General features: G+C 33.1%; 53 protein-coding genes and 1 tRNA gene (1 of these 54 running past the window's edge). 47 read left to right on the top strand and 7 right to left on the bottom strand.

Going from position 1 to position 57,671, the window contains the following annotated elements:
* From hpf to BM120_RS00165, 22 genes are all read left to right on the top strand, one after another.
* Positions 1-157, top strand: partial view of a ribosome hibernation-promoting factor, HPF/YfiA family gene (gene hpf / locus BM120_RS00270; protein ID WP_091992499.1) — the end only. It extends 395 nt beyond the left edge of the window; only the last 157 of its 552 coding nucleotides appear in the window; the start codon falls outside the window, past its left edge; its stop codon occupies positions 155-157.
* 303 nt (positions 158-460) lie between these two features.
* Positions 461-1,459: a PhoH family protein gene (locus BM120_RS00265; RefSeq protein ID WP_091992498.1), complete on the top strand. Its 999-nt coding sequence runs from the start codon at positions 461-463 to the stop codon at positions 1,457-1,459.
* A 10-nt stretch (positions 1,460-1,469) separates the two neighbouring features.
* The gene (ybeY, locus tag BM120_RS00260) at positions 1,470-1,955 is read left to right on the top strand and encodes an rRNA maturation RNase YbeY (protein WP_091992497.1); all 486 of its coding nucleotides are present in this window, start codon (positions 1,470-1,472) and stop codon (positions 1,953-1,955) included.
* A complete protein-coding gene (locus BM120_RS00255) occupies positions 1,936-2,670 on the top strand; it encodes a diacylglycerol kinase (protein ID WP_091992496.1) in 735 nt (244 codons plus the stop codon). Before ybeY ends, BM120_RS00255 begins: the two co-directional genes overlap by 20 nt.
* A gap of 72 nt (positions 2,671-2,742) precedes the next feature.
* A complete protein-coding gene (gene era / locus BM120_RS00250; RefSeq protein WP_091992495.1) occupies positions 2,743-3,645 on the top strand; it encodes a GTPase Era in 903 nt (300 codons plus the stop codon).
* Between the two features lie 17 nt (positions 3,646-3,662).
* Complete coding sequence (gene mgtE / locus BM120_RS00245) at positions 3,663-5,036, top strand: magnesium transporter (protein WP_091992494.1); 1,374 nt, start codon at positions 3,663-3,665, stop codon at positions 5,034-5,036.
* 55 nt (positions 5,037-5,091) lie between these two features.
* Entirely contained in the window at positions 5,092-5,829 is a 738-nt protein-coding gene (gene recO / locus BM120_RS00240) for a DNA repair protein RecO (protein ID WP_091992493.1), read from the top strand.
* Positions 5,830-5,844: 15 nt separating this feature from the next.
* Positions 5,845-6,423: a DUF4342 domain-containing protein gene (locus BM120_RS00235; RefSeq protein WP_091992492.1), complete on the top strand. Its 579-nt coding sequence runs from the start codon at positions 5,845-5,847 to the stop codon at positions 6,421-6,423.
* Positions 6,424-6,508: 85 nt separating this feature from the next.
* Positions 6,509-7,393: a glycine--tRNA ligase subunit alpha gene (gene glyQ, locus BM120_RS00230; RefSeq protein ID WP_091992491.1), complete on the top strand. Its 885-nt coding sequence runs from the start codon at positions 6,509-6,511 to the stop codon at positions 7,391-7,393.
* Positions 7,386-9,449, top strand: coding sequence for a glycine--tRNA ligase subunit beta (gene glyS, locus BM120_RS00225; RefSeq protein ID WP_091992490.1), 2,064 nt, complete (start codon positions 7,386-7,388; stop codon positions 9,447-9,449). The genes glyQ and glyS overlap by 8 nt, the downstream gene beginning before the upstream one ends.
* A 410-nt stretch (positions 9,450-9,859) precedes the next feature.
* The gene (locus tag BM120_RS00220; protein ID WP_091992489.1) at positions 9,860-10,801 is read left to right on the top strand and encodes a SpaA isopeptide-forming pilin-related protein; all 942 of its coding nucleotides are present in this window, start codon (positions 9,860-9,862) and stop codon (positions 10,799-10,801) included.
* A 17-nt stretch (positions 10,802-10,818) separates the two neighbouring features.
* A complete protein-coding gene (locus BM120_RS00215) occupies positions 10,819-11,691 on the top strand; it encodes a class C sortase (RefSeq protein ID WP_091992488.1) in 873 nt (290 codons plus the stop codon).
* A gap of 7 nt (positions 11,692-11,698) precedes the next feature.
* Positions 11,699-12,595: a class C sortase gene (locus BM120_RS00210; protein ID WP_278335301.1), complete on the top strand. Its 897-nt coding sequence runs from the start codon at positions 11,699-11,701 to the stop codon at positions 12,593-12,595.
* A 69-nt stretch (positions 12,596-12,664) separates the two neighbouring features.
* Complete coding sequence (locus BM120_RS00205) at positions 12,665-13,558, top strand: class C sortase (protein WP_091992487.1); 894 nt, start codon at positions 12,665-12,667, stop codon at positions 13,556-13,558.
* A gap of 249 nt (positions 13,559-13,807) precedes the next feature.
* Complete coding sequence (locus BM120_RS00200) at positions 13,808-14,446, top strand: transcriptional regulator CcpN (RefSeq protein WP_091992486.1); 639 nt, start codon at positions 13,808-13,810, stop codon at positions 14,444-14,446.
* Positions 14,447-14,490: 44 nt separating this feature from the next.
* A complete protein-coding gene (locus BM120_RS00195; RefSeq protein ID WP_091992485.1) occupies positions 14,491-15,330 on the top strand; it encodes a pyruvate, water dikinase regulatory protein in 840 nt (279 codons plus the stop codon).
* A 23-nt stretch (positions 15,331-15,353) separates the two neighbouring features.
* Positions 15,354-17,999, top strand: coding sequence for a pyruvate, phosphate dikinase (ppdK, locus tag BM120_RS00190; RefSeq protein ID WP_091992484.1), 2,646 nt, complete (start codon positions 15,354-15,356; stop codon positions 17,997-17,999).
* Between the two features lie 434 nt (positions 18,000-18,433).
* The gene (locus tag BM120_RS00185) at positions 18,434-18,811 is read left to right on the top strand and encodes a GrdX family protein (RefSeq protein WP_091992483.1); all 378 of its coding nucleotides are present in this window, start codon (positions 18,434-18,436) and stop codon (positions 18,809-18,811) included.
* A gap of 22 nt (positions 18,812-18,833) precedes the next feature.
* Entirely contained in the window at positions 18,834-20,120 is a 1,287-nt protein-coding gene (locus BM120_RS00180; RefSeq protein WP_091992482.1) for a glycine/sarcosine/betaine reductase component B subunit, read from the top strand.
* Positions 20,121-20,133: 13 nt separating this feature from the next.
* A complete protein-coding gene (locus BM120_RS00175) occupies positions 20,134-21,429 on the top strand; it encodes a glycine/betaine/sarcosine/D-proline family reductase selenoprotein B (RefSeq protein ID WP_091992481.1) in 1,296 nt (431 codons plus the stop codon).
* A gap of 47 nt (positions 21,430-21,476) precedes the next feature.
* Positions 21,477-22,571: a YkvI family membrane protein gene (locus BM120_RS00170; protein ID WP_091992480.1), complete on the top strand. Its 1,095-nt coding sequence runs from the start codon at positions 21,477-21,479 to the stop codon at positions 22,569-22,571.
* Positions 22,572-22,850: 279 nt separating this feature from the next.
* A complete protein-coding gene (locus BM120_RS00165; protein ID WP_177187334.1) occupies positions 22,851-23,537 on the top strand; it encodes a Crp/Fnr family transcriptional regulator in 687 nt (228 codons plus the stop codon).
* A 172-nt stretch (positions 23,538-23,709) separates the two neighbouring features.
* Here BM120_RS00165 and BM120_RS00160 read toward each other — a convergent pair whose 3' ends face one another.
* From BM120_RS00160 to BM120_RS00150, 3 genes are all read right to left on the bottom strand, one after another.
* Positions 23,710-24,429: a carbohydrate ABC transporter permease gene (locus tag BM120_RS00160; protein WP_242941510.1), complete on the bottom strand. Its 720-nt coding sequence runs from the start codon at positions 24,427-24,429 to the stop codon at positions 23,710-23,712.
* A 124-nt stretch (positions 24,430-24,553) separates the two neighbouring features.
* Complete coding sequence (locus BM120_RS00155) at positions 24,554-25,426, bottom strand: carbohydrate ABC transporter permease (protein ID WP_242941509.1); 873 nt, start codon at positions 25,424-25,426, stop codon at positions 24,554-24,556.
* A gap of 160 nt (positions 25,427-25,586) precedes the next feature.
* The gene (locus BM120_RS00150) at positions 25,587-26,858 is read right to left on the bottom strand and encodes a sugar ABC transporter substrate-binding protein (RefSeq protein ID WP_091992478.1); all 1,272 of its coding nucleotides are present in this window, start codon (positions 26,856-26,858) and stop codon (positions 25,587-25,589) included.
* Positions 26,859-27,156: 298 nt separating this feature from the next.
* On the opposite strand from BM120_RS00150, the gene BM120_RS00145 reads away from it, so the two are divergent.
* Positions 27,157-28,353 carry an ABC transporter ATP-binding protein gene (locus BM120_RS00145; RefSeq protein ID WP_091992477.1) on the top strand — a complete coding sequence of 399 codons (1,197 nt, stop codon included), beginning with the start codon at positions 27,157-27,159 and terminating at the stop codon, positions 28,351-28,353.
* 211 nt (positions 28,354-28,564) lie between these two features.
* Here the strand turns inward: BM120_RS00145 and BM120_RS00140 are convergent, their stop codons facing one another.
* The gene (locus BM120_RS00140) at positions 28,565-29,068 is read right to left on the bottom strand and encodes a dihydrofolate reductase (protein WP_091992476.1); all 504 of its coding nucleotides are present in this window, start codon (positions 29,066-29,068) and stop codon (positions 28,565-28,567) included.
* A 9-nt stretch (positions 29,069-29,077) separates the two neighbouring features.
* Positions 29,078-29,911: a thymidylate synthase gene (locus BM120_RS00135; protein ID WP_091992475.1), complete on the bottom strand. Its 834-nt coding sequence runs from the start codon at positions 29,909-29,911 to the stop codon at positions 29,078-29,080.
* 309 nt (positions 29,912-30,220) lie between these two features.
* Between BM120_RS00135 and BM120_RS00130 the strand changes: the two genes are divergently transcribed.
* Together BM120_RS00130 and BM120_RS00125 are read left to right on the top strand one after the other, a co-directional pair.
* Positions 30,221-32,035 carry a cell wall-binding repeat-containing protein gene (locus BM120_RS00130; protein ID WP_091992474.1) on the top strand — a complete coding sequence of 605 codons (1,815 nt, stop codon included), beginning with the start codon at positions 30,221-30,223 and terminating at the stop codon, positions 32,033-32,035.
* Between the two features lie 286 nt (positions 32,036-32,321).
* Positions 32,322-33,515, top strand: coding sequence for an iron-containing alcohol dehydrogenase (locus BM120_RS00125; protein ID WP_091992473.1), 1,194 nt, complete (start codon positions 32,322-32,324; stop codon positions 33,513-33,515).
* 187 nt (positions 33,516-33,702) lie between these two features.
* On the opposite strand, the gene BM120_RS00120 is transcribed toward BM120_RS00125, so the two are convergent.
* Positions 33,703-33,786: transfer RNA gene (locus BM120_RS00120), tRNA-Leu, on the bottom strand.
* 135 nt (positions 33,787-33,921) lie between these two features.
* On the opposite strand from BM120_RS00120, the gene polA reads away from it, so the two are divergent.
* From polA to rnfB, 11 genes are all read left to right on the top strand, one after another.
* Positions 33,922-36,570 (top strand): DNA polymerase I, encoded by a 2,649-nt coding sequence (gene polA / locus BM120_RS00115; protein ID WP_091992472.1) that lies wholly within the window; start codon positions 33,922-33,924, stop codon positions 36,568-36,570.
* Positions 36,571-36,692: 122 nt separating this feature from the next.
* Positions 36,693-37,325, top strand: a complete 633-nt coding sequence (gene coaE / locus BM120_RS00110; protein WP_091992471.1) for a dephospho-CoA kinase — start codon at positions 36,693-36,695, stop codon at positions 37,323-37,325.
* Positions 37,306-37,851 carry a lytic transglycosylase domain-containing protein gene (locus BM120_RS00105; protein WP_242941508.1) on the top strand — a complete coding sequence of 182 codons (546 nt, stop codon included), beginning with the start codon at positions 37,306-37,308 and terminating at the stop codon, positions 37,849-37,851. The genes coaE and BM120_RS00105 overlap by 20 nt, the downstream gene beginning before the upstream one ends.
* A gap of 120 nt (positions 37,852-37,971) precedes the next feature.
* Positions 37,972-38,196, top strand: coding sequence for a heavy-metal-associated domain-containing protein (locus BM120_RS00100; RefSeq protein WP_091992470.1), 225 nt, complete (start codon positions 37,972-37,974; stop codon positions 38,194-38,196).
* A 298-nt stretch (positions 38,197-38,494) separates the two neighbouring features.
* Entirely contained in the window at positions 38,495-39,895 is a 1,401-nt protein-coding gene (locus BM120_RS00095) for a C40 family peptidase (RefSeq protein ID WP_091992469.1), read from the top strand.
* 583 nt (positions 39,896-40,478) lie between these two features.
* Complete coding sequence (gene rsxC, locus BM120_RS00090; protein WP_091992468.1) at positions 40,479-41,816, top strand: electron transport complex subunit RsxC; 1,338 nt, start codon at positions 40,479-40,481, stop codon at positions 41,814-41,816.
* A gap of 23 nt (positions 41,817-41,839) precedes the next feature.
* A complete protein-coding gene (locus BM120_RS00085; protein WP_154537341.1) occupies positions 41,840-42,814 on the top strand; it encodes an RnfABCDGE type electron transport complex subunit D in 975 nt (324 codons plus the stop codon).
* Positions 42,814-43,380, top strand: a complete 567-nt coding sequence (locus BM120_RS00080; RefSeq protein WP_091992466.1) for an RnfABCDGE type electron transport complex subunit G — start codon at positions 42,814-42,816, stop codon at positions 43,378-43,380. Before BM120_RS00085 ends, BM120_RS00080 begins: the two co-directional genes overlap by 1 nt.
* A gap of 11 nt (positions 43,381-43,391) precedes the next feature.
* Positions 43,392-43,982 carry an electron transport complex subunit RsxE gene (gene rsxE, locus BM120_RS00075; RefSeq protein WP_091992465.1) on the top strand — a complete coding sequence of 197 codons (591 nt, stop codon included), beginning with the start codon at positions 43,392-43,394 and terminating at the stop codon, positions 43,980-43,982.
* A 13-nt stretch (positions 43,983-43,995) separates the two neighbouring features.
* Positions 43,996-44,571, top strand: coding sequence for an electron transport complex subunit RsxA (gene rsxA / locus BM120_RS00070; protein ID WP_091992464.1), 576 nt, complete (start codon positions 43,996-43,998; stop codon positions 44,569-44,571).
* A gap of 15 nt (positions 44,572-44,586) precedes the next feature.
* Complete coding sequence (gene rnfB / locus BM120_RS00065) at positions 44,587-45,465, top strand: RnfABCDGE type electron transport complex subunit B (protein ID WP_091992463.1); 879 nt, start codon at positions 44,587-44,589, stop codon at positions 45,463-45,465.
* A 160-nt stretch (positions 45,466-45,625) separates the two neighbouring features.
* Here rnfB and BM120_RS00060 read toward each other — a convergent pair whose 3' ends face one another.
* Positions 45,626-46,855 (bottom strand): flavodoxin family protein, encoded by a 1,230-nt coding sequence (locus BM120_RS00060; RefSeq protein ID WP_091992462.1) that lies wholly within the window; start codon positions 46,853-46,855, stop codon positions 45,626-45,628.
* Positions 46,856-47,109: 254 nt separating this feature from the next.
* Between BM120_RS00060 and BM120_RS00055 the strand changes: the two genes are divergently transcribed.
* From BM120_RS00055 to BM120_RS11335, 11 genes are all read left to right on the top strand, one after another.
* Positions 47,110-47,796, top strand: a complete 687-nt coding sequence (locus BM120_RS00055) for an MBL fold metallo-hydrolase (RefSeq protein ID WP_091992461.1) — start codon at positions 47,110-47,112, stop codon at positions 47,794-47,796.
* Positions 47,797-47,920: 124 nt separating this feature from the next.
* Positions 47,921-52,228: a PolC-type DNA polymerase III gene (locus BM120_RS00050; RefSeq protein ID WP_091992460.1), complete on the top strand. Its 4,308-nt coding sequence runs from the start codon at positions 47,921-47,923 to the stop codon at positions 52,226-52,228.
* A 358-nt stretch (positions 52,229-52,586) separates the two neighbouring features.
* Complete coding sequence (locus BM120_RS00040; RefSeq protein WP_091992459.1) at positions 52,587-53,105, top strand: ClbS/DfsB family four-helix bundle protein; 519 nt, start codon at positions 52,587-52,589, stop codon at positions 53,103-53,105.
* A gap of 53 nt (positions 53,106-53,158) precedes the next feature.
* Entirely contained in the window at positions 53,159-53,545 is a 387-nt protein-coding gene (locus BM120_RS00035; protein ID WP_091992458.1) for a hypothetical protein, read from the top strand.
* Positions 53,546-53,580: 35 nt separating this feature from the next.
* Positions 53,581-53,943 carry a VOC family protein gene (locus tag BM120_RS00030; protein WP_091992457.1) on the top strand — a complete coding sequence of 121 codons (363 nt, stop codon included), beginning with the start codon at positions 53,581-53,583 and terminating at the stop codon, positions 53,941-53,943.
* A gap of 319 nt (positions 53,944-54,262) precedes the next feature.
* Positions 54,263-54,895 carry a GyrI-like domain-containing protein gene (locus tag BM120_RS00025; protein WP_091992456.1) on the top strand — a complete coding sequence of 211 codons (633 nt, stop codon included), beginning with the start codon at positions 54,263-54,265 and terminating at the stop codon, positions 54,893-54,895.
* A gap of 39 nt (positions 54,896-54,934) precedes the next feature.
* On the top strand, positions 54,935-55,066 hold the full coding sequence (locus BM120_RS11170) for a hypothetical protein (RefSeq protein WP_278335300.1): 132 nt from the start codon (positions 54,935-54,937) through the stop codon (positions 55,064-55,066).
* 175 nt (positions 55,067-55,241) lie between these two features.
* A complete protein-coding gene (locus BM120_RS00020) occupies positions 55,242-55,814 on the top strand; it encodes a TlpA family protein disulfide reductase (RefSeq protein WP_177187333.1) in 573 nt (190 codons plus the stop codon).
* 15 nt (positions 55,815-55,829) lie between these two features.
* Positions 55,830-55,973, top strand: coding sequence for a CD1871A family CXXC motif-containing protein (locus tag BM120_RS00015; RefSeq protein ID WP_091992454.1), 144 nt, complete (start codon positions 55,830-55,832; stop codon positions 55,971-55,973).
* A gap of 9 nt (positions 55,974-55,982) precedes the next feature.
* The gene (locus tag BM120_RS00010) at positions 55,983-56,846 is read left to right on the top strand and encodes a 4Fe-4S binding protein (protein WP_091992453.1); all 864 of its coding nucleotides are present in this window, start codon (positions 55,983-55,985) and stop codon (positions 56,844-56,846) included.
* Positions 56,847-56,947: 101 nt separating this feature from the next.
* On the top strand, positions 56,948-57,172 hold the full coding sequence (locus BM120_RS11335) for a CPBP family glutamic-type intramembrane protease (RefSeq protein ID WP_442956740.1): 225 nt from the start codon (positions 56,948-56,950) through the stop codon (positions 57,170-57,172).
* Positions 57,173-57,671: the final 499 nt, after the last annotated feature.

The raw sequence follows: 57,671 nt of genomic DNA, 5'->3' as shown, positions 1-57,671 counted from the left end.
GAGATTTAATCTTAGACCAATGAGTCCAGAGGAGGCGGTTTTACAGATGAATTTGCTAGGACATGACTTTTTCCTATTCAAAGATCAGGATACGTTTGAGGTTTGTCTAGTTTATAGAAGAGGCGATGGTGGCTATGGTATAATTGAGCAGGATTAATAAATTTGAATCCTTAGAGGGTTTATATATAGAGATAATTATAATATAATTGTCTCACATTATTTTAGAGGTTGTAGCAGATTAATGCTCAACCTCTTTTCCTTATGCATAATTAAATTATTTATACTGATTTGAACATAAAACAAAACTCATTTAAATATAAAACAAATTTACTAAGGTAATTGATGATGTTGAAAATCTATTTTATATGTGTTTAAATAATTTTCACAAAACGAACTATGGTTAATGGAATTTATGATATAATTAAAACGTATAGTTTTTATAGAAAAAGGAGTGGATAATTTGATTACACAAAAGCAATTTCAGATATATGAACCGAAATTTGAAAGAGAGCTATTTGGAAATTTTGACGAAAACGTGAAGCTTATTGAAAAAAATTTGAGTATAGATGTAATATTAAGAGAAGGAAAGGTTATCCTAATAGGTGAAGAAAAGAATCTTGAAATGGCAATGAGATTAATGGAAGAACTTCATGATGTAGTTCAGAGTGGGAAATCGATCGATCGCCAACAAATCCTATATACTATAGATTTGATGTTTTCTGGTAGTGAGGACAGAATGAAGGAGCTTGAAGGCACTATTGTGATTACAAAGAAGGGAAATCCTGTACAGCCCAAAACACATGGTCAAAAAGAGTATGTCAGTATTATTGAAAATAATGATATTACCTTTGGGATTGGACCAGCAGGTACAGGAAAGACATATTTGGCAGTTGCCATGGCTGTGAAGGCATTTAAACAAGATGAAGTTACAAGAATAATTCTGACTAGACCGGCTGTGGAAGCAGGTGAATCGTTGGGATTTTTGCCTGGTGATATGAAGGATAAGGTGGATCCATACCTAAGACCCTTGTATGATGCCTTATTTGATATGTTTGGACCTGACAAATTCAATAAGTTTTTGGAAAGAGGTACTATAGAAGTTGCTCCATTGGCGTTTATGAGAGGTAGAACTCTTGATAATGCATTCATTATTTTGGATGAAGCTCAAAATACAACACCAGAGCAGATGAAGATGTTTTTGACTAGACTTGGATTTGGATCCAAAGCAGTGGTAACTGGTGATATAACACAAACTGATTTACCGAGAAATAAACAAAGCGGATTAGTGCAAGCTATAAAAATACTTGAAGGAGTAAAAGGAATTGGTTACAAGGAATTGACTGAAAAAGATGTTGTCAGACATGAATTAGTACAGAGAATTATCAAGGCTTATGCAAAGCACGATAAAAAAATGGAATATAAGGAAAGTAAATCGGACAAAAGTAAAAAGGGAAGATAGGTGAGCTTTGATGAAAATTATTTTGGATAATAGACAGGATGATAGAGATATCAGCGAAGATTTATTGAAAAAAATTGAAAAGGTAATAGTTGCCTGCTTGGAACATGAAGGTTATTCAGATGATTATGAAGTAAGCCTTTCTTTCGTTACGAATGATGAAATAAAAGGCCTGAATAGAGATTACAGAAATATCGATAAGGTTACGGATGTTTTGTCTTTTCCAATGCTGAGCGATGAAGATTTTGACATTGAATATGAAGAATATTCCTTGGGGGACATTGTGATTTCCATTGATAAAGCTGAACAACAGGCAATAGAATACAATCATAGCTTTGAAAGAGAAATATGCTTCCTAGTATGTCACAGTATGTTCCATCTTTTGGGATATGATCATATTCAGGAGGATGAGGCAAAGGCAATGCATGTAAAAGAAAAATATGTATTGGATTCCCTAGGGATAACTAGAGGGCAAAAATATGAGCAAGAGAGAATATAAAAAAAAGAACAAGAGAAAGCAAAGCTTTGTGAAATCTGTAAATGCTGCAATTGAAGGTATAATGTACACCTTTAGAAGTGAGAGAAATATGAAGTTTCATTATTTTTCTTCTTTTGGAGTATTGATGGCAAGCTTATTTTTTAATTTTTCAAAGATTGAATTTATTCTATTGTTAGGAGCAATAACGCTTGTTGTGGTGACGGAAATGATAAACACTGCTATTGAAAAGACCGTTGATTTGATAACATCTGAATATAACATTCTTGCCAAAATTGCAAAGGATGTAGCTGCTGGAGCAGTTTTGGTGTCAGCCCTGTATTCCGTCGTAGTTGCATATATACTTTTTTACAACAAATTGACCTCCTTGACAGGAAATCTCGTTTTCAGGATAAGAGAGTCCGAGCTGCATGTAACGCTAATATGTATAGTTATCGTTCTTATAGCTGTTGTTGTTGTAAAGACGATTACATTTACAGGAACACCATTGAAGGGTGGAATGCCTAGTGGACATTCTGCATTGGCATTTGCATTGGCAACATCTATAACTCTGATGACTGAAAGAGTAGAACCATCATCCTTGTCTTATCTTATGGCAGTGCTAGTTGCGCAGAGTAGGATAGAAGGTAAAATACATACATTTTGGGAAACTATGGCAGGTGCAATGCTCGGTGTATTAATAGCAATAGTCGTATTCCAGTTGGGACTTTTCTATTAATATCAATATGTTTACTGTATTTATTAGTTGTGATATAATATACTGAGACATAGTATAGGTTAGGAGAAATATATGGAATTTAAATCTGGATTTGTGAGTATTGTGGGTAGACCTAATGTTGGGAAGTCAACATTGATGAACAGTATTGTCGGAGAAAAGATCGCTATTATGAGCGATAAACCACAAACTACAAGAAATACCATTCAAGCTGTTTTTACCGACGAAGATTGCCAAATCGTTTTTTTGGATACTCCTGGCATTCACAAGCCTAAGAATAAGCTTGGGGAAATTATGGTGAAATCTGCAGAAGATGCATTCAAAAATGTTGATTGCATTATTTTCGTAGTTGATGATTCTAAAAAAATTGGAAAGGGAGATTCAATGATAATCGAAAATCTAAGAAGGACAAAGACACCAGTTTTTTTAGCTATAAATAAAGTTGATAAGCTTGCCGATAAGGAAGAACTGTTTGACTTGATAAAGATGTATGACGATTTAAAGGTTTTTGAACAGATTGTTCCTACATCAGCGCTTAAAGGCTCGAATGTAAGTCGGCTTGTAGACGTAATAAAGTCTAATTTAAAAGAAGGACCGAAATATTTCCCGGATTATATGGTGACTGACCAGCCTGAAAGGGTTTTGGTCTCAGAGCTGATTAGAGAGAAGGTGTTGATGTACTTGAATGATGAGGTTCCTCATGGTGTAGCTGTTGAGATAGAAAAAATGAAAATCAGAAAATCAAACGATATTGTCGATATTTCAGCAGTTATTTATTGTGAGAGAGGTTCACACAAGGGTATAATCATTGGGAAAAATGGCAGAAAGCTAAAGGGTATTGGAAAGTCTGCCAGAGAAGAAATAGAGTTGATTTTAGGAATAAAAGTAAATTTACAGCTTTGGGTAAAAGTCAAAGAAAATTGGAGAAATTCACGCAATTATATTAACAATTTTGGTTTAAATGAAAATAGGGATTAGTTTAAAAGGGTGGTAATATGGACAAAAAACAGGACTCGTCGCGAGAGTTGTTTAATGATGTAAAAGAAATGATGGATGAAAATAAGCTCATTGAGCTGAGAGAAATGCTTGAAGAATATCACAAGATGGATATTTACGATGTTTTACTTGAGCTGGATGAAGTTGACAAGGTAAAATTATTTGAAATACTTCCACTTGATACAGCCGCTTCAATTTTGGAGGAGTGTGATGTGGAGTTTTTTACCAGCATTGTGTCCATGATTGATGAACAACACGCTAGGAGTATTCTTGATGAAATGTCGTTGGGTGATTTGTCTGACATTTTGAGAGAATTGGAAGATGATGAAAGAGAGAAGATTTTGGATCTTGTCAGCAAGGAAGATGAGGATGAATTGAGAGAATTACTTGCTTATTTGGACGAAACTTCTGGCTCTACGATGAAAAAGGGGTATGTTACTGTTAACAAAAATTTAAACGTTGCTCAAGCCATCAGGCATATTAGAGCTGAAGCCGTCGATGCGGATTCTATTTATTATATATATGTAATTGACAATGAAAAGAAGCTAGTTGGTGTCTTATCACTTAGAGATTTATTTTTAGAAAGAGATTCTGCAATCGTTGAAGATATAATGGTTGAAAATGTTAAATCCGTAGGTGATAACGATGATAGAGAAGAGGCTGTAAAGCTTGTTTCCAAATATAATCTAGTTGCGATACCTGTTGTAGATAGCGGAGGCATACTAAAGGGTATAATTACCGTCGATGACATACTTGATGTGATGGAAGAAGAAGCTACAGAGGATATGTATAAATTTGCTGGAAGTAACGAACACGAGAGAGATGTTGCTGAAAATGAAAAATCTACTTTGAGAGAACAAATTTTATCTTGTGTAAGAGGTAGAGTTCTCTGGTTGATAATAACTGCAATCTTTTCATTTGCAACGGTGTATATATTTATGAATTTTAAGGAATTAATGAATACAGAGATGTATAAATTGATTTTCTTTGCACCGATTGTGATTGCTATGGGTGGAAATGCTAGCTCACAAGCCTCGGCTGTTACAATAATCAACCTAACAAGCAAAGACAGTGATGTAGATTTTGCCACTATTCAAAAAGAAGTAATCAGTAGTATTATAAACGGTATAGTCGTAGCGGTTATTATTGCGATAATAGTTTCACTGTTTGTAGGTAATGTAGGTATTACTATGATAGTTTCAATTGCCACACTTATAAATATAATACTAGGAGCCACATTTGGAACATTGATTCCGATGATTTTGGAAAAAATGGAGTCTGATCCGTCAGTGATTTCTTCTCCGATAGTGACTGTTTGTATGGATATAATTGGGATGTTCGTTTATCTATTACTGATTTCGATAATCCTTTAATAATACTGTTTTCCCTCCTTGATAATTAGGAGGGAAATTTTTTAGGAGAATAGATATGATAATTCTAAATACTCAAGGTGTAGTATTGAGAACAATAAAGTACAACGATAATGATTTGATATTAACTATATTTTCTAGAAAATATGGTAAGGTATCGGCTTTAGCAAAGGGTGCACAGAGACAAAGAAGTAGATTTTTGCCGATTTCTCAAATTTTTTCTTACAACAATTATGTTTTAAAAAAACAAAAAGATATGTTTACACTCAGCCAGGGAGAATCTATTAAAAGCTTTTATAACATAAGTCAAGATTTAGAAAGCTATGCATACACTAGCTTTATTGCGAAATTGGTTGAAAATAATATTGTTGAAGGTCAGACAAATAACAGGCTTTTTGAGCTATTTGTGAAAGCTCTGTTTTTATTTTCAGAGCAAGTTGAGGATAGAATGTTCCTGCTAGATATTTTCTTATTGAAATTCATAGATTATATGGGGTATAGACCTGATTTGAGTAATTGTGTTTCGTGTGGGAAAAAATTTCAATCATATTCATATTTTTCCTTGAAAAAAGGTGGTGTAATTTGTGGAAATTGTAGTGATTTTGAAAAAAATTTCATCAAACTTGATAAAACTACTATAGAACTCATGCAATATATACTAAATAATGATATAATAGATTGTAACAAGGCAAAAGTTTCACCGATTTTAGTCAAGGAGCTTTTTTTCCTATTGAAGCGGTATCTGGTTGCACATTTTGAAAATGTAAATTTTTTGCCTTTAGATTTGTTAAAATAGTGAGGAGGTAATACTATGACTACAATATCAATAGAAAAGGTAGATGCGGTACTAGAGAGAGTGCCATTTGCTACATATAAAGAAGCTAAAGAGGCATTGGAAAAGACTAATGGAGATGTTTTAGAAGCAATAATCTTAATTGAAGAGGCTCATGTTGACCCATGTGTAGATGAAAGATTTGAATATTTTGATGAAAAAATCAGTCATGAAGGAGAAAAGCTAAAAGAACAGTTGACTGAATTGATCATAAAGAGTAATGTAATTCGGGTTAAGGTAGAAAAAGAAGGTAAGATTATTTTGAATTTGCCGTTAACTGTAGGTGTTATTGGTGTTGCGGCAATGCCTCTATTTGCACTGTTTGGATTATCTGCAGCAGTATTGGCTAAATACTCAGTTAAAATAGTTGACGAAAAAAGCACTGATGAAGTAGACTTGGGTACATTGAACAATGAAAAGATAGAGATATTGAAGGAAATGTTTGTGAATTCTTTTAATGATATTAAATCTGGTTTTAAAACCGAAAAGGCTGATGATGAAACATCAAGCGATATTACTGAGGAATTGATAGACGAAGATCGAAAAGATGAAAAGTAATAAATAATTAAATCTGAAGCATTAAATAATAATCGGTATTTTTACCGATTATTATTTAAAATATAACTTTATTGGGAGGAATTTTATGAATTTTCAAGACATGATTTTGGCTTTACAGAATTTCTGGGCGAAGCATGGCTGTATAATGACTCAACCTTATGATGTTGAGAAAGGTGCTGGGACAATGAATCCAAATACATTTTTGAGATCCTTGGGACCAGAGCCATGGAGTGTATGCTATGTTGAACCTTCAAGAAGACCTGCAGATGGGAGATATGGGGAAAATCCAAATAGATTATATCAGCATCACCAGTTCCAGGTTATTTTAAAACCGTCTCCAGATGATATTCAGGATTTGTATTTAGAGTCTTTGAGAGCGATAGGCATCAATCCTGATGAACATGATATTCGATTTGTTGAAGATAACTGGGAAGCTGCAACAATCGGAGCATGGGGACTTGGTTGGGAAGTATGGCTGGACGGTATGGAAATAACTCAGTTTACATATTTCCAGCAGGTAGGAAGTATAGAGTGCGAGCTGGAAACTGGTGAAATTACTTACGGACTTGAAAGAATAGCCATGTATATTCAGGATGTGGACAGTGTTTACGATTTGAAATGGAATGACACTATAACATATGGAGAAGTATTCAAAAAGCAGGAATATGAGAATTCAAGATATGCCTTTGATGAATGTGATTATGAAATGTTGTTTAGGATGTTCGATATGTACGAAGCAGAGGCAATAAGAATAGCTGATCTTGGGCTAGTGATTCCTTGTTATGACAACATTTTGAAGTGTTCACACATTTTTAATACTTTGGATGCTAGAGGTGCTATTGCTGTGAGTCAGAGAGCTGCATTTATAGGAAAAATACGTAATCTTGCAAAATTAATTGCAGAAACATACATCAAACAGAGGGAAGAGCTTGGATTCCCATTATTAAAGGAAGGTGAAGTAAATGAGTAATTATCTATTATATGAAATAGGAATAGAAGAGATGCCTTCAAGATTTGTGGAATCGACGCTAGATCAGTTGAAGGACAATTTGACAAAGCTATTGTATGAAAAGAGAGTTAGTTTTGGAAAAATAAATACATTTGCAACGCCTAGGAGACTTGTTTTAGTTGTTGATGATATTGCGTTGAAGCAGGCTGATTTTGAAGAAGAAGTAAAGGGACCATCCAAGAAGATTTCGCTTGATGCAGATGGTAATTTCTCAAAATCGGCGTTGGGTTTTATGCGTGGAAAGGGATTATCAGAAGCTGATGTATACTTCAAAAATATTGGTGATGATGAATATCTTTTTGCAACTATTAAAGATGTTGGAGTGAATACAAAAACTGTTTTAATGGAAGTATTGCCTGAAATAGTAAAATCAGTTGTATTTCCAAAGTCAATGCGTTGGGGCGGAAAAAATATGAGATTTGTAAGACCCATAAGATGGCTGGTTGCTATGTTAAACGACGAGGTTGTTCCAGTTGATTTGGAAGGTATTATTGCTTCAAATACTACAGTAGGTCATAGATTTTTGGGCAAGAAATCGATTGAAGTATATGGATTAGACGACTATTTGAAAAAGTTAAGAGAAAACTATGTCATACTGGATCAAGCTGAAAGAAAATCATTGATTCTTGAACAGATTAACAAAGTTGCAAAAAGCATAAATGGAAAAGTAGATATGGACGAGGAGCTTTTAGCTGAAGTAACTTACATAGTAGAATATCCAACTGCATTTTATGGAGAATTTGACAAGGAATACACTTCTCTTCCAAAGGAAGTTGTAAAAACACCTATGAAGTCACATCAGAGATATTTCCCCGTTTTGGATGAAAATGAAAATCTGATGCCAAATTTTGTTGCTGTTAGAAATGGTAATGATTATATGATAGAAAATGTAAAGAAGGGAAATGAAAAAGTCCTGGAAGCGAGACTTGCTGATGCATTGTTCTTCTTTAAAGAGGATACTAGAAATAACTTGGAGCACTATAGAGCTAAATTAAGTGATGTAGTATTCCAAGAAAAGCTAGGTACATTATTGGATAAGTCTGATAGAATTTACAATTTAGCAAAAAATGTTGAAGCTGATTTTGAATTAAATAATGCTGCCTTACAGAGAGCTGCATATCTATGCAAGGCTGATTTGGTGACTAGCATGGTATTTGAATTTGACGAACTACAGGGATATATGGGGATGGAGTATTCAAAAATTGATGGAGAAGAGCAGCTAGTTTCAGCAGCAATTTTTGAACATTATCTACCTAGATTTAGTGGTGATACTATTCCAAATTCTATTGAAGGCTCAATACTTTCTATATTGGATAAGATTGATACAATTTCAGGATTTTTTGCGTTGGGAATTCAACCAACGGGTTCTGCTGATCCATTTGCGTTAAGAAGACAGTGCTTGGGAATACTGACTATACTGATCAAAAATAATATCAATTTAGATTTAGCAAAATTAATTGGGAAATCATTGGATGAATACAAGAATATAAGCTTTGATAAAGAGAAAGTAACTGCCGAAATAATATCTTTCTTTAACGATAGAATGGCAAATATGTTTAAAGATTTCGGTATTAGATACGATGTTATAGATGCAGTTTTGTCTATTGATGAAAAAAATATTCTAGATTTGTTTACTAGAGCAGAGTCGATCAATAAATGGATAGATAGAGACTCTCTAACTGATATGCTAGTGGCATTTAACAGAGTTTCGACATTAGCCGAAAAAGCTAAGAATCAGAAGGTTTCTGTTGAGCTACTAAGTGACGAATCCGAAAAGGTGCTTTACAGTGCATTTATTGATGTTGACAAAGATATTGATATATTTATAGCACAAAAAGAATATACAAAAGCTCTTGATAGATTTGCAGGGTTAAAATCTAGCATAGATAATTTCTTTGATAGCGTTATGGTTATGGATGAAAATGAAATTGTTAGAAATAATAGATTAGGTTTGTTGAAGTCTATATATAACTCGATGTTAAAAATATGTGATCTTTCAAAGATTGTGTATAAATAAAACAATAATTATATTGTGATTTTTGAAAATATACAATAAAATTTAATAATATTATTTGGTTAACTTAAAATTGTCGCCATATTCTATAGATTAATAAATGGATATGGCGATTTTTAATTTTATATCAGGTGTTTTATTATCGTATGATTGATAAAAAGGTGTAATGTGATTTGAAAATAACATATAAATAATATATAAATAATATATCGAAATTAAATAAGAATAAAAAAATTATAAAATCTATTGATTAATATATAGTTCAAATGTATAATATAAGTATGTATTTTGCGTGTATTTATTAATTTAGGTAGTATTTGTGAGACAATGTTTTTTAATGCATTTATCTGTTTATATTTATATAGATGCGTTCAATTAAAATTTGTATTTTATTTATATTTCGAGGTATGAAAATGGAAATTAACAAAATAAAAAGAGTAATAGTGTTTGTATTGATTTTAGGGGTTGTATTTCTTCAATCATATTCCTATGCTGAAAGCATGGCAGAAATAAAACTTGATGCATCAATGCATTTGAATTCTGAAAATGGGAAAAATTTAATAGGGAGAAAGCTGCAGCTTTGGAGAGTATCAGATAAGATAACTGACGAAAATGATAAGATTTCATTGGCAAAATCTCTTGAAAGTTATTCTACAGAAAAATTAAATGATAGGTATAAAAAATATGGAGCTTCAATTATTACAAATTCCATGTCTAGTGATGGAATCATAAAAATTAATTTTGAAAAAGGTGGAAGCTACTATGCTAGAGAGTTATTGAATGTGGGTGATAACAGAATTCTTTCTTCATTTATTATAAACGTAGCATTAGATGGTATAACAACTGATATCAAACTAAAGCTTTATTCACCTCCAACTACTGAAGATTATGGTGGCTATAAGTTTTTGAAGGTTGCGAATGATAGTGCTCAGACTCCTCTGCAAGGTGCTACATTTAAAGTTATGAAAAAAGTGGGAGGATATTATAGTGCTGTTCAAAGAGGCTCAAAAGAATATATTGTAGCCTCAAATAGCAAGGGAGAATTTTTCGTAAGCAATCTCCCTTATGGAGAATATTATTTATGGGAGACAAAATCACCAAATGGATATTTGCCACTGTCAAAATCCATTAAATTTGTTGTAAATAGTAAGTCGGATATTAGTGACGTATTAAAAATCGAAAACAAATTTAACTCCATTTTTAATAGAAATAATACAACTGAAGACACATCGTCAATTGAATCTATAATAATTCCTAAAACAGGCGATGTTATGTTAATTTTGTTAACTGTAGGTGGTGCTGTTCTGTGCTTGTTGGGGTATAGATTAGTGCGTGACGATAAACAATTTATCTAGAATGAATGGAGGATTGAATGTCAGACATCTTAAATAATAAAGAAAAATCTAAGAAAAATAAAAAAAATAAGAAAAAAAGCCAGTTGCCCTTTATTATGATTTTCATAGTGGGGCTACTTGTTTTATTGTACCCTCAGGTATCAAGACTATATTATCGAGTAGAGTCAAATTTTCAAGTAGAAGATTTTGAAAAGGCGAAAAAAGCCTTAACCGATGACGAAGTAAATAAGAGAATTGAGTTAGCAAGAGCATATAATTCTTCGTTGAATAGCAATGTTCCCGACGATCCCTATGATAAAAAGAAAAAGAGTGAGGGCATTAGGGAATATGCTAGAATGTTAGAGGTTAAAGAAAAAATAGGGCATATTGAGGTTCCAAAAATAGATGTAGATATTCCTATTTATGCGGGAACTACTGAAGACATTTTGCAAAAAGGAGCTGGTCATCTTGAAGGAACCTCTTTGCCAGTTGGTGGTAAAAATACTCATACTGTTATAACTGCGCACTCTGGATTGCCTTCTGCAAAGTTATTTTCAGATTTGAATAAAATAAAAATAGGTGACGAATTTTATATTCATAATATATCATATACAATGGCATATAAGGTTGATCAAATAATTACTGTTCTACCCTCAGATTTTGATGATTTGCTCGTAGTAAAAGGGAAGGATTATGCGACATTGTTGACATGTACTCCAATAATGATCAACACTCATCGTCTTTTAGTTAGAGGACATAGAGTTCCCTATGTTCCAAATAAAAATGATGCTCAGAAGAAAAAGAATGATTTGATATTCTATGCAAAGTGCTTGGCTGTTTTACTTGTAATATTGATACTTATTCTATGGATATGGAGAAGACTTCGTAAGCGTAAAAATAGTGTAAGGTGAAAAATAAGTGGATGAATTGAAAAGAAAAATAAACAATAAGAAAACAAAAGTAGTTAAAAGTAAAGGCCCGAAGGAGCAATGCTTGGATAAAAAGAAAAATACGATTTTTATTCTAATGTTCATTTTTGGGTTTTTAATACTGATGTATCCATTGGTTTCAAAGTTGTATTATAGGGTTGAATCGAATTTTCAGGTCCAAGAATTTGAAAAGGCTAAAGATGAATTTCCGACTGCCGAGATAAAGAAAAAAATTCAATTGGCTAAAGCGTATAATACGACACTTGATCCTAGCAAAATGGTGGATGCATTTTCTGTAAAGCAAAAGGCAGGTATTGCTGAATATGCTAGAATGTTAGAGATAAAAGAGAAAATTGGTCATATTGAAATACCAAAAATAGACCAAGATTTACCTATTTATGCTGGTACATCTGAAGAAGTATTGCAAAAAGGAGCCGGGCATTTGGAAGGAACATCTCTTCCAATCGGTGGTAAAAGCACTCATACTGTTATTACAGCACATAGAGGATTACCAACAGCACAGCTGTTTACTAATCTGGACAAATTGGAAAAAGGGGATGTATTTTATGTTCACAATATAGAAAAGACCTTGGCATATAAGGTCGATAGAATTCTGACTGTAGAGCCGAGCAATTTTGAACCAGTGCTGGTGACAAAGGGTGACGATTTTTGTACTCTATTGACGTGTACTCCGTATATGATAAATTCGCATAGACTGCTTGTAACAGGTTACAGGATACCGTATGTTGCTAGTGAGCATAAAAAGGCTGAAGCAGAAGCATTGTTTTATAGAATATTTAAAGCATTATTGATTGTGTTATGCTTATTAATTTTATTCTATCTTGTGTATAGATATATAAAAAATCATAGGAAAAAAGAAAAATAAGAAAAGAATGCTAGATAAGGCTATAGGTGTATAGTTCTATTCTAGAAGCTGAATGGGGTTGATATATAAATGACAAGAAAACAAGAGGAAAAACCCAAATACAAAATAAGTAAAAATAGATGCAAAAAAATAGTGGGATATATGTTGATTCTTACAGGGATACTACTGCCGCTTTCTGCATTTACTTCCTTGAGTATAAACAATATAAAATCAAATGGAGAATATGATGAATATATTGAAGATACTAAGAGACAGAGTATAGATGAAGATGAAAGGAACGGAATTGAAAGCTATAATAAAAAAGTCATGAATAATGATCAAAACATTGTAGATCCCTTTATTGCAGATGAATATAAAGTGGAGTATGACTTTTATAAAAAAAATCCAGACAAGGTTTTTGCTTATCTTGTGATTCCTGCTATTAATGTCAAGAAACCAATAAGACTAGATGCAACATATGATCATCTTGCAAATGGTGTTGCGCAGATAGATGGAACATCTCTTCCTGTTGGAGGTATTGGTACCAGAACTGTTATTGCAGGGCATAGAGGCTGGTACAGAGATGTGATGCTGTTGAATCTTGGAGAGCTTAAAAAGGGAGATAAGGTATATATCAATAGACAAGGTAATATCTTGGAGTATGTGGTTGACGATACGGAAATTATCAGACCTTCCGAGTGGGAAAGATTAAAGCCGATTAAAGATAAGGATATGTTGACCTTACTTTCATGTCATCCCAAAAGACCTCCAAGTCCGTATAGACTTTTGGTGAATTGTGTTAGAGCTGAAAAAGATGAGCTTTCAAGGCATGAGAACAAATCTGATACTAAAATAATAAAAACGACTTCAAAAAATATAACCGTGCTAGTAACTGAAATTTTTATATATGTAATCACTCTGGTTGGATGGATATTCTTTTTCTTTGTGATATTAAAATTTAAAAAGTTTCTTTTGAATAGATAGAGTATAACCATTTATTTAATTTTGAGGTTATTTTACCGCAGATGTCGATTTATCTGCGGTTTTTTGTTGTAAATGAATATTTTTATAAAGAATCAATGCAAAATTGACTTTGAAGTCTATACAATAAATAAATGTAGATTATTTTTATTTATATATACTATTGATTTAAATTGAACTTAGTATTATAATATACTATATAGAAATGGTATATCACATTTAAAGGAAGTTGTATATTATATTTGAAAGTAGGTGATTAATATTCAACTGAATGATAGACAATTAAAAATTATTGATATCGTCAAGTCGAATGAACCGATTACAGGAGAAAGAATAGCCGACAAATTAAATGTAACTAGGGCGACTTTGAGGTCTGATCTGGTTGTTTTGACTATGACAGGAATTTTAGATGCTAGACCAAAGGTGGGATATTTTTACGTCGGAGAAGGTAATTTTTCGAATGAAAGCACATCTTTTAAGCAATTGAAAGTTTCTGATGTAATGGGAGTTCCTCTGACTGCGAGGCAGAATGATACAGTTTATGATGTTATAGTTAATATTTTTTTAGAGGATTCCGGTGGAGTATTTATTATCGATGATGATGATTATCTTTGTGGAGTAGTGTCTAGAAAAGATTTGTTAAAGGCCACAATGGGAAACAAGGATATAAAAAATGATCCAATTGGATTGGCTATGACTAGAATGCCAAATATTGCGACAGTTTTGGAGGATAATTCGATTAGCGATGCTGCTAGGATGCTGGTGACTAGAGAAGTTGATAGTTTACCTGTCGTTAGGTATGAAGATGGCGATATTCACAAGATGAAGATAGTTGGAAAAATTTCAAAAACATCTATTACGAGGCTTTTCTTAGAATTAATGGATAAATAATCAAATAAAGAGGATAATATAGATGTTAACGAAATGGAGGTATTATGAATAAAAAAATGATGATTTTTATCATATCAGATTCACTTGGAGAAACGGCTAGAACTATAGCTAGAGCCTGTATTTCTCAATTTGAAAATAAAGAGGAATGGGATATTAGAAGATATCCGTTTATAAATTCAACTGAATTATTGAAGGAGGTTTTGGATGAGGCGAAAAAAAATGACGCTCTTGTTCTTTATAGCTTGGTAAGTGAGGAATTGGCAAATTATTCTGGAGACTACTGTACAGAAAATGAAATAGAGAGTGTGGATTTGTTGTCAAGTATAATTCTTAAAATGAGTACTAAGTCGAACTCAAAGCCGCTTAGAGAAGCAGGCTTAATCAGAAAGATGGACAAGTCATATTTTGAAAGAGTGGAAGCGATTGAGTTTGCCGTAAAGTATGATGATGGGAAGGATCCGAGGGGGCTGTTAAAGGCTGACTTGGTTTTAGTTGGCATTTCTAGAACCTCAAAGACTCCGTTGAGTATGTATTTGGCAAACAAGCATATTAAGGTTGCTAATGTACCATTGGTTCCAGAGGTTCCGATTCCAAAGGAGCTTGCAAATGTCGACCCTAGAAAAATAATAGGTCTGACGAACTCACCTGAAAAATTGAACACAATTAGAGTAGAAAGATTGAAGTCGATGGGACTTTCGGGTAGTGCCAATTATGCGAAGTTAGACAGAATTTTAGAAGAGTTGGACTATTCCGAAGAGGTTATGAAGAATTTAAAATGCCCAGTAATAAATGTAGCCAACAAGGCAATTGAAGAAACAGCTGGAATAATTTTGGATATTTTAAAAGAAAATGGAATGTCAATAATTAAGGATTACGATATTTAGTGTATTTTTACAGGAGGAAAAACATGAGTACAAAATTTGTTTATAGTTTTGATGAAGGTAATAAGGATATGAGAAGCCTATTGGGTGGTAAGGGAGCTAATTTGGCAGAAATGACAAATATTGGTCTTCCTGTACCTCAGGGCTTCACTATTACTACTGAAGCTTGCAATGATTATTATGAAAATGATCACAAGATTAGAAAAGAAATATTGGATCAAATCGATGAAAAATTAGCTCAATTGGAAAAAGAACAGGGGAAAATTCTTGGAGCTGAGAAAAATCCATTATTGGTATCTGTAAGATCAGGGGCTGTGTTCTCAATGCCAGGTATGATGGATACAATATTAAATCTAGGTCTTAATGATACTAGTATCAAAGGACTGATAGAATCAACTAATAACGAAAGATTTTCATATGACAGCTACAGAAGATTTATTCAAATGTTCTCAGATGTTGCTATGGAAGTACCAAAATACAAATTTGAAAATGTTTTAGAGAGAGTAAAGGAAGAAAAGGGATACAAATTTGATACTGAGTTAAGTATTGATGATTTGAAGGAAATCGTTGTAGAGTTTAAAAATATTTATAAAAAAGAGGTTGGAGAGGACTTCCCTCAAGATCCGAAAAAGCAATTGCTGTTGGCGATTGAGGCTGTTTTCAGATCATGGAACAATCCTAGGGCTGTTGTTTATAGAAAATTAAACGATATAGCAAATAATCTTGGTACTGCGGTAAACATTCAATCTATGGTATTTGGTAATATGGGTACTGATAGTGGAACTGGTGTTGCATTTACAAGAAATCCATCAACTGGAGAAAACAAATTATTTGGAGAATATCTAATAAATGCACAAGGAGAAGATGTTGTTGCTGGAATCAGAACACCTCAGAGTATAGATACATTAAAGAACGATATGCCTGAAATGTACAATCAATTTGTTGAAATAACACAGATTTTAGAAGGTCATTATAAGGATATGCAGGATATAGAGTTCACTATCGAAAAAGGAAGGCTTTACATACTTCAGACTAGAAATGGAAAGAGAACTGCAAAGGCTGCAATTAATGTAGTAGTTGATTTGGTAAATTCTGGCGTAATAGATAAGGAAGAGGCAATAATGAGAATAGAGCCGGGTCAATTGGATCAATTGCTTCATCCAACATTTGATCAAAAGGCGCTTAAATCTGCTGAATTGCTAGCAAAAGGTCTTCCAGCATCTCCAGGTGCAGCTTCAGGAAAGGTGTACTTCCATGCTGATGACGTTGTTGAGCATGCAAAGCTTGGTGAAAAAACTTTATTGGTCAGACAGGAAACATCTCCAGAGGATATAGAAGGTATGGTAAGCTCAGAAGGTATCTTGACTGCTAGAGGTGGTATGACTTCTCATGCGGCAGTTGTTGCTAGAGGTATGGGAAAATGCTGTGTTGCAGGCTGTGGTGAATTGAGAGTAGATGAAGCGGCAAAGGAAATAAGAGTTGGCGACAGAGTTATAAAAGAAGGACAGTTCATGTCAATTGATGGATCAACTGGCTGTGTATACCTTGGCTCAATAGAGATGACAAGCGTTGAAGTTGGAGGAAGCTTCGGCGTATTTATGGGCTGGGTTGATGAAATCAGAGACATGAAGGTTAGAACAAATGCCGACAATCCAAGAGATGCAAAAAAAGCTATTGAGTTTGGTGCTGAGGGTATCGGTCTTTGTAGAACTGAGCATATGTTCTTTGAAGAAGAAAGAATACCGGCTGTTAGAGAAATGATATTGGCTGACAATGTCGAAGATAGAATAAAGGCATTGGATAAACTACTTCCATTCCAAAGAGAGGATTTCCATGGTATATTCAAGGCAATGGATGGAAGACCTTGTAATATAAGACTATTGGATCCACCTCTACATGAATTTTTGCCTCATGAGGATTCTGCAATAGAAGAATTAGCAAAACAAATGGGAATAAGACCTACTGAATTGAAGAAGAGAGTAGTGGATTTGGATGAATTCAACCCAATGCTTGGTCATAGAGGCTGTAGATTGGCTGTAACATATCCAGAAATCTGTGAAATGCAAGCAAGAGCAATAGCGCAGGGGGCAATACTAGCGATGAAAGATGGACACAAGGTAGTGCCTGAAATAATGGTGCCATTAATCGGAACAGTTAATGAATTAAAGATGCTTAGACCAATTATTGAGGAGGCAGTAAATTCTGAGCTTGAAAAAGCAGGTGTAGAGATGGATTATACTGTGGGTACTATGATAGAAATACCAAGAGCTTGTGTTACTGCTGATGAAATAGCAGAAGCTGCCGATTTCTTCAGCTTTGGAACAAATGACTTGACTCAAATGGGATTCGGATATTCTAGAGATGATGCTGGTAAATTCTTAGGTGAATACGTAGATAAAGGTGTTCTTGAAAAAGATCCATTCCAAGTTCTTGATCAGAAAGGTATTGGAAAGCTTGTTGAAATGGCTGTAAAACTTGGAAGAGGTACTAATCCAGAATTGAAGCTAGGAATTTGTGGAGAACACGGTGGAGAACCATCATCAGTTGAATTCTGTTATAATCAAGGCTTGAACTATGTTTCTTGCTCACCATTCAGAGTTCCAATTGCAAGATTAGCTGTTGCTCAGTCAACAATAAAAAAGAGAAGTGGGGCAATCGAAAGAGATAAATAATTAATCTAGTAATTGCTTAAATAATAAATTAATGTTGGTTTTGATGATAAATTGTTATAAATAAGTATATTTATAACTGAATTATTAGAAAATTAATTATAAAATAAAGTAGCTAATTTAAAATATAATAGTGTAATTTATAGTAGATTTACCGTTGATTAGAGGTGTATAAAGCCTTTGATTAACGGTATTTTTATTTTGAATTTTAAGATATAGAAAAAATCTATATTTAGAATAAAAATATAATATTTTAAAAAATCTGAAAACTGTTGTATAGGCAACTTGTTTATATGGATATTCATATTATAATTATTTTAACAAAGTACATAATATATGCAAATAAAATGTTAAATATAATTTTCAAAGCCATATAAAATATTTCTATAAAATTTTCTATAAAATACAATTGAAATAATATAAAGGGAGGTGACATTATGGATTTTACGATTGTTACTAATAATACAATTGTAAAAGATAATTATGAAAATATCATTTTTGTAGAAGGCGATTTTTTTGATGTGCTATTAGAGGTAAGAAGCTGTATTCATTTAGGGCATGAGCTTATATCATATCCTCTTGGAGCAAGTATAAGGATGATGTATTCTCCAATTCGGTCAATATTAATTGGCAAGGAATTGAAAGCTATTGACGAAAATTCCATTGAGGTCATAGAAAACAGTATTGAAAAATACAAGGTAACAATGGGAGAGAGAAATGTCGACGAGAGAAATAGAAGAGACTATGAGGTTATTGATTATGAGTTGATAAAATCTGCAATATATGAAAACGATTTTATCAATGAAATATTATAATTTATTAAAGGGGTGAAGTATTTTGAAACTAGAACTTAGAAAAATTCAAATCAACAATGTTGAATTTGGAAAAGAGACAAAGGTTGATGGATCTACTTTGTTTATCGACAAGGATTCATTGATTGAAGAACTGAAAAAAGTTCCAAATGTTAAAGCAATTAAAATCGATATTGCAAAGCCTGGTGAAAAGACTAGAATAATTCCGGTGAAGGATGTTATTCAGCCTAGGTTTAAAGTTGAGGGAGCCAGCGGCTTTGCCGGTGTTACGAGTGATGTTGCTCAGTTAGGGAATGGAATTGCTAACGTTCTTGAGGGTGTTGCCGTTGTCACAATAGGTGATATAGTTGGTTTTCAGGAGGGCATCATAGATATGTGGGGAGAAGGTGCAAAATGGACTCCTTTTTCAAAAACTAATAATATAGTTGTTGATATAAGTGTCATTGATGGATTGACGCCTCATGAGCATGAAGAAACTTGCCGAATAATTGGTTTAAAAACTTCTGAGCTTGTCGGCTTGGCAGCCAAAGGTTTAACTTCTGATGAAGTTGAAGTATATGAAATGGGTGACAATGATGAAGAAACTGAAAAATATCCAAGCCTTCCAAAGGTCGTGTATGCCGAAATGCTTATTTCACAGGGACTTCTTCATGCAAGCTATATTTATGGTGTTGACTCAGCACATATTTTACCTACATTGATTTCTCCAAATGAAGAATTGGATGGAGCAGTAATAAGTGGTAACTGTGTTGCAGCTTGTGATAAAATAACAACTTATCAGCATCAAAATAATGCAGTAATAAAGGAATTATACAAGCTTCATGGAAAGAAAATAAATTTCTTAGGAGTTGTGTTAGTTCCTGAAATGACAACCTTGAATGGTAAATTTATATCTTGTGATTATACTGCAAAGCTTTGTAAGATGCTGGGTGCTGATGGAGTTGTGGTATCTGAAGAAGGCTATGGAAATCCTGATTCAGATTTGGTAATGATTTGTTCAAGGCTAGAAAGACAAGGAATAAAAACTGTGCTGATAACTGACGAATGCTCTGGCTGGGATGGAATGAGCCAACCTCTTACTGATATAGCCAAAGAGGCAGTTGCAGTTGTATCTACAGGAAATGTTTCTCATGTTGTTGAGCTTGGAAAAGCAGATAGAGTATTAGGTGATCCTGAGGCAGTTGCAAATATAGCTGGCGGATGGGCTGGTGCTTATAATAGTGAAGACGGAACAATGAAGTGTGAGTTAAATGCGGTAATAGGTGCAACTTCTGAAATTGGTACTCACAATGCAACAGTAGAACTTTATTAAGGGGGAAAATGATATGTCTGAAAAGAAGGTTTTATTTTATCTAAATCAGTTCTTTGGACAGATTGGTGGAGAAGACAAGGCTGGTATAGCACCAATGTTCAAGGAGGGAGGAATTGGTCCATCTGAAGTATTTGCAAAATCGATATCAGAAGATGGAGGATTAGTTGGTACTATTATTTGTGGAGATAATTTTTTTAATGAAAACAAAGAAGAGTCTTTGGAATTTTTGAAGAAAATATGTGAAGATGTAAAGCCTGATTTGGTTGTGGCTGGTCCGGCTTTCAATGCTGGTAGATACGGTATGGCTTGTTCAGGTGTGGCTGAATTTTTCGAAAAAGAGGCAGGTATCCCAGTTGTTTCAGGGATGTATGAAGAAAATCCAGGACTAGATTCTGCAAGAAAGGTCGCATATGTTGTAAAAACTGGTGATTCAGCAGGTACAATGAGAAAATCACTTCCAAAGATGGTTTCAATAGCTAAAAAAATACTTAACGGAGAAGTGGTTAAACCAGATATTGACGACTATTTTGCACAAGGCAAAAGGCTAACAGTATTCTCTGAAAAAACAGGTTCTCAAAGAGCTATAGAAATGCTGATGAAAAGACTCAACGATGAGCCGTTTACTACTGAGCTTCCAATGCCAGTATTTGATACTGTAGATCCAGCTCCTGCTATAAAAGATCTTTCAAAGGCTACAATTGCATTGGTTACTACTGGTGGTATTGTACCTATGGGAAACCCTGATAGAATTCAATCGGCATCTGCTCAGAAATGGGGTAAATATGATATATCAAAATTGGATAAATTGGAAGGGAATTTCTGCACAATACACGGTGGATATGATCCAGTTTATGCGAATGAAATCCCAGATAGAGTTGTTCCTTTGGACTCACTTAAGCAGCTTGAAAAGGATGGTATTATCGGAGGTGTGTACAAAGATTTCTATACTACAACTGGTACTGGTACAGCAATAGGTAATTCAATTGTATTCGGTAAAGAAATAGGAGAAGAATTGAAGGCTGCTGGTGTAGACGGTGTTATTCTAACTTCTACGTGAGGTACTTGTACACGTTGCGGTGCAACGATAGTAAAAGAAATAGAAAGATATGGGATTCCGATTGTTCATATGGCAACAATTGTGACAATATCAAAATCTGTTGGAGCAAACAGAATAGTACCTACTATAGCAATACCTTACCCAGTAGGTAATCCAGAAAAAGGCGAAAAGGAATTGGACTTAAGAAATTCACTTGTTGGTAAGGCATTAGATGCTCTTACAACTGAAGTTGACGGACCGACAATATTCTAGTTAAACACTATTAGAAGTTGACTAAGTAATGAAAATGGGTGATTTTTATGATTGAAAAAAATGAAAAGATAAGCACGAAAAAGGTTATTAATTACGCTGGTGCATTCATTGCCCTATTAATAGGCTCTGGCTTCGCAACTGGTCAAGAAATTTTACAGTATTTTACAGCGCTTGGGTATAAAGGCATTTTGGCAGTAATACTTTGCTTTGTACTTTTGGCATATGTTGGACTTAGCTTTATATCTGCTGGATATAATAATAGGTTTGATACACCAAATGACATTTATAGATATTATTGTGGGAAAGCCTTGGGAACGTTCTATGATTACTTCTCAGTATTCTTTATCTTCTTATCGTATACGGTAATGATAGGTGGAGCTGGCGCAACTACTGCACAACATTACAATTGGTCACCCTATGCTGGGGGAATTCTAATGGGCATCGTCGTAATTATCACAGCTATATTCGGTTTGAATAGGATAGTTGAAGTTATCGGTAATATTGGACCAGTGATAGTTGTAATTGCAATTTTTGTAGGTGGAGTAAGTATATTTACTCATTTAGATGGAATGAATACTGCAAATGACGTTGTTAGAGATCTTGTGGCAAGCAAGGAGATTAAAATAGCAAATTCAAATTGGCTGTTGTCAGCAGGATCATATGTGGGTTTCTGTATGCTATGGTTGGCTGCGTTTCTAGGGCAGATAGGAGCGAGTGCAAATAGTGACAAGGAAGGTAAATTAGGTGCATTTTGGGGGGCAACAGGATTTTCACTGGCTGTTTTGATAATGTCGCTGGGTATATTCTTTTCAATAAGTACATTGAAAGGAAGTCAGATTCCAACATTGATATTGGCTGGTGAAATTCATCCAATGCTTGCAAATCTATTTTCAGTAATAATTCTTTTTGGGATATACACTACTTCTGTTCCGTTATTGTGGTCAGTTGTATCGAGATTTGCAGAAGAAAAGACCTCAAAATTTAGACTGTTGTCAATTGTTTTTGGGATAGCTGGCATGTTTGTTGGTCTAACTCTAAAGTTTGACACATTGGTCAATTACGTATATGTACTGAACGGATATGTTGGTTTAGCTCTATTATTTATAATGATTTTTAGATCTATTCAATGGAAAAAAATATAATAGATGAACTGGCATAGCTAAAGCTTGCTTTAGAGATACTTATTATAATTACTCTTGATGAATTAGGCTTGATTTTTACTTATTGTAAAAGTTATAGCCTTTTTCATTTTTTTATAAAGTTGGGTGTTAAGTGTTTTTTATTTTGTAAATGAGTTAGTTTCTATGTTATAATATAGATAATCTATATTTAACAGTATTTAGTATAGATATTTACGATATTGATACGTTTATCTCTTGTAGGTGATAGTATGAAATAAGGATATTTTTGGAGGAATGCGAATGGATAATACATTTTGGGATAGAAGTATTTTTAGAGGAATTTCGGAGGAGTCGAAAAATGCTATTGAGAAATTGAACAAGAAAGAAGTGACTTATGATTCAAACACTATGATAATTAGAGAAGGACAGGAAATTGAGCATTTCGCAATAATTATTGAAGGTGTTTTGAAATCAACCGAATATACATCATCAGGGAAGGAATTAAATTCTTCGTATTTCTTTGCAAGAGAACAACATTCATCATATTATTTTGCAGGAGATGCTTTTCCGTTTTATTTAATCTACGGCGGTGTAAAAAACTATTTCTTCAATGTATTGGCTCTTAAAAAATCTAGAGTTGTGTGGCTTCCAGTCGATGAGCTGAAGGAAATTATTGACAAGGATCCTGTGTTTTTAAAAAATATTTTGCAGTTTGTTGCTAAGTATAATTGCTACAGCAAGGTTTTGTTGAGAGGAGTGCAGTATAGAAAAGTTATTGAAAGGCTGAGTTACTGGCTAATATATATGAATAATTCAGACGAACTAATTGAGATACCAAATTCACAAGAGGTTCTTGCAGATATGCTTCATGTTAATAGAAGCAGTCTAAATCAGGAGCTTGTTCAGCTAGATAAGGATGGAATAATCCAATTTAACAGAAAAAATATTAGAGTTTTAGATAAAGAATATCTGAAATCATTGCTTTGAAGCAGTATACAATATAAATGGAGATATATCAGAAGAACTAATACTTGATGCTATTGGTAAGCAACGTGCAAAAAAAGTATCCAAGCATTCATTTTTGTGCTTTAAGAATGCGGGATACCTTTTACAAAAAAATTCTACATACTTATGTTTTTTTATTTTATAAGCTTAAAATCTAATGCTTAATAGAGCCTGATGTTAAACCAGATATCAGAAATTTTCTGAATATTATAGCAAAGACAGCGGGCGGTATTATCGATAATATACCAACTCCGGCTATGATTCCATAGTTAATTTGATATCTAGTCATGAATTCCGACATCACCATAGTAAGTGGTTTATATTCATACGAAGATATTAAAATGGTAGGTATTATGTACTGTTTCCAAGCCATTAGAAACATAATCAAAGTAGTGGTAATTATAATAGGTGTGGAAAGAGGAAGGACTATTTTAATAAATATTTGTTTTTCACTAAATCCATCCATAGCTGCCGCTTGCCATAATTCTTTGGGAAGCTCTTTTATATAATTCATTATTATCCAAGTATTAAGCGGTAAAAATGCTGAAATATATATAATTGATGTCCAAAATATACTATCAATCATGTTTAAATTTCTAAAAATATTATAAACTGGTATAATAGTTGTAAAAACTGGTATAACTACTGTAAGTAATAGAAGGTTTATAAAAATTTTTTTGAATTTAAATTCATATCTCGCCAGTGAATATGCTGTTATAATTGATATGGGAATTCCGATTGCTAATGTTATTAGAGAAATTCTCATACTGTTGTATAGTCCAATAAATGTAGTTTGGTGTTCTCTTGTATTGGGATCGAATAGCAATTTATAGTTATCAAAAATAATTGAGCTTGGTAAAATATTTCTGCTCATTTTAAGCAGCTCAGACTCAGGTGTTAGGCTTATAAGAAAACACCAAAAAATAGGACCTAAGCAAAAAAATATTATTATAATAACGGCTAAATAGTATAAAATTTTATTATTTTTTAATTTCATATTAATATACCCTTTCAACAGTCATGTTCTTCACATATAAATAACCTAAAATACCAGTCAATAACATAATTACATATGAAACTGAACTTCCGTAACCAAAATCTAAAAAACTGAATGTATTTGAGTAATTATAGACTAGCAATGTTTGGTTTTCGAACTGATAACCAGATAAAGCGATTACTTCATCAAATACATTTATTGCAGTTGTAGTAAGATTTATCAAAACTACTCCTAATGATGGAATTATTAGTGGAAGAGTTATATTTATAAAAGCTTGAAATCTTGTACTGCCTTCCAAATAAATAGATTCATAATAAGCATTTGGTATATTTTGAAGGTTGGCAAGTATTACAATTGATGAAAAAGGTACAATTCTCCATATAATTACAATGGAAACTACAAATAAAAAAAGTCCTCTTTCATTGATCCAAGATATAGGTGAATTTATCAATCCTATTTTGAGTAATATTTGATTCATTACACCATATCCAGGGAAAAATATAAATTTCCACATTATACCATTGACTATAGGAGGGAGTGCCCATGGAACAATTACAATTGCAGTGAGAAAAGGTGTTATAAAATTTTTTTTATTCAGTATTAGTGCAATTACTAAGCTTATTATAAGACCCAAAATCATTACCAATGCTAAAACAATAAAGCTATTTAATAGCGAATTATGGAAATCAGAGCTTAATATAACATTTTGAAAATTTTTAAGTCCGATGAATTTTTCGCTACCTGGCTCTGTTAATTTGAAATATTTTAAACTGTATCCAAAAGTGGTTATAACAGGAAAAAATACTGAAAAAACCATTATTAAGATACAAGGTATAAGTAGTAAAAAAGGTGTTTTTATTTTCTTATTTTTCATACTGTCATTTGCATCTCCTTAGATTAGTGTAGCTCAAATATAAATTCAAAAAGTCGAGGCAACCATTGTTTTCGATACCTCGACCTTAGCACTATCGATTTAGCTTAAAGCTTTATATTTATTTTAATAATAAATTTTTTATATAAACTATAAATTTAGATTATTTTCTCTCATCAATCAATTTCTGAACCTTTTCAACCATAGTATCAGTGGCCTTTTCAGGAGTTAAATTTCCTTTTCCTAACTGATTAATAATGTTAAATATTTCAGTACTCATCTCAGTATAGTATTTAGGAACTCCATTTGGGAAAGGTGTATTTACTATCTTAGACTGTTCTACTATAGAGCCAGGAGTTTTAATAATACCATCTTTTACCATTTTTTCTATTACACTTGTTCTAGTTGGCGTATTATTTATTGCTTTATTTAATGCCAGCTGTGTTTCTGGTCTAGAAAACCATTCAACAAATTTTTTTGCTGATTCTTTATTTTCAGAGAAAGTAGAAATTCCAACTGCTTCAGTAAATGAAATAGTATTTTTTGCCGGACCATCTATTGAAGGCATAGGTATAACTGTAATTTTACCAACAACTTTTGAAACCTTTGGATCATTCGAGCTTGTTATAAAGGATGTTGGACCAAGCAAGAAAGCGCCATCTGCATTGTTTATACCTCTAAATGTATCTATTCCTGGTTTAGATACGCTGTCAGGTGTTATATATCCTTCTTTTACATATCTGTCAATTGTTTTTAATGTATCAAGTACACTTTCCTTATTTAATGTATCATCATTGTTAAAAACTTTTCCATTTCTAGTATATGCAAGTGTTAAGAAAGATGTAGTAGTTTTCTCTTCTGCATGAAGAGGGAATAGATAAGGGTATTCAGACACCTTGGAAGCTTTTAGTTTTTTCATTGCTGATTCCATATCACTCCAATTCTTTGGAACCTCAGAAATACCAGCTTTATCCATCATTTCTTTATTCATATAAGCCAGTCTCAATCCATTTGCATAAGGGATAGAATAAATATCATTTCCGAATTTAAAGTATGAAATAGAAGGTATGTCTTTTTGAGTTTCTGAGTCTACATCAAGCTTTTCCAACCAACCAGCTGTTTTAAATTCACCAGACCAAGACCAGTCAACCTCTATAACGTCAGCGGGTGCTTTTTTTGCTGCAGATGCAATGGATACCTTGTTCTTAATATCATCCCAGGCAGTAGGAAGGACCTTTACTGTAATTCCAGATTCTTTTTTAAATTCAGCAAGCATTTCGTCTGATGGGACACCCCATTCAGGAATCATTAGAGTGATTTCCTTTCTGTCGCTCGTTTTACTGGATTCTGACTTTTCTTGTTTCGGTGAACAGCCTGCTAACAGGACGAGGGTAAGAGCACCGGATAACAATAAACTAGATATTCTTTTTACCATTTTGCTTCTCCTTTGGATAAATCTATTTTGTGATTTTGATATATTATTGGCACAACTAATATATTCTAATATATTTATTTAGACAAGTATAGCATTAAGTATATTGCAGTGTAAAGTAAAATACTATTCTATGAATAGTTGTATTAATAAAAACAATAACTGAAAATATAGAATATAGTTTTTTTCTATAAAGAACTTGATTTTATAGTAATTGCTCAATAAAAAACGATATAATATATAGAATATAAGTGTAGAAGCGAAAAAAATAATTAATAAATATCGTAAAGAGGAAAAAATTATGAGAGGAATTAAATTTAGAAATATCACAAAATCATATGATGGAAAAAATAATATAATAGAAAATTTTAATTTAGATATTGATGATGGAGAATTTTTGGTATTGTTGGGACCCTCTGGATGTGGAAAATCAACATTATTGAGAATTTTAGCAGGTTTAGAGGAGCTTACATCTGGGGAAATATATATGGATGATGAATTAGTAAATGATAAAGCACCTAAAGACAGGGATATAGCCATGGTTTTTCAGAATTATGCACTTTATCCCCATATGACAGTTTATAAAAATATTGCCATAAATTTGATTTTGAAAAAAATAGATAGAAGTGAAATAGATAGAAGAGTTGATGAGGTGGCAAGAATATTGCAGATAGAAGACTTATTAAATAGAAAACCACGTCAATTATCAGGAGGTCAGATGCAAAGAGTTGCTTTAGCTAGAGCTATGATAAGAAATCCAAGGGTGTTTTTAATGGATGAGCCTTTATCAAATTTAGATTCAAAATTAAGGGTTCAGACGAGGTCAGAAATAATGAAATTGTATAGACAACTCAAAACGACTACAGTATATGTAACTCATGATCAAGTTGAGGCAATGACTATGGCTACTAATATAGTTTTGATGAATAATGGTAATATAATACAAAAAGGTACACCAAATGATTTGTATGATAAGCCTGAAAATATTTTCGTTGCAGCTTTTATAGGATCTCCACAGATGAATATAATGAGTATAGATACAGGATATAGAAATATAATTTCTATTTTGATAGAAAGTTTTTTGAGAGAAAATATTGATATAAGTAAGATAGAAATTGATAATACAGTATTTGGTATACGTCCTGAGCATATATTCATAAGGGAAGGAGATTCTTTTATAGTAGACTTGATTGAAAATTTAGGGAACGAAAAAATAATAACCTTAAAAGCTGTTAAAAAAATAAAAAATAAATGTATTGATAACAAAGATGAAAGCTTTGATAACGAGAGCCCATCTAAGAATATCAAAGAAGATTTAAGCTTAGAGTTTAATTTATATAATGACCCTAATAATAGCCTTTATAATAAAAATGAAGAGATAATAATAAGAACGGGCTCTGATACAGATATAAGATTAGGAGATTTTTGTGATGTCACTTTTGATTTATCTAAAATTCATCTTTTCGATAGAATAACAAAGAAAAGAATTTATGCATAAATTGTAGAATTTTGATCTGGGTGAGTAATAAATTAAATATAATGCATAACAGGATTTAATCAATAAATGATGCTCGATAGAACAAGAGTATTGAAATTATATTTAGGAAATAGCTCTATGCAAGAAAAAGTATCCAAGCATTATTTTTGTGCTTTAAGAATGCGGGATACTTTTTCTTGCATAGAGCTTATTTTTGAATCAGTTACCTTTATTATATTCTATCATATATTAAAAATTTATATTTTGGTGTATTATTAGTACATATATATTCTGATTCACTAGTTAGAATCCATTTTTCTTCGAGAATTTCTGGGAAAAAGCTGTCCGCATCGACCTTTTTTTCTTCAGCTATACTTGTGACATATAGCTTTGAAACGTCATCCATAAATTGCTTATAAATGTTGTCACCACCACAAATAAATATTTTTTCGTCGGGATTGTTTTTTGCATATTCAATAATTTCTTCCTTACTACGCATAGTATAGGCTCCATCAAATACTGAATCACTTCTAGTTAAAACGATATTTTTTCTGTTTGGAAGAGGTCTTTTTGGAAAACTGAAATATGTTTTTCTTCCACAAACTATTGTATTGTTTTCAGTAGTTGATTTAAAATACTTTAAATCATCCTTTAGATAATAAAGCATATCGCCAGCTTTTCCTATTGCATTCGTTTTTTCGGTCATTGCTACTATTGCATATAAATTTTCTATCATCAATACCTCCTATATCGCCATTTCAAATTTCAGATTTGGCTTAATTGGATTGTATCCTTCCAGCACAAAATCGTCGATTGTGAAAGAGTAGAAATCTTTTTTTTCAGGGTTAAGAATCAACCTAATCCTTTCGTGATTTTGCTGTGATTCTCTTGAAATTATTTCCTTTACCTGATCGATGTGTCTATCATAAATGTGAGCATTGTTTACATAGTGACAAAATACTCCTGCCTCAAGTCCAACATGCCTTGCCACCATCATCTGCAAAGCCACATATTGAATTTTGTTTATTGAATTGGCAACTGGCACATCGGATGATCTTTGAATCAATGTCATATCAAGATAGCAATCTCTAACGCTCCATTGAGTTTCCATAGCACAAGGGAATAATCCTTTTGAAGCTTGAAGATCTGATTCCTGATAAAGATTGATGATGTGTCTTCTACCAAATGGCTGGTTTTTTAGGTTTTCTAATAGATTATTCATCAAATCATATTTTTTTACAGTTGCTCCGTATCTCTGACCAATAGTTCTGTCACCAATATCCCATTCATCCCACCAGGTTATTCCATATTTGTTTTTAAGAAGCTCCAAGTCATTGCTTTGGTCTTGATAAATCCAAAGAACCTCCTTTATTCCAGATTTCCAAGCGACCTGTCTTAGAGTTACTATTGGTAGCTCCCCCTTTGATAAATCATACTTTTCGAAAACTTGATTCACAAAATATGTGTGTGAAGGTGTACCATCAGTATATTTAGGTCTTACCTTTTCACCAATAGTGCTGTTTCCGCTATTTAATATATCCTCACAAAGTTTTTTGAAATTATTATCTGCTATTGTCATATATTTTCCTCCCTTGCTAAATAAGTTACTATATATTTTACCATATTTTCAATGGTAGAAATCTTAAAAATTAATTGAACTGTAAAATTGAAAGAAATATGATTTTAGAGCAAAAAATTGACTGAGCTAATATGAATTATATTGAGTGTATAAATACAAAGGAAAGACTTTTTTTATAACAAAAATGTAATAAATACACATCGAATTAATGGTTGTATTTGTAACGTATTAGTAGTTGTTAGAAGGTTGAAAAGCATATATACTATTCTTAAGGAATATTATTTGCTTTTTTATTTAGGAGGATTTATTATGAAGAGGTTACTTAAAAAATCGGTGATACTAGCAGTATTCTCGCTTGCTATAGGCTTTGGTACGACATCCTTTGCACAAGCTGTATCTGTAAAAAATATCAGTGGAGCTGACAGATTTTCAACTGCTGTTAGTATTTCTCAAAATGGTTGGAAAAATGGAAGTGAAAATGTAATTATTGTAAATGCAAACGCTGTTGCGGATTCTCTGTCTGTTGCTCCCCTTGCAAGCGAAATAAATGCACCGGTTTTGTTGAGCAATTCAACAAATCTTGATGTTGAAAGTACGGTAAAAGAAATCTCAAGGCTACAGCCCCAAAATATTTATATTATTGGAGGGGAAAATTCAATAAGCTCCGGTATCGAAGAGAGCTTAAAGGGAAGTGGATATGCTGTTGAGAGAATTTCCGGAAATAGTCGAGTTGAAACGTCAATAAATATTGCAAAGAAAATAAAAGCTGTCAGGGGATCAAATTTTGAGGAGTCCTTTGTTGTAAATGGGGTGACTGGGCTTCCTGATGCTGCTGGAGCAGGTGCAGTTGCAGCTAAGCAGCACATTCCTATTATTTTTACCGACAATAATTCCTACACAAAGGTAAGTGAAGAAATAAATAATTTAGGGGTATCGAAGGTATATTTAATAGGTGGAACGAATGGTTTACCAGCGCAATACGACAGCCTGGTTGTAAATGTTGAAAGAATCAGTGGTGTTGACAGACAAGACACTAACTTAAAAATAATAAAAAGGTTCTTTGGTGATTTTGATACAGTCTATATTGCTGAAGATGGTATGGGGAATAATTCTAAATTGATAGATTCAGTTCTTATTAATGCCGGCATTATTTCAAGCATCAATTCTACTGACGGAGAATCAAGCCTGAGCTATGGACCAGTTCTTTTGATAAATTCAAGCTATGGATTTACCTTTGATCAGCTTGATGCTTTGAATGGTTTAAATAGCAAGGTATCTAATTTGGTACAGGTAAGTGGTGGTGTGAAGATAAAAAAAAATATATCGAAAATTGCTGATTTCATCTCAAATAGAGGAAACCAAAATTCGGATACAGCATTTGACAAATTAATGAAATATAGAAATATGGAGATAGAATATAGCTTTGAAGGTAATTCAAAAAAACTAACTGGTAAAAATATTCTTCCAATGATAGAAATAGATAGAGCCAATGGATATAAATTAGATTTTAATAGAGAATCAATCAAGAGCTTCTTAGGAGCTATAAAATTTAATGGAACAGTATCAAATAATGGAAGCTATGCATATTGGAAAAATAATAATGTTGTGATATCAAGTGAATCCAAGATAAGCTTAGATGTAAACAAAGAAACAGATAGATTGATTGAGCTATTGAAAAAGGGTGAATCTGTTTATTCAGTTACACCATATTATATCACTGGTAGTATTCCTAATAAAGCCACTAGCATAGGTAATAAATATGTTGTTGTTAATATTAAGGAGCAAAATATGAAATTGTATGAAAATGGAAAAATAACTCTTTCGACACCGATAGTTTCAGGAAATCCGAATAGAGGCATGGCTACACCTCCAGGAATATTTACGTTAAGAGCAAAGATGAGAAATGTTGTTCTTAGAGGACCTGGATATGCTTCGCCTGTACAGTATTGGATGCCGTTTAATGGAAGCATTGGAATTCATGATGCATACTGGCAGCCTACATTTGGCGGAACTAGATATTTATTTGCTGGCTCACATGGCTGCATAAATACTCCACTAAACAAAGTTTCATCATTATACTCAAAGATTAGCGTTGGTACACCTGTGATTGTGGTAAGATACTAAATTTGTGGTAAGATACTAAATTTGTGGTAAGATATTAAATTTAAGGTGGTATTGGTATAAACGATAATAAATAGATTGAAGCTTTAATGCTTAAATTTTATTGTAAAAAAATAAAAATTCGGAAAAATAATATTTAATTATATTTAAGTGCTTTTTTGTATTTAAAATTTAACAATAAATATTTACTTTTTCCAAAAGTAGGAATATAATGTAGGTAAAGTTAATAAAATATTTAACAAGCTTTTGAAATTTTCAAAAGATTACATTATTTTTAGGAGGTATTCTTATGTGGGAAAAAGACATCAACATTAACGAAATCAAGGAAATTAGAGCTAAATCAACTGCTTATCTTGGTGTTGGAGCAATTGAAAGGTTTAATGATATTGCAGTGGAGCTTTCATCAAAAGGCTTTAACAAGGTAGTAATCTTGACTGGTAGAGCTGCATATAAGAAAACAGGTGCCTGGGATGTAGTTGAAAAGGCTTTGAAGGACAACAATATCGAATATGCTTTGTATGACAAAATTAGTCCAAATCCTGAACATAAAGATGTTGACGAAGCATGTGAATTAGGTAAATCAATAGGTGCAAACTGTGTAATAGGTATAGGTGGTGGTAGTCCTATTGATGCCGCAAAATCTGTTGCGATTTTGCTTGAATATCCTGAAAAGAAATGTGCAGAGCTTTACGAATTAAAATTCACACCAGATAAGGCAGCTCCAGTAATCGCTATCAACCTTACTCATGGGACTGGAACAGAGGTGGATAGATTTGCAGTAGTTTCAATACCAGAAAAAGAGTACAAGCCTGCGATAGCCTATGATTGTATATATCCATTGTATGCAATAGACGATCCAGCCTTGATGGTTACATTACCAGAATATCAGACAATGGCTGTTTCAGTGGATGCTATAAATCATGTATTTGAAGCATGTACTGCACTTACTGCAAATCCATTTAGTATTCTTTGTGGTAAGGAAACAGTAAGACTTGTTCATAAGTATTTACCGAGAGCTCTTGCAGATGGAAATGATTTGGAGGCTAGATACTATTTGGCTTATGCGTCAATGATAGCAGGTACTTCTTTTGATAATGGATTACTTCACTTCACTCATGCATTGGAGCATCCACTAAGTGCAGTGAAAACAGATTTGACTCACGGAGTAGGCTTGGGAATCCTTCTTCCATCCGTTGTGAAGATGTGCTTTGATGCTAGAAAGGAAACAATAATTGATGTATTCGGACCACTTGTTGGAGATTCTGATGATTTAACAGCTGAAAAGGCTTGTGAAAATATGAGAGAATGGCTAAAATCTGTTGGATTGACAATGACATTGAAGGATGAAGGCTTTACAGAGGCTGATCTTGATAGATTGACTGAGCTTGCATTTACAACACCATCATTAGATGGATTACTTTCTTGTGCACCAGTTCAGGCAACAAAAGAGAATGTTAGAGCTATATATGCTGAATCACTTTAATTGATTGTGAATGAAATCTAAATTGTTTTTTGTAATAAATAAAAATTTGTTTTTAGTAGATATAGAATAATTGATAAAAATGGTAGTGTGTCATATCCAGAAATGGACACATTACCATTTTTTTACTTTATATGCAAAATATGATATTCAAAAAAATAAAAAAAGCAATCACATATGATTGCTTAAGTGCCGCTGATCGGGGTCGAACCGATACGATATTGCTATCGCAGGATTTTGAGTCCTGTGCGTCTGCCAATTCCGCCACAGCGGCATCTGACTCTCTTGAGTACATATAATATAATACCATAGATGATTAAAAAAAACAAGAAAAATTTTAAAAAAATTTTCAGTAGTTTTTGTGGTATAATTAAATGTATATTTACAGGTAGAAATGAGAGGAAATTATATGGATAATAAAAAGAAAATACTGCTAATTGACGGAAATTCTATAATCAATAGAGCATTTTTTGCTTTGCCTCCTATGGATAATGCTGATGGATTGCACACAAATGCTGTTTATGGATTTTTGACAATGATGTTTAAGATGATAAAAAATATACAACCTACACATATTTCTGTAGCTTTTGATTTGAAGGCTCCTACTTTTAGACATAAAGCCTTTGCGGAATATAAGGCTGGCAGAAAAGGTATGCCTTCTGAGTTGGCAATGCAGCTTGAGCCACTGAAAAATATTCTAGATTCAATGAATATAGATAGAAAAGAGATAGCGGGCTATGAGGCTGATGATATTCTTGGGACTATATCGAGAATTGGAGAAGAAAATGATTTTTCTGTTTATGTAGTTACAGGTGATAAGGATGCAATTCAATTGGCATCCGACAAAACTCTTGTTATGATTACAAAGAAAGGTGTTGCAGAAGTAGAGGAATACAATACAGAGGGTGTTATTGAAAGATATGGGCTGACTCCAGCACAATTTATTGATTTGAAGGGCTTGATGGGTGATAAGTCAGATAATATACCTGGAATACCCGGAATAGGCGAAAAAACTGGTATTAAGCTTTTGCAGGAATTTGGGAGTGTTGAAGGCGTTATTGAAAATGTGGACAAATTAAAGGGATCTCAAAAAAAGAAAGTAGAAGAAAATACAGAAACTGCTATTATGAGTAAGGCGCTGGCTACGATAGATAGAAATATTCCTTTGGATTTAAGCTTTGAAGATATGGAATTTGGCTCCTTTGATGTTCATGCTGTAATTGAAGAGTTTCAAAAGCTAAAATTCAATAGTCTTATTTCAAAGCTTTCGGAGTTTACAAGCTGTGAAGAAAAGGAAGTAGAAAAAAAAGAAATTAATAAATTGGAAGATATTGAAGCCTTTATTAAAAAAATTGACGAAGAAGGTGTTTTATCAATAAAAACCATTTGCAAGGAAGGAAATATTTTAGATAAGAACATCATCAAAACCTTTCTATCGATTGATGGCAAGGAATACTATTATTTAGATGGTGAAGAGATAATATCTTTAAAAGAGGTATTGGAAAGTGAGGATATAGAAAAAATAGGATATGAGTTAAAGCAAGATTTTGTCGCACTTAGACCCTATGGAATATATTTGGGAAATATTAAGTTTGATATTTCTATAGCTGAGTATGTAATAGAATCGAAATCTTCATCTTCATATGATATAGATTCAATAGCGAACAAATATCTCTATAAAAAAGTAATGACAAAGGATGAGCTTTTGGGAAAGGGATCGAAATCTCTTTCCTTTGAAGAAGTAGATTGTGAAAAATTGAATGATTATATTATAGGCGTTTTTGATACTGTATTCGGTGTGATAGAAGCTATGGAAAAAAGCATTATTGACGATTGCATGGAGATGCTGTTTTACGATGTTGAAATGCCTCTGATAGCAGTGCTAGGAGACATGGAATACAGCGGTATTAGGGTAGATAAGGCTGTATTGAACGAATTGGATTTGGAGATTAAGGAGCTTATATCTGATGCAGAAAAGAAGATTTTCTCTTTAGCCGGAGAGGAATTTAATATCAATTCTCCAAAGCAGTTAGGTATAATACTTTTTGAAAAGCTTGGTCTACCTGTAGTGAAAAAAACGAAAACAGGATATTCAACAAATGCTGAGGTATTAGAAAAGCTGATGGATGAGCATGAAATAATAAAATTGATTTCGGATTATAGAACAGTGGTAAAATTGAAATCGACATATATTGATGGCTTGAATTCGGTAATTAATGAAAAGGATGGAAGGATTCACTCAACATTTAATCAAACTATTGCTTCAACGGGGAGAATATCTTCAACGGATCCAAATCTTCAAAACATACCGGTTAGAACTAATATAGGTAGAAATATTAGAAAGATATTTATTTCTGAAAATGGAAAAAAACTAGTGGATGCCGATTATTCTCAGGTTGAATTGAGGGTTCTGGCTCATATGAGTGGTGATAAAAATATGATTGAAGCATTTTCAAGTGGAGAAGATATACACAGAAAAACAGCATCTCAGGTTTTTAATGTTAGCTTTGATGACGTCACACCAGAATTGAGAAGTGCAGCAAAGGCGGTGAATTTCGGAATCATATATGGAAAGAGTGATTTTGGTCTGGCAAAGGATTTAAATATTTCACTAGCAAAGGCAAAAGACTATATAAACAGTTATTTTGCTAAGTACGACAGGATAAAAGGCTTTATGGATGAGATTGTTGGCAAGGCTGAAAAAACAGGATATTCTACGACTATATTCAATAGGAGAAGATATATTCCAGAGATAAAATCAAATAATTTTATCGATAAGAACAGAGGAAAAAGAGCAGCGATGAATGCTCCAATACAAGGCAGTGCAGCCGATATAATTAAAATTGCCATGGTGAATGTACATAATCGTCTTTTTGAAGAGGGGTTAAAATCAAAATTAATACTTCAGGTTCATGATGAGTTGATTGTGGAAGCAGCTGAAGATGAGCTTGAAATAATTAAAGCTCTTCTAAAAGAAGAAATGGAGAATGCTGTTTATTTGGATGTTGATCTTGATGTAGATTTAAACGTCGGAAATTCATGGTATGAAACGAAATAAAGACTTAAATTATAAATAATAATTAGATTTATTAGATTTTTTGGTATTGTAATTTTTATTATTATAATTTAGATTTAATTGTAATGATTTTGAACAAAATGAGATATTGAGGAAGTGATGTTATGCTTGTATTAGGTTTAACTGGTAATATTGGATGTGGTAAAAGCACAGCTTCTAGTAGACTTAAAGAGCTTGGCATTAATGTAATCGATGCTGACCTTTTAACTAGAGAGCTTTACAAACATTTTGATGTCATTGAAGAGCTGAGAAGGGCTTTTCCTGATGCTATTAGAATAGTAGGTAATCAAACGATTGTTGATAGAAAAAGCTTGGGAAATTTAGTATTCAATGATTCTAGAAAGCTGAAGCAGCTAAATTTGATTACTCATAAAAAAATAAATGAATTGATTGACAATAGAATAAAGACATCTTGCTCTGATATTGTGGTTGTAGATGCAGCACTTTTATTTGAGTCAGGTATGCAGGATAAATTCGATAAAGTCATCACTGTATATTGTGACGAAAGGATTCAACTGGAAAGAGTGATGCAACGCGATAATCTAAGCTATGAGGATGCAAAAAAAAGAATAGACAGTCAGCTTCCACAGGACGTTAAGGTAAGTAAATCCGATTTTTCCATAAATAATTCTGGAAAAATTGAGGTGTTAAACAAGAGCATAGAAAAGCTAATGGAACAAATAAAAATATGGAAATTAGAAATTGGGGGAAATTGGTTTGAAGAAAAAGAGGGCTAGAATAGTTTGTATTTTTGTTTTGGTCTCAATAATATCGATATTTATGAGCAACAAACAAATTTCAAAGGTATTTTATCCTACAAAGTACAAAAAAATTGTAGAGTATTACTCTAATCTATACGATATAGATAAATATCTAATATATAGTATTATTAAAACAGAAAGCAGTTTCGATCCAAATGCAGTTTCTACAAAGGAAGCCAAGGGATTGATGCAGGTAACCAATATAACGGCTGACTGGATTAATGAAGAGCTTAGGATTAAAGATATGAATATTTTTGACCCAGATATCAACATAAGAATCGGAACCAGGTATTTAAAAAAATTGGAGAATCAGTTTAATGGCAACCTGACTTTGATGATTGCTGCATATAATGGTGGATCCGGAAATGTGAGAAAGTGGCTAAAGGAGCCACAATATAGCTCTGATGGTGTTAATCTTGAGAATATACCATTCAAAGAAACTTCGGATTATACAAAAAAGGTTTTGAAAAACTATGAGCTTTACAAGAAAATATACCAGTAAGCTGCATTAAAACGAATTTAAATATATATTGAATAGCTTATAAAGCTATGTGCTTAATTATGTATAGCTATGTATTGTATAAATATAGAATTAATACAAGATTAGAATGGAGGAATTGCTGTGAAAAAGAGATTATTTATTGAAGGAATGCATTGTGTAAATTGTGTGAAAGGACTTGAAGCAGCTCTTACTGAGGATATCGATGGAGTAAAAGTCGATGTGATAAGCTTAGAGGGGAATTATGCTGATATAGATGTTGACAATGGAGTGACTGATGAAGCTTTAAGGATTGCTGTTGAGGAATTGGAGTTTAAGCTTGTGGGGATAGAAGAAATTATTGTATAAAAGGTCAAAAAACAAAATAGAAATAGGTTACAAAAAAGTTACACAAAACTGTTGATTTAAGAATTTAATAGTTACAAATTAGTTATCAAAAGTTACAAAAAAACGATAAAATAATGATTTTTTGTAAAAAAATACTTTACAAACTGTAATAAAATGATGTATTATAGATTTATAGCTTGAATGCGATAGTAATATTTTACTGTATTTATGAGTGTTTTAGAGAAAAGTAACAATTGATTGTAGCAAATGTGTCAGTAGCTGCTGACTATAAATAATATAATGAGAGGTGAGAATTTAGATGAAAAAAGCAATAACAGTGTTAGGGTTAGGTGCAGCTGCAGTAGTCATATCTGTTTCAAATGCTAGTGCAATGGAACAACAAGTAGAGGCAACCAACGGTATCAACCTTAGAGAACAGCCAAGTGCGACTTCAAATAAGGTCTCAGAACTTCAAGCAGGGGCGAAATTAACAGTTATTAGTAACCAAGATGGTTGGGCAAATGTTCAAACTGAGGATGGTCAAAATGGTTGGGTCAGTGGATACTACGTATCAGGAAACGAAGCTGATGGAAAAGTGCAATCTAATGATGTTGATTCAGCAGATAAAAATGAAAATAATTATGTTAATGCAAATAGTGCGATAAAAAATGGAAATAAGGCTGTAGAAAACGGGGCTACAGAAAAGATAGAGGTTAATTCAAGCTTTGATAATTCAGGCACTGTCAATGTGAAGACTGGGCAGGGCAGTAATGTAGAGGTTAAATCAAATGCAAAAATAGCTTCTACTACGTCACTTAATGTGAGAATTGGTCCATCGGTTTCTAATGGTATTTCCGGTGTAATTTATAAGGGTGAGATATTTAAAGTTGTTTCAAAATCATCTAATGGATGGTATAAGGTAATTCTTAAGGACGGTACAACTGGTTGGGCTAGTGGAAAATACATCAGCCTTACTAATGAGGTTGATAAATCAAATGTTTCAGAATTTATTAAGGGATCAGAAAATGATGTGAAGTATACTGAAACGAACACTACTGCTTCTTCAAATCAAGGAACTGTTAACAGCAAGGTTGGTTTGAATGTTAGAGCAGGTGCTGGAACAAAGAATGCAGTAATTTCTACATTGAAGAGTAATGCTGTGGTAAATATCATCGGAGAAGAAAATGGATGGTATAAAATAAAACTAAGTGATGGTAGTACTGGGTATGTCGGTGCGAGCTTTATTAATAGAAATGCTTCAACAGCTTCTACTGACAATACAAAATCAACAGCTGCTGAAAAGCAGACTGATGTAAATACTGCTGTTGGTGATACGACTCCTTCAGCGACAGGTAACAAGGTTGCTGATTATGCTCAGACATTGTTAGGAACAAGATATACTTGGGGTGGAAGCTCGACTTCAGGCTTTGACTGCTCTGGCTTTACTCAGTATGTATACAAGAATGCACTTGGTGTAGATATTCCTAGAGTTTCTAGAGCACAGGCGACAGTTGGTAGTGCTGTTAGCACTTCAAGTATGAAGGTTGGAGATTTGTTGTATTTTGATACTACAGGCTCAGGGACAACTAGCCATGTTGGAATATATCTAGGAAATGGAAAATTCATTCATGCAAGTGGTACTGCAGCTAATCCAGAATACGTGAAGGTATCTAATCTATCTGAAAAATGGGTTAAGCTACTTGGTGCTAGAAGAATATAATTATTGATTCTATATAATTGATTTATTGGCAGATTTTCTTAATGATTAGCTTCATTGGAAAATCTGCTTTTTTAGTCTTTAGTGTTTTTAGTGCAATATACAGGCATATTTTTTGTTTTTAGCATAGAATTTAGTATCGAAAAAGAATAGATTTCTGGATAAGCACTCGATATAAAAATTTATATGATATAAAATTATCAATTGAGAAAAATATCAAGCCAAATAGTATATCAAATACATGATATTCTGAAGATGTGAAAAGTTTAGAAAATTCATATTATTATTAGTTTGAGTTCACAAATGAGCAAAAAATATGTAGAATAATTATTTAAATTAGCATTTTATGTGCATTTTATTTCGTTTTTATTTGTACAATATTTTATTTTTTTTTATTTATTGTAAGAAAAAGTAAAAAAAAATAAAAAAAATTTAAAAATTAAGTCATTATTAAAGTATTTTTCAAAATAATTTTCCAAAAACGTTTTTTTTATCGTTTAACACTTGTTATTGCTAATTTTTTAGAGTTGTTGTATACTAGTAATTGAAATAAATTAAATACTAGTTAAGAATAGGGGGTAACAGAATGAAACTCTTAACTTTTAAGGGAGGAATACATCCTCCGTATGGAAAAGAGTATGCAAATAAAAAACCAATTGAGAGAGCAAAAGCTCCTTCTACTGTTTATATCCCGCTTCAGCAGCATATCGGTGCACCGGCAAAGTGCATTGTAGAAGTTGGAGAAGAGGTGAAGCTTGGACAAAAGATTGGTGAAGCTCAAGGCTTCGTATCTTCTAATATTCATTCATCGGTATCGGGTGTAGTAAAAGCAATTCAACCATGTGGAGTTCCAGGTGGTACTGCAATGTGCGTAATTATCGAAAATGACTTTAAAGAAGAACTTCATGAAAGTGTGAAGCCGAAGGGTGACGTTGAATCTCTTGAAAAAGAAGAGATAGTGGCAATCATTAAAGAGGCTGGAATAGTTGGTATGGGTGGTGCGACTTTCCCTAACCATGTTAAAATTTCTCCGCCACCAGATTCAAAGGCAGAATTCGTTATTTTGAATGGTGCAGAGTGTGAGCCGTATTTAACAGCTGATGATAGATTAATGGTTGAACATCCAGATGATGTTGTTTATGGTTTAAGAGCTCTTTTAAAGGCATTAAATGTAGATAAAGGTTTTATTGGTATAGAAGTTAATAAGCCTGAAGCAATTAAAAACATGATAAAGGCTGCTGAACCATATCCAGAAATCGAAGTTGCGAGCCTTCAGGTAAAATATCCAGAAGGTGCTGAAAAACAGCTTATTTATGCCTGTACCGGAAGAGAGGTTCCGTCTGGAGCACTTCCTATCGCAGTTGGTGCAGTTGTTACAAATGTTGCGACATCAGCAGCAATCGCAAGAGCAATAAGAGAGGGTATGCCTCTTGTGGAAAGGATTACAACTGTTACAGGTCCATGTATAAAGGATCCTAAAAATTTAATAACAAAGGTTGGAACTAAATTTAGTGAAATCATAGAACAATGTGGTGGCATAAAAGAAGGTGTTACAGCGAGAAAACTTATTGCTGGTGGACCTATGATGGGTCTTGCTCAATACACTGATGATATTTCTACAAACAAAGGTTCTTCGGGAATATTGATACTTGACGAGGCTATGTCTGTGGCTCCAGAACCAATGAACTGCATTAAATGTGGTAGATGTACAGATGTATGTCCTGCATTCCTTCAGCCATTATTTATCAGTGCATATTCGTTGAAGAATAATTTTGATGAAGCAGAAAAGCATAGGGCAATGGATTGCATTGAGTGTGGTTCATGTTCATATATTTGTCCTGCTAGAAGATTATTATTACCTTCTATAAGGCAGGCAAAGAGAGAAATAGGTGCTAAGAGAAGAAAAGCTGCAGCACAAAAGTAAATAATTAGTTAGGAGGAAAAATAATGAATGAGAAATTGATAGTTTCTTCATCTCCTCATATTAGGACTAATGAAGATACTACATACATAATGAAACAAGTTATTCTTGCATTGTTACCTGCGACTGCTGCTGGAATTTATTATTTCAGAGTTCAAGGGCTAATAACAATCTTGGCTTGTGTTATAGGAGCTGTAGGTTCTGAGTGGTTATATTGTAAGATAACAAAGAAGAGATCTACAGTTGGAGACTTGTCTGCAGTTGTGACAGGTTTATTGTTGGCATTTAACGTTCCAGCTGGTTTTCCGGTTTGGATGTGTATTTTTGGTTCTGTTTTTGCAATAATTGTTGTAAAGATGGTCTTTGGGGGAATCGGTTTTAACTTCCTTAATCCAGCACTTGCGGGTAGAGCATTTTTATTGGCTTCATTTCCTGTGGCTATGACAACTTGGTTGAAGCCTGGAGCGAATCCAGATGCTGTTACAGCTGCAACTCCACTTAGTTATTTAAAGCTTGCTGGAGGAACTTCTGCAGATGCTGTGGGAAGAATACATGAGGCTGGTATTTCACTTGGACAAATGTTTATGGGAAATATCGGTGGTACGATAGGTGAAACATGTTCACTATTGATAATATTAGGTGGTGTTTATTTAATATATAAAGGTATTATTTCATATATTATGCCTGCTGTATATATAGTACTAGTAGTAGTCTTATCATTTATATTTGGAGGCTTTAATGCTGAATTTGCAATGTATCAGGCTTTGGCTGGAGGACTTTTACTTGGTGGATTCTTTATGTTAACTGATTATACTACATCTCCTATGACTAAAAAAGGACAGATAATATATGCTGCAATCGCTGCTGTAATAGCGACTTGTATAAGATTGTTTGGCGGATATCCAGAAGGTGTGTCATATTCAATATTATTTGCAAACTGTTTGGTACCACTAATTGATAAGTATGTTAACAACAGAGTGTTCGGGGAGGTGCGTAAATAATGAACAGTATGATAAAAGTAGGAGGAACATTATTGGCCTTTTCTGCAGCAGCGGCATTGCTGCTTGCTGGTACGAATCAGCTGACTGCACCTGTAATTGAACAGAGAAACATAGCAGCAAGTAATGCAGCAAGAAAGGAAGTATTACCTGTAGCAAAGGATTTTAAGCAGCTAGATGCAGCTAAATATTCTAGTGCTGGAGCATCTACAGTAACAGAAGTATTTGAAGGTACAGACGGTTCAAGCACTGTTGGTTATACGATAAAAGCTAACCCATCAGGTTATGGTGGTGCTGTTGAGCTGACAATAGGAATTAACAAAGATGGCAAGATAATGGGTGTAAGTGTTGGTAATAATACAGAAACACCTGGACTAGGAGCAAAAGCTGCTGATCCAGCCTTTAATGGACAGTATAAAGATAAAGAGGCAAAGCCATTGGAAGTAATCAAGAGCGGTTCACCAGCCGACAATCAGATAAAGGCCATATCTGGAGCTACAATCACATCGAGAGCGGTAACTGATGGTGTGAATGAGGCTATTCAGGTATTTGAGGCTGTAAATAAATAGGAGGGTTAGAGATGAGCTTAGGAAAAATATTCAAAAACGGTATTATTGATGAAAACCCTACATTTGTTCAGGTAATAGGTATGTGTCCTACACTAGCAGTTACAAGCTCTGCAATAAATGGTATAGGTATGGGTATTTCGACAGCAGTAGTTTTGGCATGTTCAAATGTTGCCATATCATTACTTAGAAAGTTGGTTCCAGACAAGATAAGAATACCTTGCTTTGTTGTTGTAATAGCTACATTCGTTACGATAGTTCAAATGATGCTAAAGGCATATGTTCCAGCTCTGGACAAGGCACTGGGACTATTTATACCACTTATAGTTGTTAACTGTTTGATACTTGCGAGAGCGGAAAGCTTTGCTTGTAAAAATGGACCGGTTGCATCATTTGTAGATGGTCTTGGAATGGGATTAGGTTTTACGGTTGGTTTGGGAGTACTAGGTGCCGTTAGAGAAATTTTAGGTGCTGGAAGCTTATTTGGAATGGTATTCCTACCAAGCAGTATGAATACATTATTGTTTATATTACCACCAGGTGCATTCTTGACATTAGGTTTCTTGATGGCGATATTCAACAAGTTGACTAAGAAAAAGGCGTAAAGGGGTGTAGAGATTGAAACTAATACTATTATTTTTATATATAGTGCTTGTTAACAATGTAATAACTTCTCAATTCCTGGGTATTTGTCCGTTCTTAGGTGTTTCTAAGAAAACTGATACAGCTATAGGAATGGGGGTTGCTGTTACATTCGTTATCGCACTTGCTTCTATAATTACTTATTTTATCCAAATTATTTTGGTAAACTTTAAGATAGAATATTTACAGACGATAGCATTTATACTTGTTATCGCATCAATTGTTCAGTTCGTTGAGATGGTTATTAAGAAGACTTCTCCATCGCTTTATCAAGCTCTTGGTGTTTTCCTACCACTTATTACAACTAACTGTGCGGTTCTTGGTATTGCAATAGTAAATATAACTAAGGGTTACAATATTATTGAAACTTTAATAAATGGTGTAGGTGCTGGTATAGGATTTACATTATCAATCGTAATATTTGCCGGAATCAGAGAAAAATTAGAATTGGCTGATATTCAGGAATCCTTTAAAGGGTTCCCGATAGCGTTAATTTCTGCAAGCTTAATGTCAATTGCTTTTCTTGGATTTACAGGTCTAATAAAACTATAAGGAGGAGGTTGAAGAATGCTTATTGTATATGCGGTATTAGTGCTTGGTGTGCTAGGTTTAATCTTTGGTCTAATCCTTGATTTTGCTTCTAAAAAATTTGCTGTAGAGGTTGATCCAAAGGAAGCAGAAATTCTTGAAGCTCTTCCTGGTGCGAACTGTGGAGGCTGTGGTTTTCCTGGTTGTGGAGGCTTGGCTGCTGCAATAGCAAAAGGTGAGGCTCCAGTTAATGGTTGTCCTGTTGGAGGTGCGGCTTGTGCTGAAAAGGTTGCAGCAATAATGGGGGTTGAAGCTGGTGCAGGAGAAAAGATAGTAGCAAATGTAAGATGTAAGGGTACATGTGAAGCTACTAAGAATAAATATGAATACAGTGGAATAGAGGACTGTAGAGCTGCGGCATCCTTGATAGGAGGTCCTAAAGGATGCTCTTATGGATGTCTTGGTTTGGGTACATGTGTGCAGGTTTGTGCATTTGATGCAATCCATATTATTGATGGGGTTGCTGTTGTAGACGATGAAAAATGCGTAAATTGTGGTAAGTGTATAGATGTTTGTCCTAAGGGATTAATTGAAAGAAAGCCTCAAAAGAAGGAGGTTACAGTACTTTGTAAGTCAAATGACTTTGGTAAAAACGTAAAAGAAAACTGTACAGTTGGTTGTATAGGATGCGGAATCTGTTTTAAAGAATGTCCATTTGATGCAATTATATTTGAAAATAAATTGGCTCAGATTGATTACGATAAATGTAAGCAGTGTAATAAGTGTGCTATGAAGTGTCCAACAAAGGTTATCAAGCCAAAGGAAAGAAAAAAGCCTGTAGTTCAACCGAAGCCAGCTGAAAAAAAGGAAGCTGACGAAAACGTTAAAGAAGAAGGCTCTACAACTGAAAATAATTAATTAATAAATTGAAAAAGCTCATATATTCACTTTATATTGTAGTAAATGAATATGTGAGCTTTAGTTTTATTTATTTGTTTTCAATACTATTTATCCGATTACAATTTCGTTTTGTTTTTATTTGATTTATTTTTATGCTATTTGTTCATTTAGCTTTAATCTATTTATCTTTAAAATTTCTAGTAAGTGTTTTTTTCCATAATATATTTGTTGAATCTATGTAGTCGTCTATAGGAATATGGCAGTTGGTAAAAATTGGTGAATATCTCGCATTTTGATCGTAATTTACGATGCTGTCACAAAATTTAGTAAAGGCGTCATAGACTTCTTTAGAGTCGGGATTTAAAAGATAGTCTGTTTTTGGGTTGGCGTAAACTGGTCCCCCACCAATTCCCATTCCATTTACCCAGTTAAATTTATTCTTAAGCGAAAAATTCTTAAAGCATTGAATGGTGTGAATACTTTGATTTCCATGAGCTAACCCATTGTTTGACAAGACATAAATACTTGTGTTTTTTATATTGTCAGCCAATGGTCCATAGGTATGATTTTTTAGATATTGATACAGATATTCATCAATTCTTTGCAGATTTTGTATTACATGAGATGGGAGTGTATCGACATATACGCCCAAGCAAAATACTATTGATTCGTACTCTGTAAATTTCATTATTTCATATCCAGATAATGGCTTTGTAGAATCCCAATAGTATTTATCTATCTTCATTTCGTTATTTGATAGTCTATTACAAATATCAATGAGCTTATTTGAGTAGTATTCTGAAGCAGCCCTTTTCTTTCTCGGACTGGCATTTATCACTGCAATGCTTTTTTTCTTTTTTTTCAAATTGATGTGCTTTGGTATTATTATATCATCGTGATTCATGTACATTGCATCGTTTTTTTCACCGCCAAGAAGGATGTATGCAGTGGCAAAAGAGTTTACAAATTCAATATTATATGAATCGATGTAGTAATTTTTACAACAGGCTTTAACCAACTCTATTGCATCATCCTTTTCTCCGATGCTTGTATTTCCATAAAAAATAACATTTAAATGGAAGCTATGATCATATCTTTTTCCATGCCTCATATCATTGCCGGATTTAACCATAAAAGTATCTAAATATCCAATACATCTATCAATAGCTCTCTTTATGGGATAGGAAAATCCTCCGAAGCATAGCTTGGTTATTATTGTTATCGTATCGAATTTTGTTATGTTCTCAGCGTAGTGTTGAGCTTTATCTGGAAGAACACAAGCTCCAGGTGTTTTGATCCAGCATCCAGCACACCCAATACATGGTTTTATATCCTTGCAGTCTACTACCACTGTATTACTGTTTTTAAAATTGAGACCATCTGCATTTTCAAGTAAAATAAGTTCCATTGTGCATCCCTCCAAATTTATTATTATATTACTCATTATAACATTATTATTCAAAATAGATAAGCTACATGTGTCTAAAAAGCTACTTTTTTCTAGAAAATTTGATATAATATACTTGTGCTTAATAACATGTATGTTTGAGAGCGTAGTCAAGAGATGGTTAGAAAATAACCAAAATATAAGGTATTAAAGGTAGCTAAGAGAGCAGTAAGTTATATACCTTTGATATAAGAATTTTATGAAAAGAGGTTTTTATGAAATTAAAATATATTTATCATAGTGGTTTTTTAATTGAATTTGATGAGAAAAATATTATATTTGATTATTATAAAGGTGATATTCCCTATATTGATAGTGAAAAAAAGCTTTATGTTGTTTCGACGCATTCTCACCGAGATCATTTTAATGAGAATATTTTTGAAATGTTTAAGGATTTCAAAAATGCAAAATATCTTTTGTCAGATGATATAGAAATTGAAGAGAGGGAAGCTATTTGTTTTTTAGAGGGTAGAAAAAAATATTGCATCGATGATCTTGAAATAGAAACCTTTGAGAGTACAGATTTAGGTATAGCAATATTGATTACAACTGAAGGAAAAACAATTTATCATGGTGGTGATCTTAATTGGTGGACATGGCATGGATATGAAACTCAAGAAGAGTATGATAGCATGACAGAGAGATTTTTCAATGAGATGAAGCTGCTAAAGAATAGAGAAATAGATTTGGCTATGGTAGCATTAGATCCAAGACAGGGAGATAGATATGATTGGGGGTTGAAATATTTTATTGAAAGCACAAAAACAAAATATATTGCACCAATGCATTTATGGGATAAATACGAATTTATAGATAAATTTAAGGAAGATAATAAGGAGCTGTTGGAGGATATTGAGATAATAGATACTCATAAGACGGCAGCTAATCATTTTGAAATATAAAAGATATGTCCTAAAATTTACGAATAATTTTTTGAATTAATATGGAATCCAATTTATATAAAAAGCATTTAGAGGTGTACAGAAAAAAACAAAAAATTCATTCGTTTTAGGAAGGAGAAATATTATGGAATCATTGTTAGAGGTTTTTCAAAAATTAGATATCAATAAGAGAAGCTTTAAAAAGGATTTTGAAGATGCCACAGTTACAAAAATTTCCATTAATAAGAAAAATGGAAAAATAAAATTTTATCTGTCTTCTAAAAATATTATCAGTCATGAGCTTTTAGAGGAAGCAAAATATGAGGTTTCAAAGAAAATAAGATATAAGAAAGATGATATCAGTTTTGTGGTTTCGATAAAATACAATGAAAAAAAAGGCTATAAGGATTTGATAAAGCAGTATTGGAAAAATATTTTTTATCTAATGAAGCTAGAATGCCCATCAATTAGGGCGTATTCTGATTCGGTTGAGTATATGTTTTTAAAGGAAGAGTTAAAAATAAAGGCGCCGAATAGAATAATTTTCAATAGGCTATTAGAAAAAAATCTGGGAAAAAAAATAGAACAGATGCTATTACAGGAGCTAAATTGTGATATTGACGTTATTTTTGAATGTGCTGTTGAGAACAAAAATGATGACACATATATAGAACATATTTTAAAGGAAAATGAATTAGAGATTGAAAAATTCTGTAACGTTCTGGCTAAGGAGGAAAAAAATCCGAGTGTTGTGGATGATAAATACAAGGTTGAATTTGAAAAAGATCCAGATATTATATATGGTGACAGAGTGAATGCAAATATAATTGATATTTGCAATATTGATGAGAATACAAAAACAGTTAGTATAGTTGGTGAGGTATTTGATGTAAATCTGAGAGAGCTAAGGAATGGAAAGACAATACTCACAATCTATGTTACAGACAATACGGGTGCCATAAGCTGTAATATTAATCTAAATGATCTAAATAAGGAAATCATAGAGAAGAATACAAAGGTAGGCAGCTACCTTAGATTGATGGGAGATATCTATTTTAATATTTATTCGCAGGGCTACGACATGAATATAACTGGGATAAGGCTTGAAAAAAAAGAAGAAAGAATTGACAATGCTCCTGAAAAGAGGGTCGAATTACATTTGCATACGCAGATGTCAGCAATGGACTCTACTGTTCCGATAAAAGACCTTATTAAGAGATTGGAAAAATGGGGACATAAGGCTGTTGCTATTACGGATCATGGTGTAGTTCAAGCGTATCCAGACGCAATGAATGCTACAAGTAAATCAGATATTAAAGTATTGTATGGAGTCGAAGCATATTTGGTTGATGACAGTAGGGAGATAATTCAAAATGCGAATGACCGAAGCTTTGATCAAAGCTTTGTAGTATTCGATATAGAGACTACAGGTTTTTCGCCTGTCAATGACAATATTACAGAAATTGGTGCTGTAAAAATAGAAAATGGAAAAATTGTGGATAATTTTTCAAGCTTTGTAAACCCTAAAATGGATATTTCATACAAAATTCAAGAATTGACGAACATAACGAATGAAATGGTTGCTGAAGCTGATGGCATTGAGGTTGTTTTACCTAAATTTATCGAATTTGCAAAGGGCTCGGTATTGATTGCTCATAATGCAGACTTTGATACTGGATTTATAATGGAAAAATGCAAAAAGCTCGGTATTGAATACGATTTTGAAAAAATAGACACAGTTATTTTGGCGAGAGTTCTTTTGACAAGCCTTAGAAGAGTAACCCTGGACAAAATTGCAAAAGAGTTAAATGTCAATCTTCACGGGCATCATAGAGCGGTAAATGATGCTCAAGCCACGGCAGAAATATTTTTGAAATTTATAGAAATGTTCAAAAAGGCTGGTGCAGAAAAATTATCTGATGTAAATGAAATCTATGGAAATTTGGATTTTAAAAAGATTAGACCAACTCATGCGACAATTTACGCAAAGACACAGGCAGGTCTAAAGAATCTTTATGAATTGATAAGTGATTCCCATATTAATCACTTCTATTCAAGCCCTAGAATTCTAAAAAGTGAATTGCTGAAGAGAAGAGATGGGTTGATTGTTGGAACAGCTTGCTCAAGTGGAGAGGTGTATAGTGCTGTTTTACGAAATAAATCTGTTGATGAAATAGGAGAAATGCTAAAGCTGTATGACTTTATAGAAATAATGCCTCTTGAAAATTGTAGCTACTTAATCGAGTCAGGAGAAGTAAAGGATAGGGAAGAATTGATGTCCATAAATATGAAATTATGTGATTTGGGCGATAAGTTCGGTAAGCCTGTCGTTGCAACAGGAGATGTTCATATGATGGATGAGCATGAGGGTATATATAGATCAATTCTGATGTATTCTCAGCGAAGCAATGGGAAATTTTTAAAGCCGGTAAGACTTCATCTGAGAACAACAGAAGAGATGCTTGAGGAGTTTTCATATCTTGGTAAAGAAAAGGCATACGAGGTTGTAGTCACAAATTCAAATAAAATTGCAGATATGATGGAAAAAATAATTCCTATTCCAAATGGGACATTTCCTCCTATAATAGATGGGTCGGAGGATGAGCTGCGAAGAATGTGCTATGAAAAAGCAGAGGATATATATGGATCTCCTTTGCCGGAAGTAGTAAAGAATAGATTGGATAGAGAGCTAAACTCGATAATAGGAAATGGATATGCAGTTATGTATATAATTGCAAGTAAACTTGTTGCAAAATCTCTATCTGATGGATATTTAGTAGGATCCAGAGGCTCTGTTGGTTCCTCAATCGCAGCTACAATGAGTGGAATTACCGAGGTTAATCCGTTACCAGCTCATTATGTATGTCCGAATAAGGAGTGCAAGAACAGTGAATTTTTTGCGATTGGTGAATGGGGCTCAGGTGTTGATTTACCTGATAAGCATTGTCCAAAATGTGGAGCGAAATACATAAAGGAGGGACATGATATTCCTTTTGAAGTATTCTTGGGCTTTGAAGGAGATAAAGAGCCGGATATCGATCTAAACTTCTCAGGTGTTTACCAGCCTACTATTCATCAATATACAGAAGAGCTTTTTGGAAAGGGATACACTTACAGAGCCGGAACAATCGGTACGGTCAAGGATAAAACGGCGTTTGCGTATGTAAAGAAATTTTCCGAGGAGAATGACTTGAACTATTCAATAGCGGATATTCATTGGCTATCGAAGGGGTGTACAGGTGTGAAGAGAACCTCTGGGCAGCATCCTGGAGGAGTAATGGTAGTTCCTGATTATAAGGATGTGCATGATTTTACACCGATACAATATCCTGCTAATGATGTCAATTCAAGCGTAATAACTACTCATTTCGATTATCATTCTATTAGTGGTAGAATTTTGAAGCTAGATATACTTGGACACGATGGTCCGACCATAATAAAGATGCTGGAGGATATGACAGGAATTAAAATTACCGATATACCACTGGATGATCCAGAAACGATGTCTCTATTCACGTCGACAAAAGCGTTGGGTGTTTCTACAGAGGATATCGGTACTCCAGTAGGAAGCTTGGCTATTCCGGAGTTTGGAACAAAATTTACGAGGCAAATGCTCGTCGATACAATGCCTACCACTTTTGCTGAATTGGTCAGAATAGCTGGTTTATCACATGGTACAGACGTATGGCTAAATAATGCTCAGGATCTGGTTAGGAGTAATATTGTTGGTCTAAAGGATGTTATTTCCACTAGAGATGATATTATGAACTACCTGATATTTAGTGGATTAAAGCCTAAAACTGCGTTTACGATTATGGAGAGTGTGAGAAAGGGTAAGGGGCTAAAGCCAGAGTTTGAAAGTGATATGAGAGATAAAAATGTGCCAGAATGGTATATTAGCTCATGCAAAAAGATCAAATATATGTTTCCAAAGGCACATGCTGTAGCCTATGTGATGACTTCATTTAGAATTGCTTATTGTAAAATAAATTATCCAGAGGCCTTTTATGCAACGTATTTTACCACAAAGGTCGAGGACTTTGATATTGAGCTTATTTCTAAGGGTATGGAGGCTGTGCAAGCGAGAATGGAAGAAATTCGGGAAAAGGGAAACAGTGCTACAACCAAGGAAAATTCACAATATACATTGCTAGAGGTAGTTGTTGAGATGTTCGCAAGAGGAATAAAGGTCCTAAGGGTTGATATTTATAAATCTGATGCAAGGGAATTTAAAATTAATGGAAGGGGAGAGATACTTCCTCCTATGATTTCACTTGATGGAATGGGTGAGAATGCGGCTCAAAGCGTGGTCGATGCCAGAAGCAAGCCATTTATTTCAAAGGAGGATTTGCTAAAAAGAACTAGGCTATCAAAAACAGTGGTTGAAAAGCTGAGCGAGCACGGTAGTCTTGATGATTTAAGTGACGAAAATCAATTATCATTTAAGCTGTAAGTTGAAAATAATAAAGTTCGCCTTCTATGAAGTTTTAATTTATCCAAGATTAGGTGGCAGTTTGTTTACGATCAGTTTGTTGCTTAGTATCCCTATTTCCTTTCTGACATTTTTGCTCAGTATAGGAATAGGGATATTATATTCGCTGATGATTTTTTGCATATTTGTAGTTTTAGCTTCTTTTTTGCAAAAAGAGGTTACCACAGGAATAGAAGCATTAATTTGGATTTTTAGTTAGTCCTTATGGGATTACCAATTATTGGAGTAATAATTATATCATTCTTACAAGAAATAGATGAGAGAATAAAGTCATTTTAGGGTAAAGAACTGATATAATGATAGAAAAGGAGGTGATTATATGCGAGTATATGAAAACAAAGAAGAACTAAAAGCTGAAATAAAAAAAGCATTTGAAAAATATATTTCAGAATTTGACAATGTTCCGGAAACCTTAAAAGATAAGAGAGTAGATGAAGTTGGCAGAACTCCAGCAGAAAATCTTGCCTATCAGGTGGGGTGGACAACCTTGCTTCTTCAATGGGAGGAAGATGAAAGAAATGGTCTTAAAGTAAAAACACCGTCGGATGAATTTAAATGGAACGAGCTTGGTAAGTTATATCAGTGGTTTACAGACACCTACGCTCATTTATCTTTGCAAGAGCTGAAATCCAAATTAAACGAGAACATTAATTCTATCTATGCAATGATTGATTCGTTGAGTGAGGAAGAATTATTCAAACCGCATATGAGAAAATGGGCAGATGAAGCTACTAAAACAGCCACTTGGGAAGTCTGTAAGTTTATTCACGTGAATACCGTTGCTCCTTTTGGAACTTTCAGAACAAAAATCAGAAAATGGAAGAAGACAGTGTTATAGAATATAACTTATCGGATTCGATTGAATATATTATTTAGAATTGGAGAAGAAAAATGTTATTGATGACAATAAAAGAAAATGCGACTTGGGTGTTATCGCAATGGAACTTAACATACTCTGTTGGCTGGGAACAGATATGCAAAGCAGTTTATTTTATGTTTGATTATTATGATGACACTGAAATTTTAGCAGATGATAAGCGAATTGATTTATCCTCAAAAGAAGAAATTAAAAAGATTGGTGAAGCAAGGAACATAACAATTAGAGGTATTTCAAAAATTATTAAAGTTCCTCTAATGATAACATTTTTTAACCAGACAAGTGTAGTAAATGTAAATGTTGCACAAGTAAATGAAGAATTTAAAACTACGGATTATCAAAAGTTTAATTTTTCTCTATGTCAGTATATGGACAGCATTGAATTATCAATGTATAGATAATCTAAATTCAGGAAAAAAAGAAGAGGTGTCAGATAATGAAATTAAAAAACATTTTAATTGTTGTTAAAGATATTGAGAAATCAAAACAATTTTATATTGACCTATTCGGTCTTGATTTGGTACTTGATAATGATGGTAACATGATTTTAACGGAGGGACTTGTGCTTCAAGATGAAAAAATTTGGAAAAAGTTTTTAGGAAAGGATATTATCCCTAAAAGCAATTCTTGTGAACTATATTTTGAAGAACAAGATATAGAAGGATTTGTTGAAAAGTTAGAACGTTCTTATCCATCAATTCAATATGTTAATAAACTTATGACACATAGTTGGGGACAAAAAGTAATTCGTTTTTATGATTTGGATGGTAATTTGATTGAAGTAGGAACACCGATGTAACATCATAAATTTATGAGATTCTTCCTGAAATCATAGAACTTTGGGGGTATATTTGTAGACGAAAATTTAGTCTAAAAAATTCCAAAAAGTATAAGGGGGATGACAACAGCCCTATTTCTACTTAGATATGTAGAAATAGCTAAATATTTCAAATTTTGATTTATTAATCATAGGTATGATATTTGATATTTGGACTAAAAAAATCAAATGATAGCGTAAAATACGGTAAAGTAGCAGGACAGGCTGAGTTTGACAGATTCTAATTTATCATGAAATATGCTATATTAAATTAAATAAATTAGATTTTTTGGAGGTTACTATGGCTTTTGATTTTAAGAAAGAATATAAAGAATTTTATATGCCGAAGAATAAACCGGAGATTGTAAATGTGCCTAAAGCAAATTATATTGCTGTGAGAGGAAAGGGAAATCCAAATGAAGAAGGTGGAGCATATCAACAAGCAATCAGTGTATTATATGCTGTTGCGTACACTTTGAAAATGAGCTATAAAACAGACTATAAAATTGATGGTTTTTTTGAATATGTAGTTCCACCACTTGAAGGATTTTGGTGGCAAGAAAATATTTGTGGTGTAGATTATACAGATAAGTCCACTTTTAACTGGATTTCTGCTCTACGTCTGCCTGATTTCGTAACGCAAAAGGATTTTGAATGGGCGATTGAAACTGCAACTAAAAAGAAAAAGTTAGATTGTTCATCAGCAGAGTATATGACCATTGAGGAAGGCTTATGCGTTCAAATAATGCACTTAGGATCATTTGATGATGAACCTTCTACTGTTGCGATTATGGATAAATACGTAGAACAGAACGGATATGTAAATGATATAAACAAGGATAGGCTACACCATGAAATTTATATGTCTGATGCAAGAAAGGTTGCTCCAGAAAAGTGGAAAACTGTTATTAGACATCCAATAAAGAAAGTGTAAAATCACAGTTTATCGGAATAAGAAAATTTAGATTTTAACATGGGAAATAATACAATGAGTGTGGATTTGAATTTTGGGAGATACAAGGAAAATACTGCACATAACCATGTAGAAATGCCGATTTTAAATACAGAAAATTTCATAAAAACAGTTGCCAAAGGCGATAGATAAAAACTATTGCCTTTTTTATTTGTAAAAATTTATGTTTAACATAAGGCTTTTATTTTTTCTTAACATGGATTTAACATCTTAAATGATAAAATTATATTAAATTAATAAGTGGAGGTCATAGTATGAGTAAAAAATTTATTAAGAAAAAATCTGTGTTAAAAAAAGTATCCGTATTTTGTTTGATGGGGATTATTGTATTTGGGCTGGCTGCCTGTGGAAAAAAAACGATAAAAAAGTTTCAACAGACAAATCGCCTGTTTCCAGTGAAGCCCAAAAGAAAAGTTCAGGAGAAAACATAGGAAAATTTGAAGCGACAGATTTGGAAAATAACAAGGTTACGCAAGACATATTTAAAGAAAATGATTTAACTTTGGTAAATCTGCTTTCATCAACATGTAATCCTTGTATGGAAGAATTACCGCACTTAGCTGAATTATCTAATGAATATAAGGATAAAAAAGTCGGAGTGTTAGGTGTTAATATTGATATGGATTCGAAAGGTAATCCCGATGAAGATTCTAAAAAAGCATTGTTAAAAATTTTAAGCAAGAAAAAGAATAATATGAAAGTTATTTTTATGGAACAAAATTTAATGAATAAGTTGATGAAAAAAACAGAGGCTATACCTTATACATTTTTTGTAGATAAAAACGGAAATATTGTAGGAGAAGAATATTTGGGGGATCGTTCAAAAGAGGACTGGGCAAAGATAATAGATAAAGAACTTAAAAATGTTTCCAAAAAATAAACAGGCGGTGAGGATATGAAAAGAAAAAATGTAGTATCTTCAGTAATATTTTTAACGGGAATAGGATTTGTATTATACGGAGTACTTGCAAAGCATGAAAATCTTATAGTATTAAATAAGGCTATCAGGATTTGTATGGAATGTATAGGGATTGGATAGGCGTATTTTATGAAAAAGAAAAATAAACTTAATTTTTTCAGACATAAAATCCAAACTCTGGCAACATTAATTACAAACGGAAATGTAGCCGGTTATATTTCAGGTAAAATATATAAAGGAAATATAAAAAATGCCTGTGTTCCCGGACTTAATTGTTATTCTTGTGTCGGAGCTTTGGGGTCTTGCCCCATAGGCTCCTTGCAGGCGGTTATAGGAAAAAGCGGAGGCAGATTTCCTTTTTATGTCGTCGGCTTTTTAATTCTCATAGGAAGTTTGTTCGGAAGACTTGTATGCGGTTTTTTATGCCCTTTCGGTTTCTTTCAGGATTTACTACATAAAATACCTTTTTTGAAAAAGATAAGAAAACTGCCAAAGGAAAAAATACTTGTAAAATTAAAGTATTTGATTTTGCTTGTATTTGTAATAATCCTTCCCATGTATTTTGTAAATGATATAGGAAACGGCTATCCGTACTTTTGTAAATTGATATGTCCGGCAGGAACTTTGGAAGGAGGTATACCTTTAGTATTATTAAATAAAGCAATGAGAGGCTCAATTGGATTTTTATTTGCATGGAAGAATGTAATACTTATTATAACAATTATTTTATCAATTATGGTATACAGACCGTTTTGTAAACTTATATGCCCATTAGGAGCTATATATTCTTTATTTAATAAGGTTTCTTTTTACAGATATCATGTAAACTCTGATAAATGTATAAATTGCAGTAAATGTTCAAAGGTATGTTTGATGAATGTGGATCCTGTAAAGGATGCAAATCACTTGGAGTGCATTCGCTGTGGAAATTGCAGAAATGCTTGCCCTAAAGGAGCGATAGAACTTTTGATAGCGAACAGAAAAATTAAATGAAGGGTGTAAGATGGGGTTATTTATATTATTCAACTATATTTTGAAAGAGAGATAAATGTTTATTTATGGGGATAACTCCTTTAAGTATTATTACATAATTAATAATTACTTTTATTTTAGGTATGTTTCTTGCTCTTAGCTATAGGAATACAAAAAACATATGGCTACCGGTAGCTTATCATGGTCCATGGGATTATATTTTCTTAAGTGAAATAGGTAAAACTTATACTGTTATTGATATAATCGTAGTTATTCTCATGGTAATGGAATTAATGACGAGTTTATTTATGCTAAAAATATCAAGAAGGACTAAAATTATTCTATAAAAACTTAATATAAAAAATCAAAAAAAGAAGTCTGATAGACTAATAATGTCTAAAGGCTTCTTTTTTTGAGGAAATATGTTTTTACTAAATATATCCGTATAACATTTGAATTACATAAAAATAATAAAGAAGAGAAACTAAATAAATGTGGCAAGCGAGAAAGAATTTATAAAGCAAGTAGCAAAGCATGAGGAAAGATATAATAAGGCTGCTATGAATTATAAAAATCCAAATTAAATTGTATCAGAATACTTCTCAAAGTGTAATATATTTTGACAATTAAGGATCACTTAAAAGGTAGATGGAAATAGCACTGGAAAAAATAAAATGGATTTGTTATAATATATTTGTATAAATAGATGCGAAAAGAGTTGACAGTTATGGATCAGTTGAAGACAATTGTTAGACAGACAGACAGACAGACAGACAGACAGACAGACAGACAGACAGACAGACAGACAGACAGACAGACAGACAGACAGACAGACAGACAGACAGA

It is taken from the genome of Peptostreptococcus sp. D1 (genome assembly GCF_900112955.1).
GTDB lineage: Bacteria > Bacillota > Clostridia > Peptostreptococcales > Peptostreptococcaceae > Peptostreptococcus.
Note: the sequence above shows the minus strand (reverse complement) of the source record. Positions and strands in the feature narration are given on the sequence as shown.

Excerpts from the sequence above, each read along its gene's own strand:
- BM120_RS00130 (WP_091992474.1), top strand. The coding sequence starts at position 30,221 with ATGAAGAGGTTACTTAAAAAATCGGTGATACTAGCAGTATTCTCGCTT.
- BM120_RS00015 (WP_091992454.1), top strand. The coding sequence starts at position 55,830 with ATGAAAAGAAAAAATGTAGTATCTTCAGTAATATTTTTAACGGGAATA.
- BM120_RS00035 (WP_091992458.1), top strand. The coding sequence starts at position 53,159 with ATGTTATTGATGACAATAAAAGAAAATGCGACTTGGGTGTTATCGCAA.
- coaE (WP_091992471.1), top strand. The coding sequence starts at position 36,693 with ATGCTTGTATTAGGTTTAACTGGTAATATTGGATGTGGTAAAAGCACA.
- mgtE (WP_091992494.1), top strand. The coding sequence starts at position 3,663 with ATGGACAAAAAACAGGACTCGTCGCGAGAGTTGTTTAATGATGTAAAA.
- era (WP_091992495.1), top strand. The coding sequence starts at position 2,743 with ATGGAATTTAAATCTGGATTTGTGAGTATTGTGGGTAGACCTAATGTT.
- BM120_RS00170 (WP_091992480.1), top strand. The coding sequence starts at position 21,477 with ATGATTGAAAAAAATGAAAAGATAAGCACGAAAAAGGTTATTAATTAC.
- glyQ (WP_091992491.1), top strand. The coding sequence starts at position 6,509 with ATGAATTTTCAAGACATGATTTTGGCTTTACAGAATTTCTGGGCGAAG.
- BM120_RS00060 (WP_091992462.1), bottom strand. The coding sequence starts at position 46,855 with ATGGAACTTATTTTACTTGAAAATGCAGATGGTCTCAATTTTAAAAAC.
- BM120_RS00205 (WP_091992487.1), top strand. The coding sequence starts at position 12,665 with ATGACAAGAAAACAAGAGGAAAAACCCAAATACAAAATAAGTAAAAAT.
- BM120_RS00235 (WP_091992492.1), top strand. The coding sequence starts at position 5,845 with ATGACTACAATATCAATAGAAAAGGTAGATGCGGTACTAGAGAGAGTG.
- BM120_RS00050 (WP_091992460.1), top strand. The coding sequence starts at position 47,921 with ATGGAATCATTGTTAGAGGTTTTTCAAAAATTAGATATCAATAAGAGA.
- BM120_RS00145 (WP_091992477.1), top strand. The coding sequence starts at position 27,157 with ATGAGAGGAATTAAATTTAGAAATATCACAAAATCATATGATGGAAAA.
- BM120_RS00255 (WP_091992496.1), top strand. The coding sequence starts at position 1,936 with ATGAGCAAGAGAGAATATAAAAAAAAGAACAAGAGAAAGCAAAGCTTT.
- BM120_RS00125 (WP_091992473.1), top strand. The coding sequence starts at position 32,322 with ATGTGGGAAAAAGACATCAACATTAACGAAATCAAGGAAATTAGAGCT.
- rsxE (WP_091992465.1), top strand. The coding sequence starts at position 43,392 with ATGAGCTTAGGAAAAATATTCAAAAACGGTATTATTGATGAAAACCCT.
- BM120_RS00055 (WP_091992461.1), top strand. The coding sequence starts at position 47,110 with ATGAAATTAAAATATATTTATCATAGTGGTTTTTTAATTGAATTTGAT.
- BM120_RS00160 (WP_242941510.1), bottom strand. The coding sequence starts at position 24,429 with ATGAGCAGAAATATTTTACCAAGCTCAATTATTTTTGATAACTATAAA.
- polA (WP_091992472.1), top strand. The coding sequence starts at position 33,922 with ATGGATAATAAAAAGAAAATACTGCTAATTGACGGAAATTCTATAATC.
- BM120_RS00140 (WP_091992476.1), bottom strand. The coding sequence starts at position 29,068 with ATGATAGAAAATTTATATGCAATAGTAGCAATGACCGAAAAAACGAAT.
- BM120_RS00040 (WP_091992459.1), top strand. The coding sequence starts at position 52,587 with ATGCGAGTATATGAAAACAAAGAAGAACTAAAAGCTGAAATAAAAAAA.
- recO (WP_091992493.1), top strand. The coding sequence starts at position 5,092 with ATGATAATTCTAAATACTCAAGGTGTAGTATTGAGAACAATAAAGTAC.
- BM120_RS00195 (WP_091992485.1), top strand. The coding sequence starts at position 14,491 with ATGAATAAAAAAATGATGATTTTTATCATATCAGATTCACTTGGAGAA.
- ybeY (WP_091992497.1), top strand. The coding sequence starts at position 1,470 with ATGAAAATTATTTTGGATAATAGACAGGATGATAGAGATATCAGCGAA.
- glyS (WP_091992490.1), top strand. The coding sequence starts at position 7,386 with ATGAGTAATTATCTATTATATGAAATAGGAATAGAAGAGATGCCTTCA.
- BM120_RS00095 (WP_091992469.1), top strand. The coding sequence starts at position 38,495 with ATGAAAAAAGCAATAACAGTGTTAGGGTTAGGTGCAGCTGCAGTAGTC.
- BM120_RS00220 (WP_091992489.1), top strand. The coding sequence starts at position 9,860 with ATGGAAATTAACAAAATAAAAAGAGTAATAGTGTTTGTATTGATTTTA.
- BM120_RS00085 (WP_154537341.1), top strand. The coding sequence starts at position 41,840 with ATGAATGAGAAATTGATAGTTTCTTCATCTCCTCATATTAGGACTAAT.
- rsxC (WP_091992468.1), top strand. The coding sequence starts at position 40,479 with ATGAAACTCTTAACTTTTAAGGGAGGAATACATCCTCCGTATGGAAAA.
- rnfB (WP_091992463.1), top strand. The coding sequence starts at position 44,587 with ATGCTTATTGTATATGCGGTATTAGTGCTTGGTGTGCTAGGTTTAATC.
- BM120_RS00080 (WP_091992466.1), top strand. The coding sequence starts at position 42,814 with ATGAACAGTATGATAAAAGTAGGAGGAACATTATTGGCCTTTTCTGCA.
- BM120_RS00030 (WP_091992457.1), top strand. The coding sequence starts at position 53,581 with ATGAAATTAAAAAACATTTTAATTGTTGTTAAAGATATTGAGAAATCA.
- BM120_RS00215 (WP_091992488.1), top strand. The coding sequence starts at position 10,819 with ATGTCAGACATCTTAAATAATAAAGAAAAATCTAAGAAAAATAAAAAA.
- BM120_RS00165 (WP_177187334.1), top strand. The coding sequence starts at position 22,851 with ATGGATAATACATTTTGGGATAGAAGTATTTTTAGAGGAATTTCGGAG.
- BM120_RS00155 (WP_242941509.1), bottom strand. The coding sequence starts at position 25,426 with ATGAAAAATAAGAAAATAAAAACACCTTTTTTACTACTTATACCTTGT.
- BM120_RS11170 (WP_278335300.1), top strand. The coding sequence starts at position 54,935 with ATGGGAAATAATACAATGAGTGTGGATTTGAATTTTGGGAGATACAAG.
- ppdK (WP_091992484.1), top strand. The coding sequence starts at position 15,354 with ATGAGTACAAAATTTGTTTATAGTTTTGATGAAGGTAATAAGGATATG.
- BM120_RS00150 (WP_091992478.1), bottom strand. The coding sequence starts at position 26,858 with ATGGTAAAAAGAATATCTAGTTTATTGTTATCCGGTGCTCTTACCCTC.
- BM120_RS00185 (WP_091992483.1), top strand. The coding sequence starts at position 18,434 with ATGGATTTTACGATTGTTACTAATAATACAATTGTAAAAGATAATTAT.
- BM120_RS00135 (WP_091992475.1), bottom strand. The coding sequence starts at position 29,911 with ATGACAATAGCAGATAATAATTTCAAAAAACTTTGTGAGGATATATTA.
- BM120_RS00010 (WP_091992453.1), top strand. The coding sequence starts at position 55,983 with ATGAAAAAGAAAAATAAACTTAATTTTTTCAGACATAAAATCCAAACT.
- BM120_RS00025 (WP_091992456.1), top strand. The coding sequence starts at position 54,263 with ATGGCTTTTGATTTTAAGAAAGAATATAAAGAATTTTATATGCCGAAG.